Raw genomic sequence first — 57,671 nt, forward strand, 5'->3', positions numbered from 1 at the left:
CGGAAAGCACATTAAGTGCTTTCCTTTGCGTGCGGAACTCGCGACAAACTTAACCCCCGCCCCCAGCCCCGGAGACCCTCCCTGCCGTCACTTTCTTCAACCAGTTCTTGTTGCTCGCCGCTTCGCGGCTCGGCGGCCCCGTTCTCCGTGGCGGGGGTGTCTTAGATTCTTGTTGGGACTCTGCCTTTGGCTCAAAGAAAACGGGAGATGCGTTGTGCATCCCCCGTTTTTGTTGCGGTTAGTCCAAGTCAATAAACTTGGTGCTTATGATCTTGCCGTCTTTGACGAGCATTCTGGCCATGGTGGGGCCTCGGGTGCCTCTGGGGTAGCTGGCGCTGCCCGGGTTGAGGACTAAGCAGCGGCCCACTTGGGCTTCTTTGGTTACGTGGGTGTGACCGTTGATGGCTACGTCTACGGATCCCACCGGAAGGTCTTCGCGGTAGTGGGCTACGGCGAATTTGAGGCCTTCGTAGGTAAAGAGCGCAAGACGGTCTACGTCGGGGCCGTAGTCGCGGTAGTAATCGTTGTTGCCCAATACGGCCCGCACGGGGGCGATGGTGCATAGGTGCTCGTAGTCCATCTCTGACGTAAGGTCGCCGGCGTGGATGATCAGGTCTGCGCCCTCAAGCTCATCCAAGAGCGCAGGCGATAAATAGCCGTGGGTGTCCGAGATGATGTCGATACGCTTGGCGCTTGCGCTGTTCATGGGATCCCTTCCGCAAAAAACGATTCGGCAGATACATACAAAAAAGGCCCCACGGCCCCGCAGACGATGGGTCTACAGGGCTGCGGGGCCAGTGTGCTAGAGACTCAGAGCCTTCTTGAGCGGCACGACGCGGCGGCGAGAAACCGGCACGCGTTCGTCGACGCCCGTAATGCCCAGCTGGATGGCGCCCGAGGGCACCGTCTCGACGTCCGTAACGCACGCCAAGTTGACGATATAGCGGCGGTGAACACGGAAGAAGCCAAAGTCGCAGAGCTTGGCCTCAAACTGCGCCAGCGAGGTCGTCGACAAAAAGCGATCATCGACGGTATAGATGCAGGAGTAATCGTCCTTGGCCATGATAAAGCGAATGTCGTCCACGGGAATGAGCACCTTGCGGCCGCCCTTTTCCACCGGGATACGCTCGATGGTCACCTTGCTGTCCGTAACCGGCTTGGCGCGTTGCATGACCTTCTCGATCGCGCGATCCAAGCGAGCTTCCTCGACCGGCTTCATCAGATAATCGACGGCATCCACGTCGAATGCCTCGACCGCATGGTCGCTATACGCAGTCACAAACACGATCGCCGGCGGATTTTTGAGCTTATGCAGCGCCTCGGCAAGTTGCAGGCCCGAGGCACCGGGCATCGAGATATCGAGAAACACGACATCCACGCGACTTTCCATAAGCATCTCGATGGCGGAGCGGACGCTCGACGCCTCCGTGATCGTGCCGATCTTGCCCGTTTGCTCGAGCAGGAAGCGAAGCTCCGAGCGAGCCGGCGCCTCATCATCCACAATCATCGCACGCAGCATAGGGATAAAACCTTTCGTCAACTAACTACGCCGGGCATCCGTCGCATGACGTTGAGCCCGTAGCTTTTTATTTTACTCTTGAATGTCAAAGATGCTCTATGACAAATCAAGATGAAGAAGCACTTTGGTGCCCTTGCCCGGCGCCGATTCGACACGCGTATAGGAGTGCGGCCCAAAAAAGCGATGGATGCGCTCCGAAATATTGTGCATGGCCACACCGGCGCCGCCACCCTGGGGAGAGCTGGCGTCGGGACGGGCAGAGCGCTCGTCAAACAGTCTGGCGGCGGTACCCTCATCCATGCCCACGCCATTATCGGCCACGGCAATCAAGATTGCATCCTCGCCGTCTTGGTGAACGGTCACGTCGATCCTCAGGGCGTCGTCATCGCCCATACCATGACGCACAGCGTTCTCGACAATCGGCTGGATCACGAACGCCGGCACCAGCGTATCTTCCACATCCTCGGACACATCGAACGTCGCAAGCACGCGGTCCTCGCCAAAGCGGGCCTTCTCAAAGGTAAGGTAGCGCTTGGTCTGTGCGACCTCGCGCGAGACCGGAATAAGCGATCCCGAGTTGTCGAGCGTGGCGCGATAGAACGATGAGAACTCACGAAGCAGTTCGCGGGCCCTCAGCGGGTCGGTGCGCGTAAACGATGCAATGGTGTTCAGCGTGTTGAACAGGAAGTGCGGGTTAATCTGCGCCTGCAGCGCACGCACCTCGGCGCGCGCCGTGAGTTCCTTTTGCACCTCGAGCTCGTGGATGGCGAGCTGCGTGGACAAGATCTCGGCAAAGCCCGAGGCAAGCGCGTACTGGGTACGGTCGACGGCGCGCGGGGTCTTGTAGTAGAACTTGAGCGTGCCGACGGTACGATCGCCCACCTTGATGGGGGCGATAATGCCGGCGGGGACTTGGTTGTGTGAGCCGTCCGAGCCCACGACATCCACCATACGGTTGAACGACTGCACGATGCCATGTTCGATAACGTAGCGTGTGGCAAGCGTGTGGATGGGAGAATCTGGCAGTAGTTTTTCCTCAAACTCGCCCGCGCAGGCAAGCACGTTGTCCTCGTCGGTGATGGCCACCGTCATGGCGCGCGTCTCGGGCAAAATGCGCTGGCACACCAAACGCGCCGACTCCTGTGTCAAACCGCCCTTAATACCCTCGAGCATGGCCGAGGCCACCGAGAGCGTCTCCTCGGTGTACTGGGAGCGCACCGAATCGGGATTGAGCGTCAAAAAGATAAAGATGCACAGAAAGATGCACAGCAGCGCGCAGGCAATCACCGTGGCAATCGGCTCGATTCCGGTCGCCAAGGCAAAAATAAAGTACACCAACACGCAAATGGCGCAGGCAACGGCAATGATGCGAAAGATTGATATTGAACTATCGCGCTGGGCGCGGCGGTCGATCATTCGGCCCCCTCCAGGATACTGATCAGTTGTGCGTCACGCCAAAGCCCGTCCATGATCTTGGGCCAAAAGCTCTGGAAACGCAGGTAGCTTGCAGCGTTTTGGCGTGCATAGGCCTTTGCCTCGTCGATACCATGGCGCCAGATGCGCAGGTAGCCCTCATGCTCGCGGGTAAACACGCTGCGGACCATAGCGGTCTTGCGCACGCGGTCGTCGAGCTCACGCGAAATCCACGGGCCCGGGTAGGGCATGAGCGATGCCGCCGTAACGGGAATGAGCTCCTTTTGATGCGCGGCGAATGTCAACTTGGCCCGTTCGTAGTACCAACGGTATACATCCTGCATAAAGCGCGGTGAGCGCTTTTCGGACTCCGGAGGCAGATGGCGCACGGTCCACTCGTTATCGAACCACACGTCGTAGCCAAACATGCGCATGTTAAAGAGGTAATCCAAGTCCTCGCCGCGGGTGATAAACGGGTCAAAGGCCACACGCGTAAAGGCGCGGGCGTGCAGGGCCATCAGGCCGCCGCACACGTAGTTGGAGCGCGAGATGCGGGTGCCCGAGAGCGCCTTTTTCATCCAACGGTTGAACTCGATGCGCTTGGTCCACCAACGATGGCAGATGCCCGCCTTGTCCGTGGGAGCCAGCGGCGAGCCGTCGCGATCGTAGAAATAGCCGCTCTTGACCAAGATCGGCAGGCCCTGACGCGTCTGCTGACCCAGCGCGTAGGTCGCGCGCTTCATAAAGTCGGCATCGATGACAGTCTCATCGTCATCCAAAAAGATAACCGCGTCATGCCCCAGCACAGCGGCACAAGCTAGCCCCATGTTGCGGATGGCACCGTAGCCTCGCAGGCTCACGCACTCGCCCGAACCCTTAGGCGCAATCTGAGCAACCCGGTCTGCGATGCGCGAGGCCTGGGTGTTGGTGACAACGGTGACCTTGAGCGTGGGATGCGCGTCGACAATCTCGTGCACGCGCAGCGACACATCGGCTGTGGCAGAAACGGGACAGACCACCAAAAGGATGATGCGCGGGATGTCACGTACCTGCTCAAGCGAGGCCAGGCAGCGGTCGAGTTCGGGATTGTCGGCGTTGAGTCGCGTCGAATGGTCATAGGTGCCAGGGGCGTTTGCGCAAGCGTCATCGCCCGCCCAATACGTTGGAATCACGACCGTGGCGTTCATGCCTTACCCTCCCTGCAACACAAAAACGGGACGCCGCCAAACACAGGCGACGCCCCGCGACCTAGCTGATTCCATCATACCCACTTGGGCAAATCATTGCTCGCAAGTCGCAATGTTTATTGCGGATAACCCCAAAAGAGTACCGTGGACAGGCACAATAGCCGCTCACTCCTATGCGGCATGCTCTGCCGCCCGAGTCATGCGGGACAGGCGGACCAGCAGCATAAAGCCAACGACCAGCAGCACACCAATGGAAAGGACGCCCAGCGACGGGTTGCCGGTCAGCGAGGTGACGATCGACACCAGGAAGGTGCCCATAACGCTTGCATAGCGGCCAAAGATGTCAAAGAAGCCGTAGTACTCGTTGGACTTTTCCTTGGGAATAATGCGGCCAAAGTAGCTGCGGCTGAGCGCCTGCACGCCGCCCTGGAACAGGCCGACCATAATGGCAAGCACCCAAAACTCAAAGGCGGTCTTTAGGAAGAACGCGGCGAACAGCACAATGCCCATATAGGCGGCGACTGCCACCAATATCATGTTGAGCGTGCCCACGCGGCCGGCGAGCTTGCCGTAGATGATGGCGGACGGAAAGGCCACGAACTGCGTGACGAGCAGCGCCAGGACCAACTGGGTCGAATCGATGCCCAAGGCCGATCCGTAGCTGGTTGCCATGGAAATGACCGTGTGCACACCGTCGATGTAGAAGAAGAACGCGATCATGTAGACCAGCACGGTCTTGTTGTGGGCGATCTCGCGCATGGTGTGTCCGACCTCGGAGAACACACCGCCCACGATGTGGCCGATGGTGTCCTCGGGACCGCGCTCGCGACCGTACTTTTGCTTATAGGTGCGAATGAGCGGCAGGGTAAAGATGAGCCACCAGGCACCAGTGATGATAAACGACAGACGCGTTGCCAGCATGGTGGGGACGCCAAGAGCGGGGCCACCCATGATAAGCGCCAAGCAGATGATGAACGGCACGGTGGAACCGATGTAGCCCCAGGCATAACCCGAGCTGGACACGGCGTCCATGCGCTCGTCGGTGGTAATGTCGGGCAGCATAGCGTCGTAGAACGTCATAGAAGAGTTAAGGCCGATGGTGCACAGCACGTACACGGTCAAAAATGCCATGGCGGACATTGGGATAGCCTGCGCCAGGCAAAGAACCAGGCCCGTGAGGAAGAAGCCCAAGAAGAACTTGATCTTGTTGCCGGCGTAATCGGCAAGCGCGCCCAGAATGGGCATGAGCATGGCAATGACCAGCGAGGCAATCGTCTGAGCGTTGCCCCAAGCGACCACCAGGTCTGCCGAGGAAGCACCGGTATTGATGGCGTTAAAGTAGATGGGCACCACCGAGGTATTGAGCAGCACGAGGGCTGAGTTTCCCACATCGTACATGACCCAGTTACGCTCGAGCTTGGTGTATTTCATGGACAGGGACCCTTCGTATTCGCCCGATATGCAGTTAGTTCATCGTACCCCAATTGTCCAGAAGCGCCGGTAAGGATTCGGCAAAGGGGCACGCATGGGCCCTACTCCTCGCGGTCGAACTCCTCGTCGGCGCCGAGCACGCGACCGCTGTAATTGACATGGTTGGTCACGGCTTCCATATCGCCGGTCTCGATAAAGCGGGCAACCGTGCACTCGTAATCGAGCAGCGCGCGGTCAAAGACCTCGGGGAAGCTCTCGGTCGAGACTTCATCGGTAAAGGGGTTCTTCCATGCCAAGTGGCCCAGGTTGCCGGTACGCTCGGGCAGCTCGGTCGTCACGCGGTGCGCAAGGCCGTCGAGCAGCGAATAATCGTGCACCAAGCCCTCAACCAGCGAGATCGCGCGCGTCTTTACGGAGCCGGCCGGCTCAATCGCGCGGTAAAGTCGCTGCATATTGGCAACGGCAGCACCGTACTCCCCCGCCGGAATGTCAATGCCGTACACGCGTCCGGCAACATAGCTCATCAGCACGCCGGCCACGCGATTGATGCGATCGGTGGTGACGATCTCGCCCGCCGGCGGATAATCCTCGACCGTGGCCCCGTCACGTTTAAGCTGCAGCATCAGCACGTCCAGGTCGCTTTCGAGCACGGCGTGAACTTGACTGCCCGAAGCCTCGAGCTCGGGGTCGGACTCAACAATGCCAAACTGCTGCTCGTAGACAAAGGGGTGGGCATTGCGGTCGAGCACATAGTGCGACAGCAGGCCCAGCGCAAAGGCGCGACCCAGGTTGGCATCGCGCGGCTGCAGGTGCGACACGCCGTCGCGCAGGCACGCGAACTGGCGAGACATGCGCGACCGGTGCATGACCTGCGCCAGCAGCGTGCAGTCGGAAACACGCGGTGTCAGAATGTGAAAGAAAAACGGGTCGGGGCCTTGGTTGCCCAAGATAAAGGCAATGCGCTCTTCATCGGACGCGATGACGCCCTGCGGAAGACGGTCGATGCTTTCCTCGCCAAACAGATGATGGGTGATAAGCGCGGGCATAATGATCCTTTCGATTTCATTCGATGCCACCCATTATGCCCACCGCGCGCCCATGCCAAACCTGCGATGGTAAACGACGGCACGCAAGCCTCTTACGCAAGCCCCAGGTGCGACTTGACCTCGGCGGCACGACGACGGGACACCGGCACCGTCGAGCTCACGCGGTCGAGCCTGAGCTCCATCAACCCCGTGGAGCCAATCTCAACATTGTGCACGTCTTCCAAATTGACCAGATAGCTGCGATGAACGCGAATAAAGCCCTCGGAGCCCAAGCGACGTTCGAGCGAAGAGATCGACTCATTGATCAGATATGTTCCCTCGGCGCAGACGGCGTTGCAAAAATCGGCACGCGCCTCAAAGTAGCAGACATCCGCCACGGGGATGAACACCTTTTTGCCCCCGCGATCCACCGTCAGGCGCAAGGGCTGGCGCGGATCATGGACGACACGACGAACGCCCAGGGCGGCCTCGATCTTATCGAGCGCCTTTGACAGGCGGGCATCCTCGACCGGCTTGACGACGTAATCAATGGCATCGAGGTTATAGGCATCGGCCGCATACTCGGCAAATGCCGTCACAAACACCACGACCGGCGGCGTTTTTAGGTTCTGCAGCGTCTCGGCAAGCTCGATTCCCGAGCGGCCGGGCATCGTGATATCCAAAAACAGCACGTCGGGCTTGTTCGACAGAATCGACTCCACGGCCTCGGTGACATTGCCCGCCTCGGCAATCTGTCCCACACGTGCATCCTTTTCCAGCAGATAACGTAGCTCAGCCCTAATAGGAGGCTCGTCATCAACCACCAAGATGTTCCATCCCTCGGACATATGCGCTTCCCCTCTTTTTTTCTCTCAATCCAACTGCGCGCTACACCTTCATCGGCGCCGGCTCATGCGGCTCGCCGTTCAGCTCGACGATGACCTGCGTTCCCACGCCCTCCTGGGACTTCACGCGCATGCCCGAATCTTCTCCGTAAAAGAAATGGATGCGCTGAAGTACGTTAAAGAGCGCCAGGCCGCAACCTCGCTTGACGGAACCGTCGGCGGTAATGCTCTCGGGCTCCTCTCGGCGATGCTGCTCAAACAGATGCGCGCAGACTTCTTCGCTCATACCGATGCCGTCATCTTCGACGATGATCTCCAAGCCGTCATCGGTCTCAAAAGCCCTAACATGAATAGAAAGCGGCTCGGTCTCGCGCTGCGCATGCTTGATGCAGTTTTCGAGCAGCGGCTGCAAGATAAACGGCGGCACCATGCTGTCGCGCACCTCAAAGTCGATATCGACCGAGACGCGCAGACGGCCGTCGCCATACCGGGCCTGCATAAGGTTGATGTAACGAGTGCCCTGTTCCACCTCGTGCTCGAGCGTTGTGAGGGTATCGGAATCGGACAGTGTCTGACGGTAGTAATTGGAAAAGTCGATGAGCAGCGACCTGGCCTTGTCCGGCTCGGTACGCACGAGCGACACGATGATGCTGATGGTGTTAAACAGAAAATGAGGATCGACCTGCGATTGCAAGGCGCGCAGCTCCACGCGAGCTGTAAGCTCGTCCTGGCGCTCGAGCTCAAAGCTCGCAAGCTGCGTGGAAATGAGGTCGGCAAAGCCCGAGGCAAGCGCCGTCTGGCGCATATCGATGCTGCTCAGACGGGGATAATACAGCTCGAGCGTGCCCACGCAATGCCCGCGCACGGTCAGCGGCGCGACAATGCCGGCGCGCAGACGGGGAAAATAGCCGCCCGTCTCATTGGAGGCGTCACGCGAAAATACACTCTGTTCGCCAGACTCGATCACGTTGAGCGTGGTCTTGAGCACGACCGGGGTGCCGGCAGGGCACTTTGCCGAGTCCTCGCCCCAGCTTGCCAACACCTGTTTGCCATCGGTAAAGCAGATGGCAGAGGCGATGGTCTCGGACAGGATAATTTTAGAGGCGCCCAGGGCCGCTTCGGGCGTAAGGCCACGCGACGTGTAGGCGAATATTTTTGATGCGATGGCGAGCGTACGGTCGGTTGCGCTCGATGTGAGGTCGTCGGGGACCACAAAGACGTACGAGAAAAAGAAGCACAGCATGACCAGGCCGGCAATAACGACAACGCCCGGAACGGGATTGGGATTATCGGTTAAATCCCAGATAAGCAGCAGGATAAGCGCCGGAACGACAATACCGAGCAGGATGGCCTGAACCACATGCTGGGCCGTACGAAAGACCTTGGTAGAGTTGTAGCTCTTGCCCAGAATCAGCCTGTTTAAATCCACCGTCGTCCCCTCTTGTCCGTAGCACCCATAGCAATAAAGAGGGCCGCAAGCGACCCTCTCCATTGCATTATGCAATCAAAAACTGTGTTTTACATCAAGCCATCGACAAACGGTATCTTAGGCGCTGTATTTGTTAGCCTCACCAAAAGTGCCAGCCTCGACGATCCAGCCGTCCTTCATGATGACGTCCATGTTGTCGGTGTTGAGCACGTGAATGTCAGCGGCGACGTCACCGTTGACGACCAGCAGGTCGGCGCACTTGCCGGCCTCGATGGAACCGGTCTCGTCCTCGATGTGGCACATCTTGGCACCGTTGAGGGTAGCGCAGGTGATGGTCTCGACCGGGGTGAAACCGATCTTGTCGACGAACTCGTACATCTCCTCGATGGAGCAGGTGCCGTACGGGGTGACGAAGGAGAAGGAGTCGGAGCCGATCGTCATGACGACGCCGCGCTTCTTGGCCTCGCGCAGGCAGTCGTAGTTGCGCTGCAGCTCCTTCTCGACCAAGGTGCCCTCGTACTTGTCGTGCAGCTCGGGGACGTAAACGGGCGGATAGGTGGCGTACCAGGTGGGCAGGAAGGCAATCGTCGGGGTGAAGAAGGTGCCCTGCTCGGCCATGAGGTCCATGGTGCGCTCATCGATATCGAAGCCGTGAATCAGCTGCTCGCAGCCAAAACGGACGGAATCGTAGGCAGCGGCGTGGTTGTTGTAGCAGTGGCTCCACACGGGTATGCCGACCATCTTTGCCTCTTCGACCACGGCCTGGATCTCCTCGGAGCAATAGTGCTGGTCGCGACCGGAATCCCAACGCCAGATGCCGCCACCGGTAGCCCAGATCTTGATGGCATCGGGGTTCTCGCGCAGGCGACGACGGACGGCCTTGCGCAGATCCCAAGGACCATCGACCTGGTCGCCCCAGGGATGGGATTCCTTGTTGAGCTCCTGAGTGCAGTGGTGGGAGTCACCGTGGCCGGCAACGCGGCAGAAGCCAAGACCAGTGGCCAGAACGCGCGGGCCCTTGAAGACGCCCTTGTCGATGCAGTCGCGAATCTGGATACCAAAGCGGCCGATCTCGCAGACGGTGGTGAGGCCGTGGGTGAGGCAGTCGTAGGCCTGCTTGACGGCGACGGCTTGCTTCTCGAGGAGCGGCTGCATGACCCAGTCGGTGTCATCGTCGGTCAGGTTGCCCGAGAAGTGCAGGTGGGTGTCGATCAGGCCGGGAAGGACGGTCTTGCCGGCGGCGTCGATAACCTCAACGCCCTCGGGAAGGTCCTGCATAGCACCGGCATACTCGATCTTGCCGTTGTCGTCGACGAGAACGAGGGAGTTCTCGACCGGCTCGGCACCGGTACCGTCGATGAGCTTGCCGCCAACGATTGCGTACTTAGTGGACATGGTTCCTCCTTATGGATCCATATAGTGGGCGAGGCCATGTTGGGTTATGGCCTCACAAAGCTACCCAAGTGGTGCCGGGTTCGGTGCGCGGAAGAGAGGGGTCCGCGCACCCGATCCGCCCCGGCTCGGCGTTATTTTTTGCGGGAATTGGTGAAGGCCATGAGGGCCAGGCCAACGGCCAGCCAGCCGATCACGATGCTCCACTCCACCATGTTGAGGGAGGCGGGAGAGAATGGGACCACGAGCAGGCCAATGATGACGGCGCAGGCAGCGACAGCGAGGCTGATGCCAAACTTGCCGCCGGGCACCTCGTAGGGACGAGGCAGGTCGGGCTCGGTGAAGCGCATGCGCAGGCAAGCGAGGGCGACCATGCCGCAGGAGAAGATGAAGGCGAGAGCCGACACGTTGGTCAGAGGGATGAGCATGTTCTTGCCCAGGAACGGACCGATGACGGTGATGACGCCCAGAACGGCGCAGGCGAGCTTGGGAGCGCCGGACTTGGGATCGACCTCGGCGAACTTCTCGGGCAGCTGGCCCTTGCGGCCCATGGCGAGCATGATGCGGCTCGTGGCGCCGTAGAAGGAGTTCATCGGGCCCATGGGTCCAAGCGTGGCGATGACGAGCATGGCCAGGTACAGGAGCATGTTGATGCCCTTGAGGCAGGCAAGCGCGGGAACCGGGCTCTTAACAAACTCATGCCAGTCGAGGATGGTGCCGAACGAGTAGATGCAGACCATGTAGAAGCCGCCGGCGGCCAGCAGGGCCAGGGAGATGATCTTGCCGAACTTGTTCCAGTTGAGGCCCTCGGCTGCTTCCTCAGCCTGCTGAGGAATGGTATCGAAGCCGGCGTAGAAGAACGGGGTCAAAACCAGGACCGACACGATGCCGGCGAACAGGCTGGTGCCCTCGGTAGCGGGCTTGCCGCCGCCAGCACCGGTGACCTGGGAGAACACGGGCATGGCGTGTTCCGGCGAACCGGTGAACAGCGAGACACCCATGGCGAGCAGCATGCCGCAGAGCAGAGCCTTGGTCAGGAAGGCCTGGAGCTTGGCGGCCGAGCTGGCACCGCGGAAGTTGAGGAAGATGACGTAGACTGCAAAGCCGAGCGCGATTAGCGTCGGGAACAAGTAAACGTCGGCGCCCAAGATGGTGTAGAGCTTGACGGCGCGCAGCCACTCAAGACCGGGCAGGCTGCCGAACATCTCGGACACGAGGGTCGAAATGGCGATGGCCTCCCACGGGCACAGGATGCCGTTGCCCAGGGCCAGGAGCCAACCGGTGATGTAGCTCAGCGTACGGCCAAAGCTACGGTCGACATACTCGACGATGCCGCCCGAGATGGGGATAGCAGCCGTGAGCTCACCGAAAACAGCTCCGACGGGCACGAGGAAGATTGCACCCAAGAGGAATGCGATCATAGCGGGAACGGGACCGCCGCCCACGACCATCCAGTCGCCGACCTGCAGGACCCAACCAGTACCGATGATGGCACCGAAACCGATGGTGAAGAAGTTCCAGAGCGAAAGCGTTTTCTTCATGCCGCCGTTACCTTCGACTGCAACTTCTGCGTTCTTGTCCGCCATTGTTCCCCTCCTTTCCTTATTGACGCCTCTTTGGCGTCACCCCTTGCGCGGTCTGTTTTGCCGCGCGCTTTTATTTCGTGGCTTTAAGATACGGCCTTGGCACAGCAGCGCCGCTTGTGGCTCGACCGAAGGCAGAACTGCAAAACGAGCGGCGCCGTTTTTGGGACGAACGGCGGAAGACGTCATTCGTCTTGGACGCTTTCATCTTGTCTGCTTTTGAATACCTGTTGCCGTGACGCTTGGCGCGCGGCGCGGCAACGTTCATACCATTTGTCAGGCTTTTGGCGCACATACCCATGTGTCGCGCCTCTTTTTATGTAGGATAGACAAGTTACACATGAGGCAAGGTGATTCGAATGGCATATGGATACAATGACGGCGACCAACGGCCACAAAGCGTGCGCCTTGCCGGCCGCACCACGCCAACGCCCAGAAGCACCTCCGACAACGACAACCCGCAGCGCCCCCAAGAGCAGCTCGGGGCTTCTTCGCGGCAACAAAGCCGTACCGTGCAGCAGTCAGACCGCATGAGTACGAGCACACGCCAACGCCAGACCGACACATCGCAGCCACGCCGCTACGATCGCCGTAAGACCGACTACTACGTTAAGCGCTCCTTTTCGCGATCTCAACGCGATCGCGGCAATTCCGCCCCTCACCCCGCGTCGCATACCACAAGCCACACGCTTCCGGCCCGCCGCCTACGTCTTGCGCTTTGCTCCATCGCCGCCTGCCTCGTCTTTGTGTTTTTGGGATCCTGTATCTCCCACGGGTCAGCCGGTCTTGAGCCCACTGCCGAGGACAAGCTGCTTAAAGCTCCCGTCGCGCCCGGCTACTCATTTGCTTTTTCGACCCCGCGCTCGCAGTGGAGTGCCGGCACCATGCCCCACATCTACCAAATTGACCCCGCATGGTCGGAGCTGCCCTATGCCGGCGGCACTATTCGCGAAAACGCTTGCGGTCCCACTTGCCTCACCATGGTCTATATCTTTAAGACCGGCCACACCGATAAGACGCCGGTCGATATATGCACACTGGCCGAAGCCGGCAACTACGCCCCCACTGGTGCCACCGAGTGGTCGTTTATGACAGGCGGTGCGTGGCAGCTGGGACTCAACGGAACACAGCTCTATAACGATCGTGAATCGATTACCCAAGCACTTCGCGCGGGTGCGCCCGTTATCGCCGCAGTGCGCCCCGGTACGTTTACCAACGTAGGCCACTACATCGTGCTCTACGGCATCGACGATGCCAACCAGATTGGCGTCTACGACCCCAACTCGGCCAGCCGCAGCGCCCGTCGCTGGGGCGTCGTAGAGGTCCTTAACGAAGTCGAAGCCATGTGGGCCTACTACTAGTCGTTTAAGAATGTCCCCAATGACTAGGTGAATAGCAAAAGCCCCGCAGCCGGAGCGGACTGCGGGGCTCATGAAGAGAGGCTAGTTTGTGGGCGCTTTGCCTGGCGCCCACGAGAGAGGCAACAGAGCAGAGACTACTCGTGGATGCGGGTACCGGAGAGGCCGGCCATGGTCTCGGCGGCCTTGTCCAGTGCGCCGATGATGCAGGTGCGGCCCTTGCGGGAACGCGCGAACTTGATGGCAGCGCGGACCTTGGGCTCCATGGAACCCTTGCCGAACTGGCCCTCGTCGGCCAGGCGCTCGGCCTCGTCGGCGGTGAGGTCCTCGAGCTCCTCCTGGTTGGGCTTGCCAAAGTTGATGGCGACATGCTCGACGGCGGTCAGCAGGAACAGAACGTCGGCGTCGCAGTCCTCGGCCAGCAGCTCGCCGCCCAGGTCCTTGTCGATGACGGCGGGAACGCCCTTGTAGCAGCCCTTGTTCTCGTAGTCGCGGACGACGGGGATGCCGCCGCCACCGCAGGCGATGACGATGAACTCGTTGTCGAGCAGGTTGAGGATGGAGTCAGCCTCGACGATCTTCTTGGGATCGGGGGAAGCGACGACGCGACGCCAGCCGCGGCCGGAATCCTCGACGAAGACCTTGGAGGGATCCTCGGCCATGAACTCCTTGGCCTGCTCCTCGGTGTAGAAGGGGCCGATCGGCTTGGTCGGATTCTTGAACGCGGGATCGTCGGGATCGCACTCGATCTGGGTGACGACGGTGGCGGCGTGCCAACGCTTATAGCGCTTGTGCATCTCGCGGCCGATGCCCTGCTGCAGGTGGTAGCCGATGTAGCCCTGGGACATGGCGCCGCACTCGGGCAGCGGCATCTCGGGGGTACCGATGGCATCGTGGGCAGCGGCGAAGGCGTTCTGGATCATGCCGACCTGCGGGCCGTTGCCGTGGGTGATAATGATCTCGTTGCCCTGCTCGATAAGACCAAGGAGAGCGTGGGCGGTGTTGCTCACGGCCTCGATCTGCTCGACGGGGTTGTTGCCGAGGGCGTTGCCGCCGAGGGCGACGACAATACGATCGGGCTTGCCAAGAGGCTTAGACATTGCTGGAATCCTTTCTGTAAAAGGCCTACAACCCATTAATAACCCGCGTCCGTGCGATACGCGAGTTTATTAAGGTTTATATTCTCTTTATCGCTCATTTTATTCATTTTGAAAATACCTAAGCGGCGAACGGTCGATTTTACCCGCTCAGCGTAAAGAAGCCCAGTTCAGGCATATCTACGCCATTTACGTGCAACTTTATTTAAATAGAGCAGGGATTAGACCAGATTATGCAAACTATATCTTTGCTAAACACAAAACGGACAGCGCAATATCTTACTCGCACTATACGCGATTCTATACATTAATTTGACGAGTATGCACCCCTGCAAAAACATGGGGCTTTTCATCCAACATAAGGGATAGCCGATCGCGCTTCACCCCGCGGCAAGCGACTGCGAGTTCGCAGTATGGAACTTTACCGTCGGCTTCTGCATGAACGCTGCCGACGCCCTTTCGCTCCTGCGCGCCCAAGCAGCCGAGAACGCTAACGGCGCCACTGCCAACCTGGCCACCCTCAACAACGGCGCCGCCAGCCTTTTCGCAAAGTACCGTGCTGGCTCGCTGGCTTTGAGGCCTAAGTGAGCTTTGCTATTTGCCAATTTTTGTATGATTTGGGTCAAATCTATTTGTCATTTTTTGTATGATTAGGGGCAAATCTATTTGCCAATTTTTGTCAATGAGGTGTTTTAATGCTACGCCGCAAGGTCACTGATAGGCTTTTGAGCTGGAAGAATAACTCCCATAAGGCCCTGCTTGTTACCGGTGCGCGTCAGATTGGCAAGAGCTATGCGATTCGCGCGTTTGGAAAGAGCAACTACGCTTCGTATTATGAGGTCAATCTGCTACTTGATGCCGAGGCAAGAGACGTACTTGTTGGCGCTAAGAACTCCATTGACTTCATCAACCGTGTGGCCCTTCTTGCGGATGCACCGCTTGTTGAAGGAGACACGCTTATCTTCGTCGATGAGATTCAGGAGTATCCGCAGATCGTTACACTTATGAAGGCGCTGGTCGAGGACGGACGCTTTAGCTATGTCTTCTCGGGGTCTATGCTTGGGACTGAGTTTAAGGGGATCTCTTCTTTTCCGGTAGGGTATGTCGAGCACATTGTTATGCGGCCGATGGATTTTGAAGAGTTTTGTTGGGCAAACAGCGTCAGCGAAAATGTGCTTGCAGATATTCGCAGCCGCCTTGTCGAGAGACGTCCCGTCGAAAACTATATTCATGAGGCGATGCTCAAAAACTTTAGAGCCTATATCGTTTGCGGCGGCATGCCGGAGGTCGTTCAGAACTATATCGATTCGGGCTATTCGCTCGTGAGAACGCGTGAGCTTCAAATTCAGCTAGTCGATCAGTACAAAAGCGATATCTCTAAATATGCATCGACTCGAGCGTTTAACGTTCGCTCCATTTTCGAGCAAATTCCCGTTCAGCTTGAGGCGGAGTCCCATCGCTTTATCGTCTCGTCTCTAGGCGAGGGAGCTCGTCTTCAAAAATACGAGCAGGATTTCCTATGGCTGGTGAACGCAGGCGTTGGATTGATGGTCCCCCAGGTGACGGAGGCACGAAGCCCTCTCAAGAGGACGGAGAAAACGACGGCCTTTAAACTATACGAGTCCGATACAGGTATGCTCGCATCGCGGTATCCCGGCAGCACGGCACGCGCCGTCTACCTTGACATGAAAACCCCCAACCTCGGCGGCCTCTATGAGAACGTGGTCGCACAGGAACTCGTTGCCCTCGGAGCAGATACGTGGTACTACCAAACGCGTGAGGTCGGTGAAGTCGACTTTGTAATCGAAGGTGCCCGCGGGCATGTTGTCCCAATCGAAGTCAAATCGGGCAAGAAAGTTCGAGCACATGCAGCCCTCGACCGTTTGATGAGTGTGGGCGAGTACAAAATTCCCGAGGCCGTTGTGCTGAGCCACGAAAACCTTTGCAAAGAGGGCAAGATCCTTTACGTTCCAATCTATATGACATTCTGTCTCGATGAGTTTATGGAAAAGGACGACCCCAACAACGATTTCTCGTTTGCACCCATATCTCTCTAGGTCATCTGAGTCCGCAAGCCAGCCCCCACGCCCAAAGTACTGCGCCTTTCGCGCCAAAGGCGCGAAACAGCAAGGGGATAGAAGGCAGCGACAACCAACTCCCCCACTATGCCCAAAGTGCTGCGATGTTTCGCGCAAAGCGCGAAACAGCACTGGGGCAGCAGAAGGCCACAATCAGCTAGCCCTCCATGCCCAAAGTGGCGCGTGGTTTCGCGGCCACGCCGCGAAACAGCGACCGGGACAAGGCACCCCCACAGCCACATCCTTCATTCAGCCCCACAATCCGAGGACGTAGTCGTAGCAGGATCTGAGGGCTGACCTTCGCGGACACTCCGCAGGACGAAAGAACCCCCGCCGCACGTTAGTGCGCAGCGGGGGTTCTTTCATGTCCGAGGACGTCCGCGAAGGTCAGCCCTCAGATCCTGCGGTGGGAGACCTAGGCCTCGTTGTACACCGTCTTGAGCTTCAGCAGGTGAGCGTAGCGGTCCATAGCGGCCTGCTCGTTCTCCTTGAAGAGCTCCTCGGCACGCTCGGGGAAGGAACGCGTCAGCGAAGCGTAACGGGCCTCGTTCATCAGGAACTCCTGATAACCGCCCGCGGGCTCCTTGGAATCGAGCGAGAACTTCTTGCCGGCAGCAGCCTCGGGGTTGAAGCGGAAGAGGTTCCAGTAACCGCACTCGACAGCCTTCTTCATCTCGGCCTGGCAGTTCTGCATGCCGCCCTTCTTGATGGAGTGCATCTCGCAGGGGCTGTAGCCGATGATGAGGGACGGGCCGTCGTAGGCCTCGGCCTCGTGGATGGCCTTGAGGGTCTGAGCCGGGTTGGCGCCCATGGCAACCTGTGCCACGTAGACGTAGCCGTAGCTCATGGCAATCTCGGCCAGAGACTTCTTCTTGGTCACCTTACCGGCAGCGGCGAACTGAGCGACCTGGCCCAGGTTCGAGGCCTTGGAGGCCTGACCGCCGGTGTTGGAGTAGACCTCGGTGTCGAAGACGAAGACGTTGACGTTGTGGCCGGAAGCCAGGACGTGGTCCAGGCCACCGAAGCCGATGTCGTAGGCCCAACCGTCGCCGCCGAAGATCCAGAAAGACTTCTTGGTGAGGTAAGCCTTGTCGGCGAGGATCGCCTTGGAAGCGTCGCAGCCGCACTTCTCGAGCTCGGCAACGTAGGCAGCGGCAGCGGTCTTGGAGGCCTCGGCGTCGTTGACGGAGTCGATCCAAGCCTGGCCGGCGGCCTTGAGCTCATCGGACGGACCATCGGCAGCGATGATGTCCTGGGTAGCGGCGATCAGCTTGTGCTGAACGGCCTCATAGCCAACGGCCATGCCCAGACCATGCTCGGCATTGTCTTCGAACAGGGAGTTGTTCCACGCCGGGCCGTGACCGTCCTTGTCCTTGCAGTAAGGAGCGGTGGCAGCGGGGTTGCCCCAAATGGAGGAGCAGCCGGTGGCGTTGGAGATGAACATGCGGTCGCCGGCAACCTGGGTCACCAGACGTGCATAGGCGGTCTCGGCGCAGCCGGCGCAGGAGCCGGAGAACTCCAGGTAGGGCTGCTTAAACTGGCTGCCCTTAACGTTGGCCGCGATGAGCTCCTTCTTCTCGGAGACGTTCTCGACCATGTAGTCCCAAACGGGCTGCTGGTCCATCTCCTGCTCGGTGGGAACCATCTCGAGGGCGCCCTTGGGGCAAACCTTGACGCAGTTGGTGCAGCCCATGCAGTCGAGCGGGGACACGGCCATGGTGAACTTCATGCCCTTGGCCTTGGGGCCCATGGCGTCGAGCGTGCGGGTAGCCTCGGGCGCGGCGGCAGCCTCGTCCTCGGTCATCGCGAACGGACGGATGGTGGCATGCGGGCACACATAGGCGCACTGGTTGCACTGGATGCACTTGGTCTCGTCCCAGTGAGGAACGACCACGGCGACGCCGCGCTTCTCGTATGCGGAGGCGCCCAGCTCAAACTGGCCGTCGGCGCAACCGACGAAGGCGGAAACGGGCAGGCTGTCGCCATCCATGCGATCGATGGGCTCGAGCAGGTTCTTGACCTGCTGGGCGATGGCGGACTTGGTCTCCTCGGAGAGCTCGACGGGAGCGGCGTCCTCGGCGGTAGCCCAGTCGGCCGGAACCTCGAACTTACGGAAAGCGGTAGCGCCGGCATCGATGGCCTTGTGGTTGGCGTCGACGATAGCCTGGCCCTTCTTCATGTAGGACTTGGTAGCCGCGTCCTTCATGTACTGCAGGGCGTCCTCGGCGGGCAGGACCTTGGCCAGCGCGAAGAAGGCGGACTGGAGCACCGTGTTGGTGCGCTTGCCCATGCCGACCTTGGCCGCCAGGTCGATAGCGTCGATCAGGTAGACGTTGACGTTGTTGTTCGCGATGTAGCGCTTGGCCACGGCGGGCATGTGCTCGGCGAACTCCTCGTCGCTCCACTGGCAGTTGACCAGGAAGGTGCCGCCCGGCTTGACGTCGCGGACCATCTTGAAGCCCTTAACGATGTAGCTAGGGTTATGGCAGGCGACAAAGTCGGCCTTGGTCACGTAGTACGGCGAGCGGATCGGGGAATCACCAAAGCGCAGGTGCGAAACGGTGACGCCGCCGGTCTTCTTGGAGTCGTACTGGAAGTAGGCCTGAACGTACTTGTCGGTGTGGTCGCCGATGATCTTGATCGAGTTCTTGTTGGCGCCGACGGTACCGTCGCCACCCAGACCCCAGAACTTGCACTCGATGGTGCCGGGGGCTGCGGTGTTGGGCGCATCCTCGGCCTCGGGCAGGCTCAGGTTGGTCACGTCATCGACAATGCCGATGGTGAACTCGCGCTTGGGCTCGTCCTTCTTGAGCTCCTCGAAGACAGCGAAAGCGGACGCGGGAGGCGTGTCCTTGCTGCCCAGGCCATAACGACCGCCGACGACCTTGATGCCCGTCTTGCCGGCCTCGTAGAGAGCGGAGACGACGTCCTGGTAGAGCGGCTCGCCGATGGAACCCGGCTCCTTGGTGCGGTCCATGACGGCGATCTTTTTGACGGTCTCGGGGAGAACGTCGACGAAGTGCTTGATGGAGAACGGGCGGAACAGGCGAACCTTGACCAGACCGACCTTCTCGCCGTGAGCGTTGAGGTAGTCGATGACTTCCTCGAGCACGTCGCAGAAGGAGCCCATGCACACGACGACGCGATCGGCATCGGGAGCGCCGTAGTAGTTGAACAGGCCGTAATCGGTGCCGAGCTTCTCGTTGATCTTCTTCATGTAGCCCTCGACGACGGCAGGGAGCTCGTCGTAGACCTTGTTGCAGGCCTCACGGTTCTGGAAGAAGATGTCGCCGTTCTCGTGGCTGCCGCGGGTGTGCGGGTGCTCAGGGTTGAGCGCATGATCGCGGAAAGCCTGGACGGCGTCCATGTCGCACATCTCGGCAAGATCCTTGTAGTCCCACATGGCGACCTTCTGGATCTCGTGGCTGGTGCGGAAGCCGTCGAAGAAGTTAAGGAACGGGGTCTTACCCTCGATGGCGGCAAGGTGAGCCACCGGCGAGAGGTCCATGACCTCCTGGACGTTGCCCTCGGCGAGCATGGCGAAACCGGTCTGGCGGCAGGCCATGACGTCGGAGTGATCACCGAAGATGTTCAGGGCGTGGGAAGCGACGCAACGCGCGGAGACGTGGAAGACGCCCGGGAGCTGCTCGCCCGCGATCTTGTACATGTTCGGGATCATCAGGAGCAGGCCCTGAGAAGCCGTGTAGGTGGTGGTCAGAGCACCGGCGCCCAGCGAACCGTGAACGGTACCGGCTGCACCTGCCTCGGACTCCATCTCGACGACCTTGACCGGGGTGCCAAAGATGTTCTTGCGACCCTGGGCCGCCCACTGGTCGACATGGTCGGCCATCGGGCTGGACGGCGTAATGGGATAAATTCCCGCTACCTCGGTGTACGCATACGAAACATATGCGGCCGCCTCGTTGCCGTCCATAGACTTAAACTTACGCGCCATATACCCCTCTCCTCTCATATAGGTATACAGGCCCCGGCGATCGCCGGGATGTTGGCGTGATGGGATTTTCGCTGTTGCTTCCAATCATCTGGCAGGCAGACTGAGCAGCAGGTACATGGCATGGAGAGAAGGTGTGCCAAGGCGAGGGGCGCTTGCGCACCGCAGGCCCAGCTACCCGTCTTGCACATGGCCGAGCGCCGCAAAGGCCGCATGCCGGATGCTCCCGGGCACGCCCCGGCGATGGGAAGCGCCCGCAACGGAAATCCGCATGCGGGTTTATTGTACCCCGCCGTCAAGTGTAATTTCGACAAATATAGGCGGGCGGTAAAGGTTTACCTCGGGTGACCGTCAAGGGCCAAAATGGTCCCTCCATCCCCGGGCGACTGGCCCTGGCGCGCCAAGGAGTGTCCCCAAGTGCCGGCAGAAAAGGAACGTCCTTAACTGCCGGCTAGAGGGCACCGAAGAGGATGGCATAGGTAGTGGATTCGCCGAGCTTGAGCTCGTCGCCGGGATTGAGCTGGGCGGAACGGCCGGGCTCGACCTGAATGCAAACGCGCGTGGCCCCGTTTACCACCACGGTTCCGTTGGTGGACGACAAGTCCTCGACGTGCCAGATATTTTGAGCATCGCACCAGATATGGGCATGGCGGGCCGAGACATCGTCGCCGACGTCGGTAATATCGCCCTCACCAGTGGCCAGCGCGCCAATCTCAACACCCTGCTCACTCGGCTGAATCCAGCGCGGGGCGCTCACGACAAAACTGTTTTGCACGCGCAGCAAGCCCAAAGGGTGCGCCGGGGCGGGTTCGCGTTCGCCCGCAGTCAGCGACATGCCAAGCGAACGCGGCGTGGATGTGCCTCCGCCGCAGGTCGCGTTCGCGTAGTCGATGGCATAGTTCACCGAGGACCGCACATCCGCCGAACAACCGACGGCGACAAACAGCACCAGCACGACCTCGGCGCGCTCGGCGGGCATGAGTTCCGCCGCCTGGGACAGGCGATCGAGCGCGTTGCGATAGAGATTCGTGTCCTGGTGGCACTCTTCGAGCGCGCGTACCATCGGTTCACCTGCAGGACCGCACACCATATTGATTACAGCCGTGGAGTCCATGGGATTGCGCTGGCGCAGGGCCAGTTGCGACATAATACGCGCAGCCGAGGTACCGTATTCGGCAAAGTAGCGCTGCTGAAGCGTGCCGACCGGCGCGCGAACGATAAAGCGGGAAACCCAAGAGCGATCGGCGGCTCGGCTCTGCGGGCTGCGGCCGTCGGCGAGCGGACGGGACGAAAGCACCAAGCCGCACAGCTCGATATGGCTCAGATGCGCTGCGCGCTTAAAGATGTCAAACATGGCCCCGCATGGGGTGAGCTCAACTTGAGATGCCATGACCTAGGCCTCCTTGGTCGTAGAAATAGAATCGGACGATACTTCGACAGGTCCGCCAAAAGTACGGACAGCTGCGGCTCCACCGGCAAGCGGAGTCGCCATCTGGGCTTTTGTGCGTCGCGGTGCCGAAACGGGAAGTTCAAAGGCAAAGCCCATCGCAAGCAAAAACCACGTAAGCGTATAGGTTGCAACCAGAGCGGCAACAAGGCCGCCCATCACGGCGCGTTGGGAAAATACGCTACATGCAGCCACAACCAGCACCGGAACCTCGCAGGCAGAAAGCGCAAGCACACCCTGCAGGAAGCCCGAGCGCCGATCGTGCGCAAGTGCCCCCGCGGCAACGCCGGCTATGCCTGGCAGCGCCAACGCCAGTGCGGCAATAATACCCGGTAGCGACCCAGACCACACGAGCGATCCCAAAGTCGCCGTCACGCGAGCGCCCGACGCCAGCAGCGCGGCCGAAACCACGACCACAGCCCAAACCACGCCACAGACGACCGTCGCGCCGACCATCAGCGCGCGACGAACCGCGCGGCCAGACGCATCCATGGGGCACGGCGTGAGCGGCTCGCCGCGGAGCGAACGACCGACATTTTGCGCATAGTGGTCACAAAACGCCGAGAGCGCCGCCTCGACCGCCGCCGGCTCGGGACGATCTTTTTGATGGCTGGACAGACAGGCCATCACCACGTCGAACAGCTGGGCATCGACAAACGCCAGCGCATCGCGTAGCTCCTCGGAATCCGGCTCAAGCCCCAGCTGCTGGGCCTGCTCGGCCGCAGCGAGCGCCACATCGGGCTCACGACGAAGCAGCTGAGTCAAATCGCAACCGGGCGCATGGGCACCAATGGGATAGTCGGGCAGCGTGTCCATCTTGAGACGGTAGGGGCTGGCGATGTCGCGCGTCTTTTTGCGCGAACCCGAGGTGCCCGAAGTGCTCGGCGCGGCTTCGTATGGCGCGGCGCCGGCAATGAGCTCGTAAACCGTGCTTGCTGCGGCATAGACGTCGATCGCCGGCGACATACGCAAAGCGCGCAGGTCGGGAATATCGTCGGTGAGCATCTCGGGCGGGGCATAGGCAACCGTCGCGCGACGCAGCGTGGCATAGCGCTCCGTAAACGACGCCTTGCCGCCGGTACCGGCCACGGCCGACGCAGGCTCAAGCGCCAGCGACGAGCCAAAGTCGATCAGGCACAGGTCAAAGGTGCCCTCGGCAAGCTGCCGGTCAAGCGGTAGACGCGCCGTACGCACCATAATATTAGCGGGCGAGATATCGCGATGGACAAAGCCCTCGCCCACCAGGCTCATACGGCAGAGCAGATCGAACAGGTCGCGACCCAGACGCGCCGCCACAAGCGGCGATAGGCGGCCGGCATCGTCCACGGCAAAGCGCGAGCGCAAGCGGGCGAGCGTCTCGCCCTCGACCCATTCCATGACAATTGCAGGCACACCGTCGACCTCGCCCCAGCCATAGAGGCGGGGAAAGCCCTTAAGGCCCGAAAGGGCGCGATGGCATTCGTATTCCTCGCGAAACGCCGCTTTGAACTTGGCGACCAGCGCCTCATGGGCGGCGGCATCGTCAAACTCATCGCACGTTGGCAAGATGAGCTGCTTGAGTGCCACGGCCTCGCCTTGGGCGTTGACGGCACGCGTCACGCGGCCGATACCGCCACGGCGCATGGTGGCATCGTCGGCAAACAGCATCGTAAAACGACGCAGATAGGCAGGCAGTTCGTCCTGACCGAGCGCAATGGCCGGCTCAAACCCGTCGACACGCGCCAGGCGCAGGCCGACCATGGGATCGCGACCGAGCGATTGTGGTGTGGTGGATGCAAGATCGGTCATCATAGGGCAAGCGCCGCCACGTTATTGTTGAAGTTACCGAGCGCGACGTCATCATCGCCGTAATGGCCGACCCATTGACATAGGTTGGTGTAACAGCCCCACAGATTGGCATACTGCTGATACCACTTTGACCGGGGCGAGAATGTCTGACGACCGAACTCGGCTCGAATGACAAACATCTCCCCGACCAGGCTGTCGCACGGCCTGGGATCTCCCGTAGAGTTATAGGTCGAGACCACGTCATTGGCACGAGAAACATAGCCGTCGAGCATGTTGTACTTGGTCACAAGCCAGCTGTGAATGCTCTCTTCCTCAGCAGCGGAAAGGCCACCGGAGTTTGCATCGTTGTCAGTGTTGCCGCCCGTCGAGCCGCCGTTTCCAGACCCTCCGGCAGAGGAACCCGACCCAGAGCCACCGCCCGAACTCGACGAATCCGAGCCGGAGCCAGAAGTATCCGAGCTACCGGGCTTTCCGGACTGCTGGGCGTCCTGCTCCTTCTGCTGCTCGACCTTATTCACCGTTGCCGCCACGCTATTGTTGGACAACCGATCGATGATCTTGGTGTTGGTGAGCACGATGGTTTTGCCATTGGCAAGCGTGACTTCGTTGTCCGGGGCCTCGGCGCCGTCCGCGTCGCCGGTGCCAAACACAATATGCGCGACCACACTTGCCCAAGCATATCCAGTCGTGGTCCCCAGGTCACTTTTGACCTCATGCCCCACGCGCGGTTCGCGTGCGGCATGTGCCTGCATCATGGACGGCACGGTCATGCCATAGGCAGAAACGCCAGCTATGACCAGCACCAGCGAGCAAGACAGCAGTGCGTACGCCCGCGGCGCCAAGCCCAGTCGGCGTCGCATGCGCACCGCGGCGCCGCGCTTTGTCTGAGTGCCACCGGGCCGCATGCGTTCTCCTCCAACAAAAACACGCCGCTCGGGAGCGGCGCATTCATTCGAATCCATATTTGAGTGTATCAGCGAACCCAAAAGGTTGCGCAACGAATGGGCAAATTAAGGATGCGAGTGGAAGCATCCATGCGATAAGCGGATACAAAGCATCTTTGTTGCACAACAAACTTACAGTCGCACGGGGAAATTATGGCTACCCCGTGCGTCGCGATGAAGACATACGGCAGGAGCAGGCTCGCCACCTAAATCGTGCGACGGGCCTCGATGGCGCGCCCAAGCGTAAGCTCGTCGGCATACTCCAGGTCGCCGCCCACGGGAAGGCCGCTCGCCAGACGCGATACCTCAACGCCCAGCGGCTTGATAGTGCGGGCCAGGTAGCTCGCCGTGGTCTCGCCCTCGATATTGGGGTTGGTGGCGATGATGACCTCGTGGATGTCCTCGTGGCCCAAGCGTGCCAGCAGCTCACGAATGTGCAACTGCTCGGGACCAATCTTGTCCATGGGACTGATCACGCCGCCCAATACGTGGTAGAGACCGTGGTAGCTGCCCGTGCGCTCAATCGCCTGGACATCGCGCGGCTCGCCCACCACGCAAATGCGAGTGGTATCGCGCATCGAATCCTGGCAGATGGAGCACTCGTCGGCCGTGGCGTAGTTAAAGCAGCGGCTGCAAAAGTGAACCTCCTGCTTAACCTCCAGGATAGCCTCGGCCAGGCGGCGCGCCTCCTCGGCATCGGCCTCGAGCAGGTAATAGGCGATGCGCTGGGCCGACTTGGGACCAATGCCCGGCAGACGGCCCAGCTCATCGAGCAATTTTTGCAGACTATGGTTGGCACTCATATATATGCGTGTCTTAGAACGGCATGCCCGGGATGTTGAGGCCGCCGGTGATGGCGCCCATCTGCTTGTTGGCGAGCTCGTTGACACCGCGGACGGCCTCGTTGACGGCAGCCATGATCATGTCCTGCAGCATATCGACGTCCTCGGGATCGAGGGCATCGGGGTCGATGGTGAGGTTGACGAGCTCCATCTCGCCGTTAACGGTCACCTTGACCATGCCGCCGCCGGCAGAGGCGTCGACGGTCTGGGACTTAAGGTTTTCCTGCGCGGCGGCAAGCTGCTCCTGCATCTTGCGAGCCTGCTTCATCATTTGCTGCATGTTCATACCGGCCATGATGGCTCCTTTACGTGCGGCCGCGCGACAAGCTGCAAGGGCAGCCGGAGCGCGACGGGACTTTCAAACTCAAAAATCGTACCACGGCGCGGGGCAAGCAAGCGGGGCGGACACGCTACCTCAGTCGATATACATGTCCTTGAGCGTGACGCACGCCCAAGATTATGCAAGGTCGAATTATGCAAGGTTGCATAATTATCTCAAGCTACATCTAGCAGAGCTGGAACCAGGCAGTTTATGCGTAGGGCTACAAGGCTACATGGCAAAATGCCGAGCCGCTGCTCGAGGCGGCACGCATGGCGGCTGGGTATAATTTGATTGTCATAGATGACGATTTGGAGGTGCCCTCGTGAATGTCCCAGCCGTACTCCAAAACATCCGCTCAAAACACCCCGTTGCATATGTGGTTCTCTATCTCTTTGTCGTCTGGGTATTGCTGGTTATCATCACCCATGCCATAGCTTTTGGAGCAGAACTGCTGATAGCCAGCTCGGACCAGCCCGTCGTCAAATGGGAGACGACCGATGAATGCACCGACGGAACCCGAACCATTTACTACAACAGCCCGTCCCTCTACCAAGAGTTCAAGGTCAAGATAAAGGACTCCAAGATTGTCGATGCCGAACTGGGCTCTTTATTTACAATCGGAGCAACCGTCAACGCCGAGCAAGTCGAGTACACGGACAGCCATGCGACGTATCGTATCGACCTCAGCATCCTAGGCCGACCGTCACGCGCCTGTCTGCTCGAATGCGATATACGCGGCACCACGTTGCACATGTCCGAAATACAGATGCGCCCGGGCAAGGGGTTCTCTTCTTGAGCAGTATACCCGCCTGCGCAGCTACTCCACCGGCTTGAAGATGGTGGACTGGCCGAAGACGCTGCGGATGAGGGCTTTGGCCTCGTCCTCGGTCTGCGGGATGCTCGGGGCTGCACCCTGATGGCCGAAGGGGCCGCCCGCACCGGAGTTGGACTCCCAGGGAGCTGCAGGAGCGTCCTCCTCTTTGGGGGCAGTTGCAGCGGACTTGGGCGCGGACGCCGCACCCGGCACGTCGAACGGAGGCAGATCGTCCCCACCAGCATCGGCAACAAAACCGCCAACCATGGCATCGTCGTAGGGAACCTGCTCGGATTCCCATGGCGCAGACGGCGCGGCGGGCTGAGCCTTGGGAGCGGACGCGCGCTCGGGCGCTCGGGGCGCGGGCTCGGTCGGGAGCTTGCCCGTGGCAGGAGCGCCGGCGGGGTTGTCGGAGCGCAGCCAGGGGGCTTTGCCCAGGTCAGACGACTTGGGCGCGGGCGAGGCAGGCTTGGGCGCGGGTGTCGGAGCAGCCGGTTTGGCCATGACGGGCTTAGGCGCCGACGGGGTCGGCGCCGCTATCGGTGCTGCTTTTGGCTGCGTCGCGCTGGCGCTCGAGGATGCAGGGGCCGCCGAGGACACGGGTTGCGGGTCCGCAGATACCGCAGCCCGTGCAGATGGAGAATGCTCCTCATGTTGAGGAGCCGGCGTGCCACCCCCATCCAGGACATAGTCGACGGTACGACGACCGAAGACCGCACTGACTGTCGGCAGGACCACCGACTGCGTGTCGGCGCGTCCAAGCATCTTGATGGCAAAGGTCGAGCCCGCGGGGAACGAGACCGTGAGCCTGGAGCCGTCGTCAGCCGTGGCGCGGGCATTGAGCAAAAGCCCCGCGTAGGAAGCCTGACGCGCCTTGACACGCTCGACAACCTCGGCCCATTTGCGCTGCAGCTCTCCGGCATCCTCGACCGCGGGCGTCTCGGCAGTACCGGCGGCGGCAACCTGGGCGGCATTGTTGGACTGGGGCTTAGGTGCCGGAGCGGTGGCAGGCGCGGGAGCCGCAACGGGCTGAGGCGTCGGAGTCGGCGCAGGCTGAGGTGCAGGCGCTGCAGGCTTGGAAGCTGACACGGACGCAGAACGGGACGCAGGCTGGGCAGCCGGAACAGCAGCACCACGGTCCCAAGGCATACCGCCCTGGCGCGCGGACGTAGCAGCGGGGGCAGCGGATGCCGCCGGAGCGGCAGCACGAGCGCCCGAAATGAGCGTCGGCTGTTGGGCAGCAGCGGGTACGGATGCTGCAGGCGCGGCGGCCTGAGCAGCAGCCACGCTCGCCGGCACGGCGCCGTTGGCAACCATGGCCTCCAAGCGGGCCACGCGCTCGGCCAATGCCTCAATCGTTAAATCGGCCTCGGGACGTGCCAGGCGCGTGCAGGCGATCTCGAGCACCAGGCGCACGTCGCTCGCGCCCCTCATCTCCAGTGCGGCATCGTCGAGCACCGTCAGCACACGGGCCAGGCGGTCGGCAGGATGCTCGCCAAAGGCAGCGGCCTCGGCAGCAAGCGCCTCGGCCTGCTCGGAGCCGCCCTCAAACAGCTCGGCACGGGCACCGGCAACGCAGGCAACGTACACGTCACGCACATGCGCCACCAGGTCGCGCGTCAGCTCCAGCAGGTCGTTTCCTTCCTCGACCTGCGCACGGATCAGTCCATAGAGCTCGGCAACATCGCGATCGGCAATGGCGCGGGAAAGCTCGGCCAGAATCTGGTCCGAAACCTCGCCTAAAAGCGAGCGGGCGTCGTCCGCATGCACAGAACCGTTGCCAAAGACGCTCAGCTGCTCCAGCGTGGACAACGCGTCGCGCATACCGCCCTTGGCATGGCGCGCCACGATAGCCAGCGCCTCATCGTCGTAATCGAAGCCCTCCTGCTCGCACACGTATGCCAGGCGACGCTCGATATCCTCGTTGCCGATGCGATGGAAATCGAAACGCTGGCAGCGCGAGAGGATGGTCTCCAGAATCTTTTGCGGGTCGGTGGTGCACAGCACAAAGATCACGTGTGCCGGCGGCTCCTCGAGCGTCTTGAGCAGCGCGTTGAACGCCGCCGTCGTGAGCATGTGGACCTCGTCGATGATATAGATCTTGTACTTGCCGCGCACCGGGGCAAAGTTGACGGAGTTGATGATTTCCTCGCGCACATTGTCCACGCCCGTGCGGGAGGCGGCATCGAGCTCGTAGACATCGGGGTGGTTACCCTCGGCAATGAGCTCGCACTCCTCGCAAGTACCGTCGGGCATGCAGCCGCTTGCACCCTCGGCGCGCGCCGCCTCGGCATTGCGGCACAGCAGCGCCTTGGCCAGAATGCGCGCCATGGTGGTCTTGCCCGTGCCGCGCGGTCCGCAGAACAGGTAGGCGTGGGACAGGCGCCCCTCGGTGATGGCGTGCTCGAGCGTCGAGACGATATGCTGCTGGCCCACCACGGAGTCAAAGGTGAGCGGGCGATACTTTCGGTACAACGATTCCATGGGTGCTCCCCCGGGTATACTGAGTCTTGTTGCCGCGGCGGCCATGCGGTCGCACGGCATACTGCATTCCATAATAACCCGTACGGCGAGCCCGCCGCGATAGGAGTCCAAAGAGCATGGCAGACGCAGAGAGCAACCTCGTTCCCTCCGAAGCAGCCGACCAGGTCGAGGTCGCGCTCGAGGAGCAGGCCGCAGCCGACGACGGCATCCTGTACCTCAACGAGTACCAATACGAAAACGACCTCGTCACCGACTTCGCCCGCCTGGTCGCCTCGCCCAGGCGTCGCGGCTCGCTGTATGTCGCCGCGGCAATTGCCGCGCTCATCGGCATCGGCATGCTGGTGGCCGGCGGCAACTGGATCAAGTTTGGCGTCGTCTTGATCGTATTCGGCGCCTTTTTGGCCTGGTGGAGCAAAAACCTGCACCACACCCTCGCCCGCGACTTTATCGACGCCGTTGAGGCCGACGAGTCCATGGGTGGCCGCTATCGCCGCGTCGCCGCCAACGAGGACGGCCTGATGGTTTGGGGCACGAGCGGCAAGTCGCAGTTCTTCCCGTTTGAAAAGCTCGACCACGTGCTCGACGGCGAGCGCATCTTTGTGGCCATGTTCGCCGACCAGGGCGTGACGATCCCTAAGGACACCTTTGTCCGCGGCGATGCCGAGCAGTTCGGTCCCTTCCTTAAGGCGCGCATCAACAAAAAACTCCGCATCGAGACCAAACGCAAGAAGATGAAGGCAGAAAAGGCCGCTGCCGAAGCAAAACAGGGCGACAAGCCCCAGGAGACCAAGGGCAAGCAGCGCAAGCAGAAGAAGAGCAAGAAGAAGCGGTAGGCCGGCCGACACCGAAGGCGCCTCGTCCCGCGCCCGATTCCGGGCCGGGGCGCCTGGAATCGGGCGCGCGTACCGCCAATGGACCCGTTTTGCCTTGCTCTCGAGCTATTTCACTTCAAACCTTAAGAGCCTCCGCTCCGGCAGATCGGTCATCTTCATCGTGTAAGTCCCGGGAAATGCTTTCTCAAAACGGACGGTCTCGTAACCTTCGAAATAGTCGTTGGTGTTCTGCATCATAAATGGGACGAGCAACTCGTTTTCTGCCCCAACCTCCACGGCAAACGCAGCAGAGCCGCCAAGGACCGGCATGGCTTGCGTTATCAGATCGGTATTGACTACAAAATCATAGTTTGGCGCAGACTCCGGAACCAGATGCCAAACATACGCTTTGATTCCACCGTCGATATTATCCCTATTTCTGACACGCATCTTTACGGCGATAACGCACGTGATGTCGGCATCCTTCAGTCTCGTTTTCGTATCCACGGTGCCATATTTTGAATAATCGTCATGTGCTCGTTTGAGATACTCGCGCGGCGTGAGCAACTCCGCCCCGTCTATGCAAAACGAATACCCATCAGTCACCACATCCTTCGACCCCAGAAACGCTCCATCCATCGAGAGCCATTCGCCCTCCGCGTAATATTTCTCAGGAATGACCGTCCGGTTCCCGTTAACGACGCTCACCCTCATGCCCGCAAGGCCGGCAGCAGCACAGCAAAAAAGCGCGAGCGCCGATCTTCTCGTCCACAGGGTCTTCTTCATCGCGCTCACGACCTTTCCCGAACTTTCACAACGGCACCGTCGCGCATGCAGTAAACCCGATCGGCCAGTTCCTCGAGCACCTCTCCGTCATGGCTGGACAGAAGGACCTCACGACCCGTTGATGCCGCCATCGCCACAACGCGCTTGAGCATTTCAACGCCCGCTTCGTCGAGGGCATTCGTTGGCTCATCGAGAACAAGCAGCTTCGGCTTCTCCATAATTGCCGCAGCTATCCCCAGACGCTGCTTCATCCCAAGCGAGTATGCTCGGAACTTCTTTTTTTCGTCTGCATCGAGCCCCACGAGCCGCAGGGCAGAGCGAATGTCCTCGGGGGTGGCAACGCCCTTGATCTGAGCGATGAGCTTCAGATTGTCGTAGCCAGACAGATATCCCAAAAAGGAAGGCGCCTCGATCAACATCCCCAGACTCGGCGGGAACGAGATGTCCGCCCCAAGCCTTTGGCCATCGATAGAGATTTCGCCTTCGGTAGGCTTGATCAACCCGCAAACCGCTCGCATGAGCATGGTCTTACCCGAACCGTTTATCCCCTGAAGCCCGACCACAGTCCCAGGGTCAACCTCGATGGACACGTTGCGCAGGACATCGTTTTTACCCATGCGCTTCGATACGCCCCTTACGATCACACTCATATCTTGTCCCCCTTTTCTATAAGGTCGGCCCTTCGAAACCACAGTCCACCCAACGATAGGCATAACGACATAAGCCCAATTGATGACAAGACACTCGAGCCCGCCGCGATTCCCTCTTTGACAATTCCACCCCAGCGCAACAGCATCAAGGCGTTACCCAATAGCGCCCAATGTCGTGCATATGCCGAGCAGATCAGGTAGCTCATTAAAACCACAAACGAGACTGACGACCCAAGCACAAACCCAACCGCTGCCTGCGCAAACGCAAGCGCCTCAAAAGCAAATAAGAGACCTATGAAAAACGGCAGCGCATCTGCCTCGGCAGCTTTGAGAAACCACGGCGCCAAATTAGCCAGTTGAAGCGACTCACCATGAATGACCGCGCTGAACGAGGAGCTCACCACCAAGCTCCAAATCACAACAGAGCAAACCACCACGAGCAGTGAAAATGCCGTTACTGCCGCCACCAAGATAAAACGCGAGACCCACCAAAGGGTTCTTGCCCGGCATCGAACAAGCGCTTGCAAACCAAACCCGCGCAACGATTCGGTCGGATAGTCGAGTGTTGTATAGAGAATAAGCAGAATGAGAAATAGCCATCCTAGCGGAGGCACAAACATGACCCCGGGCCTAGGCTCAAACGGAGCAGATCCGGCAAACACGAGCGCAAGATTATCCGCAAACCCCAAGGTATCCGTTCTAACCCCATACACAGAAGACAATCCGTAGGCGTACACCAAGTTCGCAACGGTCACTGCCGCAATTGCAATAAAAGTGATGATGTTCTTCTTCAAAACGGTCCTCAGGTCCGCGGCGACCAGCCTAAACAGCATCAGACCACCTCGCGTCTTTTCCACGCCCCAGAAAAAGCCAACGAAGCAAGGGTCAATAATATGATTTCCGCAAAACCGGCTCGAATGTCTGGCCAGTTATTCAGCGATTCCGACCTGATGCTGTTGAGGATATTGCAGTTAAACCCCACACAAGCCATTACGCCGAAGATCCAGCCATTTGCAAAATGCCACGCAACCATTAGCAGATACGGGACAATTATCGCTTTGATTCTGCTACGAAACAAAATTGAGAAGCCAGTTACAGCCATGGATAAAGTCCCGAGCGTGACAGCATCGAACAGCGTGTATGCGAGCACATATGACAAAGGATGCGAATAAAATAGACCGGAGAAGTAGCTATGCAGGTAAAGTCCTACGTAAGTCGACTCATCGACCCGAGGAAGATACGCAGGAAAAAGCATCGAGACGATCAGGAAATTGACGAGCAGAGGAATGGCAGTCACTGTAAACGCGGAGAGGAAAGCAGACAGCATCTTTACGTTCACGTACGCCTTTCTGGAAACGCGCGTGCATATCTGCATGTCATAACCACTCAAACGCTCAAAGAGACACGACCAAGATCCAGCCAACATTGCAAGCAGGGGCAGTACATAGAAAAACACCGACGCAGACAGTGGCGCGTTCGCGCTCACAACAATCCAGTTACCGAAGCTGCTTTCACGTGTTTGACCGAGATAATTTTCGGCTTGCACGCCAACGCCGTAACCAAAAGAAAGAAGGTTGTGGCGCTCTTTTTCCAAATTTGCCCACGGCTCCAGCGCGGCAGCTATTGCAACTGCGACCGCAATCAAGAGAGCAAGGATAAAAGCTGGACGTCTAATCGTTTTCGACAGTTCGTATCTTGCGAGCTTTTGGTTCATACGTCCTCCTCCCCCTTCCGACCCAGAAAGCCGGAAGGGAGCCATTTCAAACAACTATGCGGGAAGCTTGTGGAAATGCCCGACGCAGTCGGGGCTCCATACACCAATAACAGTGCCGTAGCCAGACTCCGCCCATGCAGTCAGTCGCGCCGCAGATCGCCCGTTCTCACGGACGAGGTTATACATTTCCCACTGTCCCTTGTGATTCGAACGATACGTTCCCTGAGTACAATTCATGCTGCCGCTACCGCTTGTGTTATACGCACCGTCTGTATATAACCGAAGCGGATTTCCCGTATGGCCCTGGATATCCAGATAGAGCGATGAGGAATCATCCTTTTGACGGTAGCCAGTTGCACTCGTCCCGGCACATTGAAAACTAAATGCCTTATCGGCATTGTTCGTACAGGTCGTAATTCCCGTATCGGCGTTTTGAGTAATGCTGGAAACCTGAGAGGTGTCAAACTCCTCTTGTGCAAACGATGCAGCGGGAACCCCTAGGGACAGACCAGCTGCAATCACCAAGCCGACTCCGATTCGAGCAATAGCGCTCCTTGGCTTAATCATGGCCTTCTCCAATCAAAAGCGGTTAACAATGCGTCGATGCACGGCAACCTTCGCATGAATAGAGAAAGATGTCTGTAAACACCCGCTATTGAGTTGATTGCTCAGGCGTTTACACGTTATTTACCTGCGATAACAATAAAATTAGCTCCGCCTTATTCTTGATCTTCAACTGGCGGTAAGATGCAGACCGCAGCGCTTGCACCGTAGATGCAGCGTAACCGACATCCTCCGCAATGGCCTTTGTCGTTGCCCCCTCTGCCGTCATCAGCAAAATTTGCGACTGAACATCAGAAAGGGAGCGCGACGTAAGCAGGGCCAGCTGGCGCACGCGGGCCGTTTCGGTGGACCCGTTCGCCCGGTACTCCAAGACGGCCTTCTCGTCCTCAACCGAGCGGGCGAGCGCGATGTGCGTAACGAACATGGGCACAGACCAGCAAACAATCACCGTTGCCACGACGACATTGACAGCCGAACTTTGCCCCAACAACGACGCGAGGAACAACGGCTCGAAAACCGTCAGATCCTGCACCATATTGAGCAAGACAGCCCAAACAGGAGCCGTCGCCCCGAAGCAAAGCATCCATATCCCAAGCATTTTGCGCTGCGGACAGCTTCGCATCACTATATATGTGAGCAGCACCCCCGTCAGCACCGCAAGTCCATGGATTCGCCCCCTAGCGACCGCATAGATTAAGGCAACCATGCCCATTGACACCAACGGCACGATAGCCCGAGCATGGGCATGCACCTTAAACGGACGCAGCCCAACAGCGAGCGAAGCCGTAGACGCCACGCCGCAAAACAGGACCGGCACAGCCATCAACGGATCGCGTATGCACCTCCATGCCGCGATATAGACAAAAGCCCATTCCACGGCAGACAGTATCGCCCACACGCACGGGCTTCCGAGCCCAATCGCTTCACCCGCTCTATCCAGCGCAGCGCCACGATTCGCTTTTCCACCCGCGTAGCGTAGCGACAGAAGCAGTCCGAGACCCAATGCGTAGCTTAAGAGGGAAAAGGCGACAGCCCGCGAAACACCGGACCCCCAATCGCTATCCGCCATTACCAAGGGCCCCGCCGCAAGGAGGATAAAGAATAATGTGAGCAGGTATCGAAACAGCCGGCGCGTTCGAGCTGATGCCACTATATCGTCAGCATGCCGCTGCGGTAGCTCATGCCCTACAGTATCGCCCTCACCCGCAAACAGCGCCACGAGCTCGCGTGAGCCCGCAACCGACGCCTTCCCGTATGCTCGGTGAAGCGTTGTTCTCACCGTCGATGGCTTCGTATCCGTCTCCTTGGCAATTTCCGCCGGCGTTTTCCCTTTGAGCAGCAGTCGAACAAACTGCTCTTCTCTAGGCGACAGGGCAGGGGAAAACACCCCCGCATCGAATGTGTCGGACGCACAGGCGATATCCGAATTGTTGTCCCGTTTCCCCCTTAGCAACATGCATACGAAGGCAGCAGCGATAACGGACCCCATCGCCAGCAATGCAATGACCACGGCATCGCTTGCGAAGTATGCCGCCTCAACAGCCGGAATAAGACCAATAGGAACTGCTACGAGCACAGAACAGGCAAACACGTCGCGCCGCCCATGGCCAAAGGCACGAGGGCGGCAAAACGGCGGGGCCACAGTCAATGCGAGATAGACCAACGGAATTAAAAGCGCAAGGCCAATTGACGCGGCCGTTACAGGGGGCATCCCCCATGGCTCGGGAACGACTCTCCATGAAACTCGACAGCAAAACAGCAGGCAAGACATGACGGCTATTGTTTCTGTAAAAATCGCGTCCTGCGGGTGACGAGTTTCCCTTTCGTCAGTCCGTGTCGACCTCTGCGTCAAAGGAGAGTCCGCCGTGCCCCAAATAACATATGAGAGAAGCAGCGACCCAACAAAGCACGAGACACACGAAACGCCATGTAACAACCAAATCGGTGCAAACACGATTGGAATAGAGTCTCCGCGAGCATAGAAAGCCAGGTCGGCCCATTCGGGAACCGTTGCAATAACACCAAGGAAAACACCGATGGCACCGAGATGCCTCGGCCTTCTCATTCCCCCCTTGCATAGCGCAGCACCATGAACAAACGCCGCGAGGCATGCGCCCAGGATAACGAGCCAGGTCATTGCACCTGACGCTAGGCCGATTGAAGATGAAAACCGGTGATAAGGGGTGACCGCCATTACGACAAGCGCAATGGCGCAGGCAAATGTAGCAGAACGGCGGGAAAAGAGCATACGGCCTCCATAGCGTGTCATTATATCGCTCGAGCCGCTCGTTTATCTCTGTTCTCACACCAGCCAGCATCAATGATTCAGGCGAACTCCAATCCGCGCCAGATCACGGTCCGGCTTTTGTTCGCAGTCCCCACATCAAAGCGGGATGCGGTTTCCTTTTGGACGCCGGTTCGGAAAGCGCATCCCGTTCCAGGGCAATATTCTGGGATGCAGTTTCCGCAGCCCACCCCATTTGGAAAGCGCATCCCATAATTTGGCTGAAAACTGAGATGCGCTTTCCAAACGAGCCGAAACGGGCCGAATCGATCGGGCCACCTCGCATCCCGCTATCCTCGCCATCTGCCCGAGCGTGCTACACTAGCAGCATCTATGCCACCGCGAACGGCTCGGCCCCGCGCCCGCCGCTCGCAAACGAACTTTAAACGCACGAGGGTTGGCCATGCCGCTTTTCTCGCAACATACCGCCCGGTTCTCGCCGGACGTTCCTTTGGAGGGCACCAGCTCTCGCGAGCTGCTCAAGCGGTACCAGCCGCTCGAGACACTTGCGACCGGCGGTTTTGGCTCCATCGAGATCTGCCGCGACACGCACCTGCGCCGCCGCGTCGCCATTAAACGCATCCCCCTTATCAACGGTGCCGGCATGCCCGCTAGCGACATCATGGATGTCCTGCGCGAGGCGCACACTGCCGCCATGCTTCAACATCCCAACATCGTGCAGGTCATCGACTTTACGCACGACACCGCCTATGCCTACCTGGTTATGGAATATGTCGATGGCATGTCGCTGGCCGAGTTTTTGCACCGCGCGGACGGCCACTCACTTACCTTTGACGAGGCCGCGGCCATTGCCGATGCCCTGGGCCAGGCGCTCACCTTCGCCCACAGTAATGGCGTACTCCACCTGGACATTAAGCCCGCCAACGTGCTCATCGACCACTCGGGCAATGTAAAGCTCACCGACTTTGGCATGGCGCGGCTGTCGTCCGCCGGTGGCTTTGGCGGCTCACGCGGCGGCACCATCGGCTACATGCCGCCCGAGCAGCTCGATATCGAGACCGGCACGGTCGACGAGCGCGCCGATGTCTTTGCCCTCGCCTGTGTGATCTACGAGGGCCTGTGCGGCAGCGCTCCTTTTATGGCGGCCACGCCCGCCGACTCGCTCGGCCGCATCATCGGCGGCGCCACCTATCCCAGCGAGCTGATACCACACTTTCCCCCGGGAGCCGAGGCCGCGCTCATGAGCGCGCTCTCCCCCATGCCGCAGGACCGCCCCAACAGCATCGAGGCATTTTGCGACCAGCTCCTTGCCGGTCTGGGCAGCGTGCGCGAAGGCCGTCGCAGCCTGGAGCAAATGGTTGGCGAACTTTCGGATGACGAGCAGGAGCTCGACGATATCGAGCCGTCGCACTACGAGGACGACACCATCGAAGTCGACCCCGCACTCGGCTGGGCAGGCACGCGCTGGAGCCATGCGCGCGACTACGCCATGCACGCTATCTCGGCGCTAACGTGCGGCGCCTTTAGCTTTTTGCTGATGCAGACGGCCGGCGTCGCGGCGCTTCCCGGCCTGGTCATTGCGGCTATCGCGATCGGAGCGGCGGCCGGCCTGGCCCCCCAGATTGGCTCGGCCATCTCGGCTGTGGGCTTTTTGGTGCTCATGGCAAACGCCACCATGCAGGCACAGGGCGTCCTGTCGATGTTGCCCGTCGCGGTGATCTTTGCCGCCGCCATGTCCGGTTGGTGGATCGCCTGGGGTCGCACCGAGGCTGCCGCGAGCGCCGCACTCACCTGTGCACTCGCGCTTGGCTGTCTGACCGGCAATACCTTCCTGGCAGCTGGGGTCACCGCCGGCGTCGCGTCATTTTGGCTCGGCCCGGCAAGCGCCGCCGCGGCAACGGGCATGGGCGCACTTTTTGCCCGTCTGGCCACGGTCGCGCTTTCAGCCGGAGGCGTGCTGGGGCTCGGTAACGTTGCCGCAGCGCTGGGAGACCCACTCCTTTGGGCTGCCTTTGTGCTGGTAGCGGCAACTGCCGCGGCGTCATCTGCGCTGCTCAACGCCCATGCCAAGCGTGCCGATCAGGGCTCAAACCTTGCCGTAATCGCCGCCATCGCTGTCGCCGGCATCGGCTGCGCAGCGGCGTCCTGTCTTGCACACCATATGGAAATTGCCAGCCTTGCAGCCGCGGTCGTCGCCAAGGCGGCGGTTGCGGGAACCCTATCCTCTATAATCGTTGGGATATGCCTATATTTGCTCGGATACCAAAGAACCTATACGGAGAGTGATCTTTCGTGAACTTCCTGAACATCTTCGAGGACCACGTGGCCGGCATCTTCGGTGCCACCCGTGCCCCGTTCTCCTTTAAGAAGCTTGCCAAGCAGGCCGCTCGCGACATGGAGGATCAGACTCTGGTGATCAACGGCGTCAACACGGCGCCGGCACTCTATACCATCCTGATCGCCGCCGACGACGATCCCATGCTCGCCCCGTTCTACCCCGAGCTTTCGCGCGAGGTCCGCGAGTTTGTGAAGGCGCAGGCCGAAAAGCGCCGCTATGTCTTTGTCGGCGAGCCCCTCGTGCGCTTTATGATCGATCCGCAGCTGCGCGCCGGCAAGTTCTCGGTCTTTGCCGAGAACGTCGATGCCCCCACGCTCGGCCGCCTGTACGAAGAAGAGCGCGCCTATCAAAACGGTCTGGGCCAAAACAACTCCGCGGCAAGCCGTGCCGCCAGCGCCCCGCGCGCCGGCCAGCAGCAGTTTGCTGCCCCGCAGCAGCAGCGCCCCGCCGCCATGCCCCAGCAGCAGCCGACGCCTCGCGCCGCCGCTCCCGACCCGCTTGCCGTGGCAGACCCCTTCGCGCCTAGCGTCCCCGACCCCGCCGCAGCACCCATCCCGGTGCCGCAGACCGTCTCGCGCGACGCGCTTGCCGGCATGGGCGGAGCCGCCGCGACCGGTGCCGCCGTGGGCCTAGGCGCCGCAGCCGGCATCGCCTCCAACATGGCGAGCACTCGCGCCCCGCAGCGCCCGCTCGCCCAGCTCGTCGACGTCGTGAGCGGCGAGAGCCATAGCATCACCTCCGCACAGGTGACTATCGGTCGCGAGCGCTCGGTTTCCGATATTGCCCTGCGCGACCCCAACGTGTCGCGCCGCCACGCCCAGCTCACCTTTACGGGCTCGGATTGGTCGATCGAGGACCTCAATTCCACCAACGGCACGCTCGTCAACAACCGCCGCATTACGCGCTGCCCGCTGCGCAACGGCGATCTGCTGACGTTTGGCCTGAGCACCTTTGAATTTAGGGGATAGTCGCTTATGAACATCGATATCGTCCTTTTTGCAGGCCGCATCGTCCTGGTCGCCCTGCTCTATATCTTCCTGTTCGCCGTCATGAAGACCGGCGTGGGACTTGTGCGCGGACAGCGCCGCGACTCGGCTATCTGGACGATCGATGTGGACAAGGGCCCGCGCGGCATCCGTGGCATCCACGTAGACATGCTCGGCCCCGTCATCGTCGGTCGCTCGCCATCTTCGGACATCTGCATCAACGAACCGTTCGTCTCGGCCTCGCATGCGCGCTTTTCGCTGCAGGGCCCGGCGCTCATCATCGAGGACCTCAACTCGCTTAACGGCACGCTCGTCAACGGCCGCCAGCTCGTGGAGCCCGCGACGCTGCGCGAGGGCGACGAAGTCCAGATTGGCGATGTGGTCATGAAGGTGAACCGTCGATGATCGACGAGGAGAACAAGTCCGCAACTATGACCGAGGCACCGGCCGCCGCCACAGCTGCGCCGGCCCACGCCGCTCCGGCGGGCTCCGCACCCGTGGAGCCCGAGGACACCGTGTTCTCCCTGCCTCTTTCGCATGTAACGCATGATATTTCGGATCTCGCCGATAACGAGGACGAAGAGGATGCCGTAGCGGCGCCCATCGGCGCACATGCTGCGGAACAGCCCACAGCGCCCGAAGCAACCCCGGCGCCGGCTCACTTTGCAGAGCCCGTCGCCGCGGCAATTAACGAGAGCGCTGCGGTGTTTGCGGCACCCGAGCCCGCCGCGCCGGCGTTTCCCATAGCCCCGGCATCCGAGGTTGCGCCCGCGTCTACGCCGGCGCCCGAGCCTATAGACGTCAGCCCGCAAGACGACGAGTCGACCGCCCGCGTGTCCGAGGAGCCCGACTCCCCGGACACCGGCGATTCCGAATCAAACGCCGAGACCGACACCGTCTCTCCCGGTGACACAGCCGAGATCGACGTTGCCGCCGTTGAGGCCAAGCTCAAAGACCCCGGCTCGACCATGAGCTTTGAGCCCCTGACCGAGGAGCGCATCGAGACCGACTCGACCTATGATGCCGGCACCACCACGCAACTCATGTGGGGCGCCCGCTCTGACGTTGGCTGCGTACGCCCGCACAATGAGGATTCCTACCTGGTGCAGTCGCCGCTCTTTTGCGTATGCGACGGCATGGGCGGTCACGCCGCCGGCGAGGTAGCCTCTTCCATCGCCGTCGAGACTATTGCCAAGACGGCCCCGCAGTCCGCCGACGCAGCACGCCTGGCCGCAGCCGTCGAGGCAGCCAACGCCGCCGTAATCGAGGCCGCCTTGAATGGCCTAGGCAAGCCCGGCATGGGCTGCACAGCCACTTGCGCCTATATCGAAAACGACACGCTCGCCATCGCCCACGTGGGTGACTCTCGCGCCTACCTGCTCCACGAGGGCACGCTCATCCGCGTGACCCGCGACCATTCCTACGTGGAGGAGCTCGTGGACGCCGGCGAGATTACGGCAGACGAGGCTCGCGTCCACCCCAACCGCTCGGTCATCACCCGTGCGCTGGGATCGGACCCCGCCATGTATGCCGACCACTTCACTCTGCATATCGAGGAAGGCGACCGCCTGATCCTTTGCTCTGACGGCCTTTCGAGCATGATTCCTGATAGCGATATCGAGAACATCGCCACGCAGTCCTCAACCGCGCAAATCTGCGTCGACAACCTAGTGGACGCGGCGCTTGCCGCCGGCGGCCACGACAACGTGACCGTAGTAGTCGTTGACCTGGTTGACGATGGCGTTATGCGCGAGGCGCAACGCGTGCGTCGCCGCAACATTACTATCGCCGCCATCCTGGCCCTCGTCTTTGTGCTGGCAGCTGGCATCTGGGCCTACACGGGTGTCACCGGCTCGTACTACCTGGGTACCCACCAGGGCAATGTCGCCGTCTGGCGCGGCCTGCCCGGCAAGCCGCTCGGACTCAAGCTTCACTGGCTCGAAAGCGAAACCAGTATTAAGCTGTCCGACCTGCCCGAAGACACGCAAAACCGCCTCAAGGCGGGCATTCCGCAAACAAGTGTCGACGATGCGCAGGACACGATATCCAAGTACCGCCACCAGATCGACGAGGAGCAGACCCGCCAGGTGATCGACGCGCAAACGATTCGCGACAACACCAATCAGGGATCGACCTCCGAATCAGATTCCGAGAAAACCGCCGAACAGTCCGCCGAGGCCGAAGCCTCCGAAAAGAACTAGAAAGGGAGTGCCGCTTATGAGTCGCCGCAACACCGAGCTGCTCTTGCTCATCGCCTCGGCGTTCCCCGTCATCCTACTGTATGCGATGTACGTCCTCACCGCGGGCGCTGCCATCTCCTTTGAGACGCTCGCCGTACCGATCGGCCTCTTTGCCGCCTTTGCCGCGGCCCACATTGCCGTGCGCATCTTGGCGCCCGGTGCCGACCCCGCCATCCTGCCCATTGTCTTTGTGCTTTCGGGCATCGGTATCACGTTCGTGACGCGTCTCGCACCCGCTCTCGCGATCTCACAGCTCATCATCCTGTTTGTCTCGGTGGCCCTGATGGTGGGAACGCTCGCACTGGTCAAAAACCTCGACGTGGTCATGCGCTACAAGTACACCTTTGGCATTATCGGCATCATCCTGCTGATGCTGCCCATCTTTATCGGCACCACGATCTCGGGCTCCAAGCTGTGGATTCGCATCGCGGGCTTTACCATCCAGCCCGGCGAGTTCGCCAAGGTCTTTATCGTGCTGTTCCTGGCCGGGTACCTGGCCGAGAACCGCGAGCTGCTCTCCATCTCCAACCGCAAGATCCTGGGCTTTAAGATCCCTCGCCTGCGACTGCTGCTGCCGCTGTTTGCCGTGTGGGGTGTGTGCTTGCTCGTCGTCGTCTTCGAACGCGATCTGGGTTCGGCCGTGCTGTTCTACACTATCTTCTTGCTGATGCTCTACGTTGCCACGGGGCGCTTTTCGTATGTCGTTATCGGCCTTGCGCTCTTAGCCGTTGGAGCCGTGGGCGCCTACAAGTTCCTATCGCACGTTCAGGTGCGTTTCCAGGTTTGGGTCGATCCGTTTAAGGACGCCCAGGGCCAGGGCTACCAGATCGTCCAGTCGCTCTTCTCGCTTGCCGATGGCGGTCTGGTCGGTGTTGGCATCGGCAACGGCATGGCCAACAACATCCCTGTCGTCGAGTCCGACTTTATCTTCTCGGCCATCGGCGAGGAAATGGGCCTTTTGGGCGGCGGCGCCGTGCTCATCCTGTTTATGCTTTTTGCCGTGCGTGGCCTCACCACGGCAGCCCGCGCCAAGTCCGACCTTGCCGCCTTTAGCGCGACCGGCCTTACGGCGGCCATCAGCTTCCAGGCATTCTTGATCGTCGGCGGCGTAACCCGCCTGATCCCGCTGACCGGCGTCACCCTACCCTTTATGAGCCAGGGCGGCTCCTCGCTGCTGGCAAGCTTTATCATCGTCGCGCTGCTGCTGCGCGCCGGCGACGAGGCAACCGGACGCGAAGCCGAACTCACCGGCACCGGCACCATGGCCGCCATCACCGATGACCAGGTCGCATCCGCCGCCGCCCCGACCGGCACACGTTTTGCCAGCGCATCTTCCTACGGCCACGGCAACCACTCCGCGGGTTCTCGCATGCGTCGTCGCCTGCTCGACACGCCTGAGTCCGGCGTGCTCGGCCGCGTGGCACTTGCCAACCGGCTGACTCGTGCCGTGTTTGCCTTTACGGCGCTGTTCGCCATCCTTATCGGCAACCTCACCTATGTCCAGGTCATCAAGGCGAAGGACTACCAGGACATGCCGACCAACAACCACACCATCGCCCGCTCCAAGTACATCCAGCGTGGCTCCATCATCACGTCCGACGGCGTGACACTAGCCGAGTCGCTGCAGCAGGAGGACGGCACCTACGCCCGTTCCTACCCCAACGGCAACATGGCCGCGCACGTGGTGGGCTACGTGAGCCAGCAATACGGCACCGCCGGCATCGAGAGCGTCATGAACGATACGCTCACCGGCTCCAAGGATTACTCCAGCTGGAACAACGCCATCGCGTCGCTCGCGGGGCAGACCCAGCCGGGCAATACCGCCAAGCTCACCATCGACTCGCGCATCCAGACGGCTGCCGAGCAGGCGCTCAAGGGCTTTAAGGGCGCCGTGGTGGTCATGGATCCGCGCACCGGTGCGGTCCTTGCGTGCGCGAGCTCGCCCACCTACGACAACACCAACATCGATGCGCTGCTCCAGTCGGGCGGCGGCGAGGACGGCTCCATGTACGACCGCGCCATGGACGCGCTGTACACCCCGGGCTCGACCTTTAAGGTCGTCACGCTCTCCGCGGCACTCGAAACCGGCACCGCCAGCCTTACCAGCACGTACCAGGCGCCCGGCTCCATGGATATTGGCAACGCGCCGGTCACCAACTCTGGCAACGAGAGCTACGGCACCATCAGCCTGCAGCAGGCCTTCGCCGTGTCGTCCAACGTCGTCTTTGGCCAGGTGGCAAACGAGGTCGGCGCCAGCTCGCTCGTCCAGTTTGCCAACGCCTTTGGCTACGGTCAAAAGCTCGGTCAGGATCTGACCACCGCGGCTTCCATCATGGCCGACCCGTCGCTTATGACCGAGTGGGAGACCGCTTGGGCAGGCGCCGGCCAGCCCGTCGGCATGGACCACACGCCTGGCCCGCAGACCACCGTTATGCAGAATTGCGTGATCGCTGCAGCTATCGCCAACAGCGGCGTGGTCATGGACCCGTTCTTTGTGTCCCAGATACTCGCCCCGGACGGAACCGTTGTTAAGACCACGCAGTCCCGCTCGCTGGGCCAGGCCGTCAGCTCTGCCACGGCCGACCAGGTCAAGCAGGCCATGCTCGCCGTCGTCCAGTCCGGTACCGGCACCGATGCCCAGATTCCGGGCGTCAAGGTTGCCGGCAAGACGGGTTCGGCCGAGACCGGCGGCACCAACGTCAACTCTATGTTTGTTGGCTTTGCACCTTACGATTCACCCACGGTTGCCATCTCGGTGGCCCTGGAGGATTTCGACAAACACGACGTCGAGGCGGCCAAGATTGCCGGCATCGTCCTGACCGCGGCGCTCGCCGCACAGGGAGCGTGATGCCCGTGATCAAAGCGGATACTTGGGGCGCGCCGCGGCCGATGAGCTAGCGGCTACGCGCCACACGGCCCCAGCGGCCACACATTTGGTACTACACACATCGTTGAGCGAATAGTTATGTTAGGAGCAGGAATGGAACAGAGGGTCCTCGGGGGAAGATACCTCCTCAAGGATAAGGTGGGAACGGGCGGTATGGCGACCGTCTTCCGTGCACAGGATCAGGTCCTCGACCGCACGGTTGCCGTCAAGATCATGCTGCCGCAGTATGCCGGCGACGCCACCTTCGCCGCCCGCTTTAAGCAGGAAGCCCAGGCAGCTGCCGGCCTGTCCTCCCCCTATATCGTGGGCGTCTACGACTGGGGCAAGGACGGCGACACCTATTACATCGTCATGGAGTACCTGCGCGGTACCGACCTTAAGAGCGGCATCAAGAGCCACGGCGCCCTCGATCCCAAGAAGGTCGCGCAGATCGGCTCGCAGATCAGCTCCGCGCTTTCGGTCGCACACAAGCACGAGATCATCCACCGCGACATTAAGCCGCAAAACATCATGGTGCTGCCCGACGGCAACATCAAGGTAATGGATTTTGGCATCGCACGCGCCAAGAACAGTCATCTCACGCAGGACAACAACGTGCTGGGCACCGCCCACTATGTAAGCCCCGAGCAGACCCGCGGCCAGGACCTCGGCCCCACCTCGGATATCTACTCGCTGGGTGTCGTCATGTACGAGTGCGCCACCGGCCGCGTACCCTTTGACGGCGACGACGCCATCTCGGTCGCGCTCAAGCAGGTCAACGAACTCCCCATCCCGCCGAGCCAGATCAACTCCGGCGTCGATGCCGACCTGGAGCGCATCATCCTCAAGTGCATGGAGAAGGACCCGGCAAACCGCTTCCAGACAGCCGACGAGCTGCGTCAGGTGCTCAACAGCTACCTGTCCGGCCGTGCTGTCAACGTCTCGGAGCCCACGCGCGTCATCGGTGCCGCCGGCGACCTGGGTGCCACCAAGACCCGCGAGCTTTCCGACTCAACGCGCGCTATGGTTCGTCCCGTCTCGGGCGTGAGCGGTCAGAATACCGCCCGTAGCTCAGTTTCGGGCTCCACCGGCTCCTACGAGGTCGAAAAGCCCAAGTCCAACAAGAACAAGATTATCGCCGCTGCGGTGGCAGCCGTTGCCGTCATCGGCATCGTGGTGGCCTTTGCCACAGGACTCTTTGGCGGCGAGCAGGTCACCGTGCCCGATGTGCTGGGCAAGGACCAGCAGACTGCCGTCGAGCAGATCAAGGAAGCCGGCCTCGAGGTCGGCACCATCGACCAAAGCTACAACGACGATATCGACGAGGGCAAGGTCGCCGAGCAGACGCCCAACGGCAAAACCAAGAAGGCCAAGGGCACCAAGGTGAACCTGGTAATCTCCAAGGGCCCCAAGCCCTCCGAGAAGGTTGAGGTTCCCAAGCTTGTCGGCCTGACCAAGGACCAGGCAGAAGCCGCGCTGGCAAGCGTTGGCCTGAAGGGCAACGCCTCCGAGGAGGCCAACGAGGCCGATGAGGGCCAGGTCTTTGAGCAGGGCACCGAACCCGGTAAGGAAGTCGAGAAGGGCACGACCATCTCGTACAAGGTCTCCAGCGGTCCTGACACCACCTCCGTCCCCGATCTGACCGACATGACCGAGGCCCAGGCGCGCAACGCCCTCGATATGGCAGGCTTTGGCGTCGACGTGAGCTACCAGGAGAACGATTCGGTTACCGAGGGCACCGTGATTAGCTGGAACCCCAGCGGCAAGCAGAAGCCTGGCGCCACGATTACCGTCGTCATTGCCAAGAAGTCCGGCAAAGCCAGCGTTCCGGGCAACCTGTACGGCAAGAGCATCTCCGCCGCCGTTACCGCGCTCAACAACGCCGGGTTCTACAACATCGCATTCTGCGATCAGAACGGTAACCCCGTGAGCGGCAACGAAAACGCCACCGTTACGGGCGTCTCCCCCACCGGCAAGCAGTCTACCGACAGCACGATTACGCTGACGGTCGCACTTTCTGGCTCGGGTTCGGGTTCGGGCTCGGGCACGGGCGACGATTCCGGTACGGTCAACTAGTCGCCACCCCACCGCCCATTACGGCTCTCGCCGCAAACATATTCACTCACAGGCGCCCGCTTGCTCCCCCAGCAAGCGGGCGCTTCGTTTTTGACATGGCATGAACCAGAAGAGCCCGGCACCGTGGCGGTGTACCGGGCTCGATCAATCTCTGGTGCCCCCGGGCGAATTCAACCCCCCCCCGCAGGAAATTGGTGACGCGGGTGTCGACGGCTCGAACCCTGCCCTTAGACCAGAAGAGCCCGGCACCGTAGCGGTACCGGGCTCGGCAAATCTCTGGTGCCCCCGGGCGGATTCGAAAACTCCCCCCGCGGGGAAATTGGTGACGCGGGTGTCGACGGTCCTAATCCGTCGGCAGCTCCCACAAACCAGAAACGGCGCCGCTCTCGCGACGCCGTTATAATCTTCTGGTGCCCCCGGGCGGATTCGAACCGTCGACACCCGCTTTAGGAGAGCGGTGCTCTATCCCCTGAGCTACGGAGGCATGTTGTATTAGTGTAGCAGATTTACGCCGCTGTAATGCAGCGTATACCCACTCTTCGAAGTTGCGGTGGAACAGCCCTCCGGAAAGTGCGTCCCACTATCCAGGCAAATTCTGGGTCAGACTTTCCCCATGAGACCTCGCTGGGAAACTGTGACCCACAATTTCGACTCGAAACGGGACACGGTTTCCCAAACGACCCCGTTCCGGAAACTACATCCCGGAATCGACGCTCGAACTGGGATGCACTTTCCCGATCGAGCCACATAGGAGACTGCGCCCCACTTTGAGGGGGCGCTCTTTAATGACTAGTTGCCTTTGTGGAAAAGGTTCTTGATGACGGAGGGGATGCTCTTGGCGCCCTTGGCCGTCACATCGATAAAGTCGGGCGAACGAACGAGCTTGTCCTCGTCAATGTACTTACGCACCGCGCGAAGCGTTTCCTTGTCATTGCGCGTCGAAAACGTAAAGTGGCCATTCTCTTTGGTAAAGATGGCAAAACGCGTAATCTTCTTGGTGCCGCGCAAAACCTCGGCGGCAATATAGTCGACCTCGTCCCACGGGATTTGGATATAATCCTCGGGATTACGCTCGTTATAGTACTCAAACGCCTTATTGCCCACCATCACGTTACCGTGACTGGTAAGCCCCATCAGGCAGGTTGCCGGCGTTGCCAGATCGACCGTGCTGTTCTGAGATTGCGCCATACGCGCCTCGCCCTCCAATAAAAACAATCGGACCGCATCCAGTGTACCCACCGGGTGCGGTCCGTTTCAATGGCTCAAAAGCCCTTGCCTAGCAACTCTCGGTCTTAAGCCGAAGCGTGCTTACATGAAGCCGCAGACGCGACCGATGATGCCGACGGCGAAGAGAGCCAGGATGATGACGATCGGGCTGACCTTCTTCTTGAGGAGCTTGCAGACCAGAAGGGTCAGGCACACGGCGGCAAGGCCGGGGATGAGCTGATCGAGGTTGGCCTGAAGCGTGGTGACCTTCACCGGGTCGAGTGCGTTGGCACCGACAGAGCTGTACATCGTCAGTGCCTGCTTGATGCCCTCAGAACCGGCGGGCAGGTTGGCCCAGTCGATATAGGCGCCAGCAGACTGCGTGACCTTGGAGACGACCGGGGTGAAGGAGATGGACACCCAGCGCTCGACCAGGGCGCCGATGATGAACATACCCAGGATGGAAGCACCCTCGGTGACCTTGCCCATCAGACCGCCGGAGAGGTCCTTGGCGATGGAGGAGCCGACCTTGTAGCCAAACTCCTGCGTGTACCACAGGAAAGCGTAACGGATGATGTTCCACGCGAAGAAGAACAGCAGCGGACCGGCGATGCTGCCGGACAGGGCCAGGGAAGCGCCCAGTGCGCCCAGAATCGGGCGAAGGGTGAACCAGAAGGCGGGGTCGCCGACGCCGGCGAGCGGGCCCATCATACCGACCTTGACGCCCTGAATGGCGACATCGTCAATCGGAGCACCGTTGGCGCGCTCCTCCTCGAGGGCGAGGGTAACGCCAATGACGGGGGCGGAAACATAGGGGTGGGTGTTATAGAACTCCAGGTGGCGCTTAAGAGCGGCAATCTGGTCATCCTTGCTGGTGTAGAGCTTCTTGATCGCAGGGATCATTGCGAAGCACCAGCCGCCGTTCTGCATACGCTCGTAGTTCCACGAGCCCTGAAGGAACTGATGACGGAAGCAAACCTTCTTACGGTCAGCCTTGGTGAGCTGAATCTTGTTCTCTGCCATATGTATCACTCCCCTCCTACTCGTAATCGTTCAGAATGTCGCCGAGCGGGTCACCGGAGCCACCGCCCATGCCGCCACCCTGCTTGGCCAGATCCTTAAGGCCAAGGTAGATGAGGGCAAGGGAGATGCCGATGAGGCCAAGGGCGATCAGCGTGAGCTGAGGGATGGCAGCAAGGACAAAGCCGAGGATGAAGAACGGCCAGGTCTCCTTGGTGGCCATCATGTTGATGACCATGGCGTAACCGACGGAAGCGACCATGCCGCCGCCGACAGCCATGCCGCCGGACAGCCAATCGGGCATAGCGTTAAGCGCGTTGGTAACAGCCTCGGCCGGGATGATGCACAGAAGTACTGCCGGGATGGCGATACGAACACCCTGCATGAGGATGCCGGCGTACTGCCAACGCTCGATGCCGGCGAAGTCGCCCTTCTCGGCGCAGGCGTCCATGCCGTGAACCATAGCGGTAGCCAGGGTACGGCAGATCATGGTCAGGAACAGACCAGCGACCGACAGCGGGACGGCGACGGCGATGGCGGCGGTAACGGCCTTGGCCGAATCGGTGGCGCCACCGTTGAGGGCGAGCACCATGATGATCGAAGAAGCGACCGAGGCCAGAGCGGCGTCAGGCGCGACGGCGGCGCCGACGTTAGCCCAGCCAAGGGCCATCATCTGGAGCGAACCGCCCAGGAGGATGCCCTCCTGAAGGTGACCGGTTACGAGACCGATAAGCGTGCATGCCACGAGCGGCTGATGGAACTGGAACTCATCCAGAATGCCTTCCATACCGGCAAGCAACGCGACAATCGCAACAAGCAGAATAGTGATTGCAGACATGTATCGGACCCTCCTTTACTATGCTTGAGCGGCCAGTTCGGCCTTAGCTTTCTTCAACATGGCGTCGAGATCCTCGGAGGAATCCGAAGGAACCTTGCGGACCTCGAACTTGACGCCCTTGGCCTTGAGAGCCTCGATGGTCTTGACGTCGTCATCGCCCATAGCGACAGCGTTAGTGACGACGACCTTGCCCTTGGAGTGGGCCATGGAACCGATGTTGGCTTCCTTGATGTCGACGCCGGCCTCGATGGCCCTGAGCAGATCCTGCGGGTTCTCGAACAGCAGCATCGCCTTGGTGTCGCCAAAGCGCGTGTCCTTGACGACCTCGGCCATCTTCTTGATGGGCACGACGTTGGCGTGGACTCCCGGAGGGGCAGCCTGCTCGATCATGGTCTTGCGGAGCTCGTCGTGAGCAACGCCGTCGGAGACCACGATGATGCGGTTGGGGTTGATCTGCTTGGTCCACGTGGTGGCCACCTGACCATGCAGCAGACGCGTGTCGATACGGACGTGGGCGATCTTGATGTGCCCGTCGCCGATCACCGTTCCCGGAGGAATGGCACCCGCAGGAGCAGCGGCGGCCGCAGCCGGCTTCTTCTCCTCGGGCTCCAGAGACTCGGGCTTGACGCGCACACCGGCCTTAGCCTCAGTCACGAGATGTTTTGCGATCGCATGTGCAGTGTTCTTTGCGTCAAAGCGCTGCGAATATGCCTCGATGAGCATAGGCAGGTTGACACCGGTGACGATAGCCCAGGAATCATGGCCCTCGATGAGACCGCTAATCTGGTTGAAGGGCGTGCCGCCCCACAGATCAACGAGGAAGAGCACCTGCTCCTGGTCCTCGAAGGAAGCGACTGCTTCCTCGACCTTGGCTCGGAAGTCGTCGGGGCCCATGCTCGGCTCGAGCGAGACCACGGCTACAGACGGCTGATCGCCAAAGACCATCGAGCCCGTCTGCTTGATTCCAGCCGCCAAGTCACCATGGCTAGCAAGAACAATACTTACCATCACATAACCTCCTTTTTGTCTACGTAATTCTTACACGACAGTTATGGAGTATAGCTGCAAATACAGCAGAATTGTTTGAAAAACTGCAAAAGGTAACATTATTTGTTTAAACGTCTTGTTTTGTTACAAGCTGATTACATTCCAGTATTTTGGCTGATTTGCTGCTGAGGATTGATAGCTGATCTATGTACATGACCGAATTGAGCACGCTGTTCATTATTGCCGGTTTTAAACAGACACAAATGTGCTCGGGTTGAGGCTATTTCGTTTAAACAGATGGTGCTTGACTAATGGTAAGGAATATGCTCTAGGAAAGTAGTCGTTGGGGACGTTCTTTAATGACTAGTCGTTTAAGAACGTCCCCAACGACTAAGTTAGGCGATGTGGAGGGGGTTGGCGGCGTCGACGGCGTCAGGAGCAGCGGGACCATCAGGGGCAGCGTCTGCCGGGTCCTCGTCGGGGGTCTCGATCTGCTTGATCATGACATCCTGGCCCTGCAGCAGATAAGTCTCGCCGCTACCGCAATGGGGACAGGTCTTGCCGTGCTCGACCGTCGCGTAGTCGCGGCCGCACGCCTCGCAATGTGTCACGGCTTCAACGGGCTCCACGATAAGCTCCGAGCCCTCGGTGATAGGCTTTTTATCTGCTGCCCAGCGCCAAGCGTCGAGCAGCAAGTCGGGAACGACGCCCGAGACCTCGCCCAGCAGCAACGTCACGCTCGAAACGCGACTTACGCCGTTGGCGCGAGCCACATTCTCGACATCGCGAATGATGTGATACACGATTCCGAGCTCGTGCACTTTTAATTCCTTCCGCCGTTCCCGTTATGACTACTTACTTGCGACCGAACTTAATCTTGATGGCGCGCTTTAAAGCATACTTGCCGAGGCTTGGGAGCTTTTGCTCGTATTTGACCATCGTGGAGCACTCGGGGCGATCGCGATCCAGATGGATGGCATCGAACGCGCACTTGGTGGTGCACAGGCCGCAGCCGATACACTTGTTGGGGTCGACGATCGAGGCGCCGCAGCCCAGGCAACGGGCGGTCTCGGCGCGCACCTGCTCTTCGGTAAAGGTCTCGACGTACTCGCTAAACGGCGCGGCCTTCTCGCGCTCGCGGTCCACATGGGCAACCTCGCGGCTCGCGTTGTCGTAGCTCTCGATCACGACATCGTCGCGGTCAAGCGCGGTGTAGCGGCGCTGGTTGCGGCCGATGGTGAGCGTGGACCCCGGCTGCACAAAGCGATGGATGGACACGGCGGCCTCGTGACCGGCGGCGATGGCATCGATGGCAAAGCTCGGACCGGTATAGACGTCGCCGCCCACAAAGATGTCGGGTTCGGCGGTCTGGTAGGTCTGGGGATCGGCAAGGGCGCCCTGACCACGGCCAAGCTCCACCTTGGAGCCAGCCAGCAGGTCGCCCCACACGATGGACTGGCCGATGGACATGACCACGCGGTCGGCATCGACGCGGCGCAGGTCGTTCTCGTCGTACTCGGGCGCAAAACGGCCCTCGTCATCGTAGACGCGCGTGCAGCGCTTAAAGGTGATGCCGCACACACGGCCGGCCTCGTCCAGATGGACCTCCTTGGGGCCCCAACCGCAACTGATGTGCGCGCCGTCCTCGATGGCCTCGCGACGCTCTTCCTCGCTGGCGGGCATCTGCGCCTCGCTCTCCAGGCAGAACATCTCAACGTGCTCGGAACCCAGACGGCAGGCGTTGCGGGCAACGTCGATGGCCACGTTGCCGCCGCCCACCACGATGGTGCGGCCGGGCAGCGCATCGATCTTGCCACTGTTGACCTCGCGCAAAAAGTCGACGGCCACGGTCACGTCCTCGGCGTCCTCGCCCGGAATGCCGGCAAGGCGGCCGCCCTGGCAGCCAATGGCAACGTAGAAGGCCTTAAAGCCCTGCGCGCGCAGCTCGTCGAGCGTCACATCGCGACCGACCTCCACGCCATAGCGGAACTCGGCACCCATCAGGCGAATGACCTCGACCTCGGCCTCGATAACATCCTTCTGCAGCTTAAAGCTAGGAATGCCGTAGGTGAGCATGCCGCCCGGGCGCTCGTTTTTCTCGAACACGACGGGCTTGTAGCCCTTCTCGGCCAGATAGAAGGCGCAGGACAGACCGGCCGGACCGGCACCGATGATGGCGATCTTCTGGTCGAAGCCGCCGGCGCGCGTCGGCATCACCACGGGCGGGACATAACGGGTCGCGGCATCCAAGTCGCGCTGGGCGATAAACTTCTTGACCTCGTCGATGGCCACGGCGGCATCCACGCGACCACGGGTGCAGGCGTCCTCGCAGCGGCGGTTGCACACGCGACCGCAGATGGCGGGCAGCGGGTTCTCGCGCTTAATGAGTGCCAGCGCCTCGTCATAGCGACCCTGCGCCGCAAGCTTCAGATAGCCCTGAACGGCAACGTGCGCGGGGCAGGCCGTCTTGCAGGGCGCGGTGCCGGACTCATGCGTCTCGATGCGGTTATCGTTGCGGTAGTTGGGCGACCACTTGGTGTGGTCCCACTTGGTGGCATCGGGCAGCTCCTGGCGCGGATACTCGGGCACGCGACCGCCAGCCTTTTTGCTGCAGAGCTTTTGGCCCAGCTTGGCGGCGCCGGCCGGGCACACCTCAACGCAGCGACCGCAGGCAACGCACTTGTCCTTCTCGACCTTGGCGACATAGGCCGAGCGCGACAGGTTGGGCGTGTTGAACAGCTGAGAGGTGCGCAGGGCGTAGCACACGTTGACGTTGCAGTTGCAGATGGCGAAAATTTTGTTCTCACCGTCGATGTTGGTGATCTGGTGCACAAAGCCGTTGTCCTCGGCCTGGCGCAGGATGTCGTAGACCTCCTCGCGCGTCACATAATGGCCGCGGTCGGTCTCGACCACGTAGTCGGCCATATCGCCCACGGCGATGCACCAATCGGCCGGGTCGTCGGCGCAGCCCTCTCCCATCACGCGACGGCTCGCGCGGCAGCTGCAGGTGCTAGCGGCATATTTGCCATCGTATTTGTCGAGCCAATGCTCGATATGCTCGATCGGCACCGAGGTGCTCGCGGCATCGATGGCCTTCTCGACCGGAATGACATGCATGCCGATGCCGGCACCGCCGGGCGGCACCATCGGCGTGGCCTTGGACAGCGGTCCCTTGGACGCCTGCTCAAAGAACTTGGCATAGACCGGATGCTCCTCGAGCTGACCCATGCGCATGTTGAGGAACTCGGCAGAACCCGGCACCAGCATGGGCAGCACCCACTGCTTGGCGCGCTCGGGGTTTTCCCAGTTGTACTCGAGCAGACCCGTGTAGCTCATGTCGTCGAGCATCTTCTCGATATCGGCTTCGGGCATGCCGGTGAGCTTGACCATCTCGGGCAGCGTATAGGGACGGCGCATCTTCATCTTGCAGAGCACTTCGGCCTGCTCGTCGGTTGCGGCCTCGGCAAACGACCAGTACTCGTAGCCCAGCAGCTCGTCGCGGTGCAACAGGCGGTTGGTGCAGTGCTCACACAGCTTGACAATAGCCTCGCGCGGATGCTCCGGCAGCGGCGGCACGAACTCCGCGCCGATATCGGGCTCGGTGTAGCTAATTCCCGGTCCGTTGAGAATCATGGTTGTCCCTTCTCTTGCCACAGCCCGGCGAGACCGCGGCGCCCCTCTTTGTACGGGTTCGACATGCCCCCATGCCGTTCACCCGCTATTGTTGACATTGTGTCAAAAACAGTATTGACGAACCGTCAACAATATTCAAGACTGTTAGGCGAACGGTCGGGCCCAAACGGATGAAAGGCGGCAAACGCATGAGCGATAACACGGCAAACATCTCTGTGGCTGATGCCGTCCTCGCGTCCGACAGCACGGCAAAGCGCCTGACGGGTGACGAGCGCCGACGCGAGATTCTCGCTGCCGTGCGCGCCGTGAGCGCCGAGCTTGGTGTGTCCCATCTTTCGGTATCGGCTGTGACCAAGCGGGCCGGCTGCACGCGCTCGCTGTTCTACCACTACTTTGCCGATATGGACGCCGCCGTCACCGCCGTTATGGACGAGGCGATCGACGGCTTTATCGCCGAGCTCGAGCAGTGGAACGCCAGCCGCACGGTTGGCGACATCGAAGGCGCACTCGACACCGTCGCTCCGCTCTTTAAACGCCTGGTTGTGAGCGGCCACGAGTTGCCGAGTACGCTCACCTCGAGCAGTGGCGCGCTCTACGGCGGCTTTTTGCACAACGTGGTCCAGCGCGTGGCGCAGTATATCTGCGACACCACCGTGGTGGATTTTGTCGCCCATCACGAGCTACGCATCGACCATGTCTACGAGACGTTCTACACCCTCATCATGGGTCTTTTGATGTATATCCGCACGCACCCCGATGTGCCCGACGAGACGGTCAAGGAAATCATCGCCTCGACACTCCACATCGAGGGCTACACCGCCAAGTATCCGGAGCGCAAGCCCCAGAACTGACGACATTTGGCCAAACTGCCCGCGATCGGAAGAGGGGCCGCGGGCGTGTGAAAGGAGAGCAGCATGCTGTTCGATGTTTGGGGTAGCGATACCCTTATCCACTGGGCCGGCTGGGCCATGGTCTTTATTGGCCTGATCGTGCTCAACGAGGTCGGCCGCCGCACCAAGCTGGGCGCGGCAATCATCTTTGGCGTGGCTCCGCTGGCCATGACCATCTACTGCGTCGCTATCGCCATCGGCGTCTCGCAGGGTGCCGAGTGGGCGCTCACCAACCCCACCCATGTGTACCAGAACAGCTGGTTCCACTACGCCAAGGTATACGCGGCGCTGGCCGGTTGCTGGGGCTTCATTGCCATTAAGTACCAGTGGGGCAAGATCGGCAAGGCGCATTGGTTCCGCGCGTGGCCGTTTGTGATCGTCGCCATCAACATCATGATTGCCGTCGTGTCCGACTTTGAGAGCGCCTATCACTTCTTTGTCCTGGGCCAGTCCACTTGGGTCACCTCCGAGGGCGCCACGCAGCTTGCCGGCTGGAACAACGTGCTCAACGGCATCGCGGGCATCATCAACATCTTCTGCATGACCGGTTGGTGGAGCGTCTACGCCTCCGAGGACAAGACCGACATGCTGTGGCCCGACATGACCTGGGTCTACATCATCGCCTACGACATCTGGAACTTCTGCTACACCTACAACTGCCTGCCCACCCACTCCTGGTTCTGCGGCTTTGCGCTGCTGCTGGCGCCCACCGTCGCCGCCTTTATCTGGAACAAGGGCGGCTGGATCCAGAACCGTGCCTTTACGCTGGCCATTTGGTGCATGTTTGCCCAGGTGTTCCCGTACTTCCAGGAGGAGTCCATCTTTGTGACGCACTCCACGCTCGACGCAGGCGCCGCTACCGCGGTCTCGGTCGCTGCGTTGATCGCCAACATCGCCGCGATTATCTACGTCGCCTACCGTGCCAAGAAGCTCGGCCGCAACCCCTACAAGCAGGATGTCTTTGAGGGCACCAGCGATTGGGAGAAGGCTACCGCTCGCCGCGCCAAGGTTGATTACGCGCACGCCGAGTAACATGCCCGGCGCAAACGCCGCTTGAATGTGAAGCAGCATAGCCGGCTCCGCGCAACTCAACGCATTGCAGAGCCCCCGGAATGTGATTCGTCCGCGTTCCGGGGGCCTTTTGCTGCCGCGAGGATGCGGCCGAACGATGCGCTCAGGTTAAATCGGATCTTATATTTCGTATGCGCTTTATATGGCTCCATTTTTGGGTACAGTGTTGAGCCGATATTGCATTGGGGGATATATGAGCGATGAGACGTATGGCCGCGAGGATGCGGCCCAGGATGCGGAAGCATGTGCCGAAGCCCTGGAGAGCCTTGACCGGATCGCGCTAGACGAGCTCTCGTTTAGCGATTCGGTCGTCGACGCGCAAGACGAGGTGCACGAAGACACTGAGGACGAAGGCGGCGACGCCAAAGACGCTCCTGACGAAGCCGAAGAGGACGATAGCGAGGCCGACGACCAGCCCGAATCCGACACGGGCGAGGAAACCGTCTTGCTCGACAGCTTACCGGCCGAAGATTCGCTGACCCGCGAGCTTCCTGGCCTGGGTTCCGCACCAGCCGTGGACGAGACCATCGCCATGGGCGATATTCCCCTACCGTCCGTTCCCTCGGCACGCGAGGCCGAGGTTCGTCATCGCAAGATGTCGCCCAAGCGCCGCAATCTGATGGTCGCCGGTATCGTGGCCGCCGCGCTCGTCGCCGGCGGTGCAGGCTATGCTGCCTGGAACGGATATCAGCAAGAGCAGGCTGCCGCTGTCGCCGCCAATGCCCACACGATGATGTCGGTGCAGATTGGCGTGCATGCCGCGGGCCTCGACTGTTCCACCAGCTCTAAGATTCCCGTACAGGTGAGCGGTCAGGACGCTGATGGCTCATCCGTGAGCGAAACGCTCTATGTTGACGAGCACGGCCGCGGCATCAAACTGCTGCCCGGCGATTACACGCTCTCCATCGCTGCCTCTCCCATCGCGGCCGACGGCACCATCTATACCGTCCCGACCACCAAGGCGCAGGTCACGATCAAGAGCGACGGACAGGACCTAAGCAGCCAGGCCGCCTTTAAGCTCAAGGTGCCTTCGGCCGACACGGTAACCGACGACCAGATCGATGCCGCCGCCAAATATGCCGAGGAGGGAGGCGCGAGCTCCGCCGCCACCGCCAAGGTGCTCCAGCAGGCGGCAACCGCGCGGCGCGACGCCGCCGTCAATGCCGTGAGCGCGCAAAAGGCACAGGCGGCCCGTGATGCCGACGCCCGCCACAAGGCAACCGACCTCTACCAGCTCGATATCCCCGTCGAGTGGTACGGCAAGGTCGAGACTTGGCAAAATGGCAGCACGCTATGCATCTATCTTGCCGGCGACAGCGATACACCGATTGTGACGCTCGTCGCAGTGCGCGAGGGCGAGAGCTTTACGCCCGATGAGGGCGATACGGTTTTGGGTGCGGCCAACCTAGGCAACGGTTATACCGTCTACGCCAGCGGTCCCGTCTATCCGTACGTGGTGCCCCAGACCATCAACGGACGGACGCAGAATCCCGTGTCGACCTACCCTATGGACTCGGCCATTGAGCTTGTCGAGCTCACGACCGGCAACCGCTACACCTATAGCCAGATCAAGAACGTACTGGTCGGCAAAGACGGCAAGGCCGACGCTGCGACCAAACTCGAGACCGACTACCTCGCCCAGATTCTCCTGCCGAGCATCAAGGCCCAGGACTAGCGGACCATGACACCTGAGTCCTGGCCTCGCAAATCCATAGACGATTAGGAAAGGAGCCACTTCCATGCGGGCACAGCATGTACCACGCCGTGTTTGCATGGAATATCGGCCTGCTCATCCATGG

45 protein-coding genes and 1 tRNA gene (1 of these 46 running past the window's edge) are annotated in these 57,671 nt (G+C 60.5%); 14 read left to right on the forward strand and 32 right to left on the reverse strand.

The features are described 5' to 3' along the window. Positions 1-238 precede the first annotated feature (238 nt). The 10 genes from DWX63_RS06810 to DWX63_RS06855 all read right to left on the reverse strand — a co-directional run bounded on the left by DWX63_RS06810 (position 239) and on the right by DWX63_RS06855 (position 11,827). Positions 239-706 (reverse strand): YfcE family phosphodiesterase, encoded by a 468-nt coding sequence (locus tag DWX63_RS06810; protein WP_117821523.1) that lies wholly within the window; start codon positions 704-706, stop codon positions 239-241. A 96-nt stretch (positions 707-802) separates the two neighbouring features. After that, entirely contained in the window at positions 803-1,519 is a 717-nt protein-coding gene (locus tag DWX63_RS06815; RefSeq protein WP_006235156.1) for a LytTR family DNA-binding domain-containing protein, read from the reverse strand. A 96-nt stretch (positions 1,520-1,615) separates the two neighbouring features. After that, a complete protein-coding gene (locus tag DWX63_RS06820; protein WP_117843211.1) occupies positions 1,616-2,935 on the reverse strand; it encodes a histidine kinase in 1,320 nt (439 codons plus the stop codon). After that, a complete protein-coding gene (locus DWX63_RS06825) occupies positions 2,932-4,119 on the reverse strand; it encodes a glycosyltransferase (RefSeq protein WP_055285281.1) in 1,188 nt (395 codons plus the stop codon). Before DWX63_RS06825 ends, DWX63_RS06820 begins: the two co-directional genes overlap by 4 nt. Before the next feature lie 171 nt (positions 4,120-4,290). Then, entirely contained in the window at positions 4,291-5,550 is a 1,260-nt protein-coding gene (locus DWX63_RS06830; RefSeq protein ID WP_117843212.1) for an MFS transporter, read from the reverse strand. 101 nt (positions 5,551-5,651) lie between these two features. Continuing rightward, positions 5,652-6,596 carry a zinc dependent phospholipase C family protein gene (locus DWX63_RS06835; RefSeq protein ID WP_117843213.1) on the reverse strand — a complete coding sequence of 315 codons (945 nt, stop codon included), beginning with the start codon at positions 6,594-6,596 and terminating at the stop codon, positions 5,652-5,654. 92 nt (positions 6,597-6,688) lie between these two features. After that, entirely contained in the window at positions 6,689-7,423 is a 735-nt protein-coding gene (locus DWX63_RS06840) for a LytTR family DNA-binding domain-containing protein (RefSeq protein ID WP_117843214.1), read from the reverse strand. A 40-nt stretch (positions 7,424-7,463) separates the two neighbouring features. Continuing rightward, positions 7,464-8,849 carry a histidine kinase gene (locus tag DWX63_RS06845; protein ID WP_233514498.1) on the reverse strand — a complete coding sequence of 462 codons (1,386 nt, stop codon included), beginning with the start codon at positions 8,847-8,849 and terminating at the stop codon, positions 7,464-7,466. 117 nt (positions 8,850-8,966) lie between these two features. Further along, positions 8,967-10,244 (reverse strand): amidohydrolase family protein, encoded by a 1,278-nt coding sequence (locus DWX63_RS06850; RefSeq protein ID WP_117655955.1) that lies wholly within the window; start codon positions 10,242-10,244, stop codon positions 8,967-8,969. Between the two features lie 131 nt (positions 10,245-10,375). Then, entirely contained in the window at positions 10,376-11,827 is a 1,452-nt protein-coding gene (locus DWX63_RS06855; RefSeq protein ID WP_117646630.1) for an APC family permease, read from the reverse strand. Between the two features lie 356 nt (positions 11,828-12,183). Between DWX63_RS06855 and DWX63_RS11510 the strand changes: the two genes are divergently transcribed. Beyond that, positions 12,184-13,185: a C39 family peptidase gene (locus DWX63_RS11510; RefSeq protein ID WP_233514499.1), complete on the forward strand. Its 1,002-nt coding sequence runs from the start codon at positions 12,184-12,186 to the stop codon at positions 13,183-13,185. A 134-nt stretch (positions 13,186-13,319) separates the two neighbouring features. Here DWX63_RS11510 and arcC read toward each other — a convergent pair whose 3' ends face one another. Then, positions 13,320-14,282: a carbamate kinase gene (arcC, locus tag DWX63_RS06865; protein ID WP_006235166.1), complete on the reverse strand. Its 963-nt coding sequence runs from the start codon at positions 14,280-14,282 to the stop codon at positions 13,320-13,322. 435 nt (positions 14,283-14,717) lie between these two features. Here arcC and DWX63_RS11225 point away from each other — a divergent pair, with 435 nt between their 5' ends. Together DWX63_RS11225 and DWX63_RS06870 are read left to right on the forward strand one after the other, a co-directional pair. Continuing rightward, the gene (locus DWX63_RS11225; protein WP_158551673.1) at positions 14,718-14,867 is read left to right on the forward strand and encodes a hypothetical protein; all 150 of its coding nucleotides are present in this window, start codon (positions 14,718-14,720) and stop codon (positions 14,865-14,867) included. Between the two features lie 107 nt (positions 14,868-14,974). Further along, entirely contained in the window at positions 14,975-16,336 is a 1,362-nt protein-coding gene (locus DWX63_RS06870) for an ATP-binding protein (RefSeq protein ID WP_117584183.1), read from the forward strand. Positions 16,337-16,772: 436 nt separating this feature from the next. On the opposite strand, the gene nifJ is transcribed toward DWX63_RS06870, so the two are convergent. The 6 genes from nifJ to DWX63_RS06900 all read right to left on the reverse strand — a co-directional run bounded on the left by nifJ (position 16,773) and on the right by DWX63_RS06900 (position 25,625). Continuing rightward, on the reverse strand, positions 16,773-20,312 hold the full coding sequence (gene nifJ / locus DWX63_RS06875; RefSeq protein ID WP_055250750.1) for a pyruvate:ferredoxin (flavodoxin) oxidoreductase: 3,540 nt from the start codon (positions 20,310-20,312) through the stop codon (positions 16,773-16,775). A gap of 448 nt (positions 20,313-20,760) precedes the next feature. Beyond that, complete coding sequence (locus DWX63_RS06880) at positions 20,761-21,699, reverse strand: FHA domain-containing protein (RefSeq protein WP_117584186.1); 939 nt, start codon at positions 21,697-21,699, stop codon at positions 20,761-20,763. 3 nt (positions 21,700-21,702) lie between these two features. Then, on the reverse strand, positions 21,703-23,547 hold the full coding sequence (locus DWX63_RS06885; RefSeq protein ID WP_117843216.1) for a hypothetical protein: 1,845 nt from the start codon (positions 23,545-23,547) through the stop codon (positions 21,703-21,705). Then, a complete protein-coding gene (locus DWX63_RS06890; RefSeq protein ID WP_117564927.1) occupies positions 23,544-24,449 on the reverse strand; it encodes a hypothetical protein in 906 nt (301 codons plus the stop codon). The genes DWX63_RS06885 and DWX63_RS06890 overlap by 4 nt, the downstream gene beginning before the upstream one ends. Positions 24,450-24,694: 245 nt before the next feature. Next, on the reverse strand, positions 24,695-25,291 hold the full coding sequence (gene recR / locus DWX63_RS06895) for a recombination mediator RecR (protein ID WP_089573257.1): 597 nt from the start codon (positions 25,289-25,291) through the stop codon (positions 24,695-24,697). Between the two features lie 13 nt (positions 25,292-25,304). Then, on the reverse strand, positions 25,305-25,625 hold the full coding sequence (locus DWX63_RS06900) for a YbaB/EbfC family nucleoid-associated protein (protein ID WP_006235174.1): 321 nt from the start codon (positions 25,623-25,625) through the stop codon (positions 25,305-25,307). Between the two features lie 403 nt (positions 25,626-26,028). Between DWX63_RS06900 and DWX63_RS06905 the strand changes: the two genes are divergently transcribed. Next, positions 26,029-26,448, forward strand: a complete 420-nt coding sequence (locus tag DWX63_RS06905; protein WP_147352053.1) for a hypothetical protein — start codon at positions 26,029-26,031, stop codon at positions 26,446-26,448. 21 nt (positions 26,449-26,469) lie between these two features. On the opposite strand, the gene dnaX is transcribed toward DWX63_RS06905, so the two are convergent. Next, entirely contained in the window at positions 26,470-28,950 is a 2,481-nt protein-coding gene (gene dnaX / locus DWX63_RS06910; RefSeq protein WP_158559631.1) for a DNA polymerase III subunit gamma/tau, read from the reverse strand. Positions 28,951-29,066: 116 nt separating this feature from the next. Between dnaX and DWX63_RS06915 the strand changes: the two genes are divergently transcribed. Then, the gene (locus DWX63_RS06915; RefSeq protein ID WP_089573261.1) at positions 29,067-29,783 is read left to right on the forward strand and encodes a hypothetical protein; all 717 of its coding nucleotides are present in this window, start codon (positions 29,067-29,069) and stop codon (positions 29,781-29,783) included. Positions 29,784-29,888: 105 nt separating this feature from the next. Here the strand turns inward: DWX63_RS06915 and DWX63_RS06920 are convergent, their stop codons facing one another. The 6 genes from DWX63_RS06920 to DWX63_RS06940 form a co-directional block, all read right to left on the reverse strand. Beyond that, a complete protein-coding gene (locus DWX63_RS06920; protein ID WP_117584193.1) occupies positions 29,889-30,548 on the reverse strand; it encodes a DUF5028 domain-containing protein in 660 nt (219 codons plus the stop codon). 5 nt (positions 30,549-30,553) lie between these two features. After that, entirely contained in the window at positions 30,554-31,198 is a 645-nt protein-coding gene (locus DWX63_RS06925) for an ATP-binding cassette domain-containing protein (protein WP_089573263.1), read from the reverse strand. Further along, complete coding sequence (locus tag DWX63_RS06930; protein WP_147336068.1) at positions 31,195-31,992, reverse strand: hypothetical protein; 798 nt, start codon at positions 31,990-31,992, stop codon at positions 31,195-31,197. Before DWX63_RS06930 ends, DWX63_RS06925 begins: the two co-directional genes overlap by 4 nt. 38 nt (positions 31,993-32,030) lie before the next feature. Beyond that, positions 32,031-32,912 carry a hypothetical protein gene (locus DWX63_RS06935; RefSeq protein ID WP_117800811.1) on the reverse strand — a complete coding sequence of 294 codons (882 nt, stop codon included), beginning with the start codon at positions 32,910-32,912 and terminating at the stop codon, positions 32,031-32,033. Positions 32,913-32,966: 54 nt separating this feature from the next. Beyond that, complete coding sequence (locus DWX63_RS11120; RefSeq protein WP_124785772.1) at positions 32,967-33,479, reverse strand: hypothetical protein; 513 nt, start codon at positions 33,477-33,479, stop codon at positions 32,967-32,969. A 109-nt stretch (positions 33,480-33,588) separates the two neighbouring features. Further along, entirely contained in the window at positions 33,589-35,052 is a 1,464-nt protein-coding gene (locus DWX63_RS06940; protein WP_158559632.1) for a helix-turn-helix transcriptional regulator, read from the reverse strand. A 1,111-nt stretch (positions 35,053-36,163) separates the two neighbouring features. Between DWX63_RS06940 and DWX63_RS06945 the strand changes: the two genes are divergently transcribed. From DWX63_RS06945 to pknB, 6 genes are all read left to right on the forward strand, one after another. Beyond that, positions 36,164-38,017: a serine/threonine-protein kinase gene (locus DWX63_RS06945; protein ID WP_117584196.1), complete on the forward strand. Its 1,854-nt coding sequence runs from the start codon at positions 36,164-36,166 to the stop codon at positions 38,015-38,017. Further along, complete coding sequence (locus DWX63_RS06950; RefSeq protein WP_035136732.1) at positions 38,014-39,027, forward strand: FhaA domain-containing protein; 1,014 nt, start codon at positions 38,014-38,016, stop codon at positions 39,025-39,027. Before DWX63_RS06945 ends, DWX63_RS06950 begins: the two co-directional genes overlap by 4 nt. Positions 39,028-39,033: 6 nt before the next feature. Then, positions 39,034-39,450, forward strand: coding sequence for an FHA domain-containing protein (locus DWX63_RS06955; protein WP_006235180.1), 417 nt, complete (start codon positions 39,034-39,036; stop codon positions 39,448-39,450). Continuing rightward, positions 39,447-41,246, forward strand: coding sequence for a Stp1/IreP family PP2C-type Ser/Thr phosphatase (locus tag DWX63_RS06960; protein ID WP_117843220.1), 1,800 nt, complete (start codon positions 39,447-39,449; stop codon positions 41,244-41,246). The genes DWX63_RS06955 and DWX63_RS06960 overlap by 4 nt, the downstream gene beginning before the upstream one ends. 16 nt (positions 41,247-41,262) lie before the next feature. Continuing rightward, on the forward strand, positions 41,263-44,133 hold the full coding sequence (locus DWX63_RS06965) for an FtsW/RodA/SpoVE family cell cycle protein (protein WP_117843221.1): 2,871 nt from the start codon (positions 41,263-41,265) through the stop codon (positions 44,131-44,133). Positions 44,134-44,265: 132 nt separating this feature from the next. After that, a complete protein-coding gene (gene pknB, locus DWX63_RS06970) occupies positions 44,266-46,227 on the forward strand; it encodes a Stk1 family PASTA domain-containing Ser/Thr kinase (RefSeq protein ID WP_117843222.1) in 1,962 nt (653 codons plus the stop codon). A 408-nt stretch (positions 46,228-46,635) separates the two neighbouring features. On the opposite strand, the gene DWX63_RS06975 is transcribed toward pknB, so the two are convergent. From DWX63_RS06975 to DWX63_RS07005, 7 genes are all read right to left on the reverse strand, one after another. Beyond that, positions 46,636-46,711 (reverse strand) — tRNA-Arg (locus DWX63_RS06975). 305 nt (positions 46,712-47,016) lie between these two features. Continuing rightward, a complete protein-coding gene (locus DWX63_RS06980; protein WP_117564941.1) occupies positions 47,017-47,415 on the reverse strand; it encodes a DUF956 family protein in 399 nt (132 codons plus the stop codon). A 120-nt stretch (positions 47,416-47,535) separates the two neighbouring features. Beyond that, positions 47,536-48,456: a PTS system mannose/fructose/sorbose family transporter subunit IID gene (locus DWX63_RS06985; RefSeq protein ID WP_117564942.1), complete on the reverse strand. Its 921-nt coding sequence runs from the start codon at positions 48,454-48,456 to the stop codon at positions 47,536-47,538. Between the two features lie 16 nt (positions 48,457-48,472). Next, positions 48,473-49,291 carry a PTS mannose/fructose/sorbose transporter subunit IIC gene (locus DWX63_RS06990; protein ID WP_089573274.1) on the reverse strand — a complete coding sequence of 273 codons (819 nt, stop codon included), beginning with the start codon at positions 49,289-49,291 and terminating at the stop codon, positions 48,473-48,475. A gap of 18 nt (positions 49,292-49,309) precedes the next feature. Then, complete coding sequence (locus DWX63_RS06995) at positions 49,310-50,299, reverse strand: PTS sugar transporter subunit IIB (RefSeq protein WP_117637934.1); 990 nt, start codon at positions 50,297-50,299, stop codon at positions 49,310-49,312. Positions 50,300-50,673: 374 nt separating this feature from the next. Continuing rightward, on the reverse strand, positions 50,674-51,099 hold the full coding sequence (locus DWX63_RS07000; RefSeq protein ID WP_117843223.1) for a hydrogenase maturation nickel metallochaperone HypA: 426 nt from the start codon (positions 51,097-51,099) through the stop codon (positions 50,674-50,676). Positions 51,100-51,133: 34 nt separating this feature from the next. Further along, positions 51,134-53,911, reverse strand: coding sequence for an FAD-dependent oxidoreductase (locus DWX63_RS07005; RefSeq protein WP_199411141.1), 2,778 nt, complete (start codon positions 53,909-53,911; stop codon positions 51,134-51,136). Positions 53,912-54,099: 188 nt separating this feature from the next. Between DWX63_RS07005 and DWX63_RS07010 the strand changes: the two genes are divergently transcribed. From DWX63_RS07010 to DWX63_RS07020, 3 genes are all read left to right on the forward strand, one after another. Further along, a complete protein-coding gene (locus DWX63_RS07010) occupies positions 54,100-54,762 on the forward strand; it encodes a TetR/AcrR family transcriptional regulator (protein ID WP_117637936.1) in 663 nt (220 codons plus the stop codon). A 63-nt stretch (positions 54,763-54,825) separates the two neighbouring features. After that, complete coding sequence (locus tag DWX63_RS07015; protein ID WP_117843224.1) at positions 54,826-55,833, forward strand: DUF5692 family protein; 1,008 nt, start codon at positions 54,826-54,828, stop codon at positions 55,831-55,833. Between the two features lie 232 nt (positions 55,834-56,065). Further along, entirely contained in the window at positions 56,066-57,547 is a 1,482-nt protein-coding gene (locus DWX63_RS07020) for a hypothetical protein (RefSeq protein WP_117843225.1), read from the forward strand. A 44-nt stretch (positions 57,548-57,591) separates the two neighbouring features. Here the strand turns inward: DWX63_RS07020 and DWX63_RS07025 are convergent, their stop codons facing one another. Beyond that, a protein-coding gene (locus tag DWX63_RS07025) for an ATP-binding protein (protein WP_055250796.1) crosses the window boundary here: on the reverse strand, positions 57,592-57,671 show its 3' end. 1,273 nt of this gene lie beyond the right edge of the window; 80 of the gene's 1,353 nt are visible here — the last part of the coding sequence; the start codon falls outside the window, past its right edge; it ends in the stop codon at positions 57,592-57,594.

The sequence above is a fragment of the Collinsella sp. AF20-14LB genome (genome assembly GCF_003459505.1).
Lineage (GTDB): Bacteria > Actinomycetota > Coriobacteriia > Coriobacteriales > Coriobacteriaceae > Collinsella.

Coding starts and splice junctions, on each gene's coding strand:
- DWX63_RS06810 (WP_117821523.1), bottom strand. CDS start 706: ATGAACAGCGCAAGCGCCAAGCGTATCGACATCATCTCGGACACCCAC.
- DWX63_RS06815 (WP_006235156.1), bottom strand. CDS start 1,519: ATGCTGCGTGCGATGATTGTGGATGATGAGGCGCCGGCTCGCTCGGAG.
- DWX63_RS06820 (WP_117843211.1), bottom strand. CDS start 2,935: ATGATCGACCGCCGCGCCCAGCGCGATAGTTCAATATCAATCTTTCGC.
- DWX63_RS06825 (WP_055285281.1), bottom strand. CDS start 4,119: ATGAACGCCACGGTCGTGATTCCAACGTATTGGGCGGGCGATGACGCT.
- DWX63_RS06830 (WP_117843212.1), bottom strand. CDS start 5,550: ATGAAATACACCAAGCTCGAGCGTAACTGGGTCATGTACGATGTGGGA.
- DWX63_RS06835 (WP_117843213.1), bottom strand. CDS start 6,596: ATGCCCGCGCTTATCACCCATCATCTGTTTGGCGAGGAAAGCATCGAC.
- DWX63_RS06840 (WP_117843214.1), bottom strand. CDS start 7,423: ATGTCCGAGGGATGGAACATCTTGGTGGTTGATGACGAGCCTCCTATT.
- DWX63_RS06850 (WP_117655955.1), bottom strand. CDS start 10,244: ATGTCCACTAAGTACGCAATCGTTGGCGGCAAGCTCATCGACGGTACC.
- DWX63_RS06855 (WP_117646630.1), bottom strand. CDS start 11,827: ATGGCGGACAAGAACGCAGAAGTTGCAGTCGAAGGTAACGGCGGCATG.
- DWX63_RS11510 (WP_233514499.1), top strand. CDS start 12,184: ATGGCATATGGATACAATGACGGCGACCAACGGCCACAAAGCGTGCGC.
- arcC (WP_006235166.1), bottom strand. CDS start 14,282: ATGTCTAAGCCTCTTGGCAAGCCCGATCGTATTGTCGTCGCCCTCGGC.
- DWX63_RS11225 (WP_158551673.1), top strand. CDS start 14,718: ATGAACGCTGCCGACGCCCTTTCGCTCCTGCGCGCCCAAGCAGCCGAG.
- DWX63_RS06870 (WP_117584183.1), top strand. CDS start 14,975: ATGCTACGCCGCAAGGTCACTGATAGGCTTTTGAGCTGGAAGAATAAC.
- nifJ (WP_055250750.1), bottom strand. CDS start 20,312: ATGGCGCGTAAGTTTAAGTCTATGGACGGCAACGAGGCGGCCGCATAT.
- DWX63_RS06880 (WP_117584186.1), bottom strand. CDS start 21,699: ATGGCATCTCAAGTTGAGCTCACCCCATGCGGGGCCATGTTTGACATC.
- DWX63_RS06885 (WP_117843216.1), bottom strand. CDS start 23,547: ATGATGACCGATCTTGCATCCACCACACCACAATCGCTCGGTCGCGAT.
- DWX63_RS06890 (WP_117564927.1), bottom strand. CDS start 24,449: ATGCGGCCCGGTGGCACTCAGACAAAGCGCGGCGCCGCGGTGCGCATG.
- recR (WP_089573257.1), bottom strand. CDS start 25,291: ATGAGTGCCAACCATAGTCTGCAAAAATTGCTCGATGAGCTGGGCCGT.
- DWX63_RS06900 (WP_006235174.1), bottom strand. CDS start 25,625: ATGGCCGGTATGAACATGCAGCAAATGATGAAGCAGGCTCGCAAGATG.
- dnaX (WP_158559631.1), bottom strand. CDS start 28,950: ATGGAATCGTTGTACCGAAAGTATCGCCCGCTCACCTTTGACTCCGTG.
- DWX63_RS06915 (WP_089573261.1), top strand. CDS start 29,067: ATGGCAGACGCAGAGAGCAACCTCGTTCCCTCCGAAGCAGCCGACCAG.
- DWX63_RS06920 (WP_117584193.1), bottom strand. CDS start 30,548: ATGAAGAAGACCCTGTGGACGAGAAGATCGGCGCTCGCGCTTTTTTGC.
- DWX63_RS06925 (WP_089573263.1), bottom strand. CDS start 31,198: ATGAGTGTGATCGTAAGGGGCGTATCGAAGCGCATGGGTAAAAACGAT.
- DWX63_RS06935 (WP_117800811.1), bottom strand. CDS start 32,912: ATGAACCAAAAGCTCGCAAGATACGAACTGTCGAAAACGATTAGACGT.
- DWX63_RS11120 (WP_124785772.1), bottom strand. CDS start 33,479: ATGATTAAGCCAAGGAGCGCTATTGCTCGAATCGGAGTCGGCTTGGTG.
- DWX63_RS06945 (WP_117584196.1), top strand. CDS start 36,164: ATGCCGCTTTTCTCGCAACATACCGCCCGGTTCTCGCCGGACGTTCCT.
- DWX63_RS06955 (WP_006235180.1), top strand. CDS start 39,034: ATGAACATCGATATCGTCCTTTTTGCAGGCCGCATCGTCCTGGTCGCC.
- DWX63_RS06960 (WP_117843220.1), top strand. CDS start 39,447: ATGATCGACGAGGAGAACAAGTCCGCAACTATGACCGAGGCACCGGCC.
- DWX63_RS06965 (WP_117843221.1), top strand. CDS start 41,263: ATGAGTCGCCGCAACACCGAGCTGCTCTTGCTCATCGCCTCGGCGTTC.
- pknB (WP_117843222.1), top strand. CDS start 44,266: ATGGAACAGAGGGTCCTCGGGGGAAGATACCTCCTCAAGGATAAGGTG.
- DWX63_RS06980 (WP_117564941.1), bottom strand. CDS start 47,415: ATGGCGCAATCTCAGAACAGCACGGTCGATCTGGCAACGCCGGCAACC.
- DWX63_RS06985 (WP_117564942.1), bottom strand. CDS start 48,456: ATGGCAGAGAACAAGATTCAGCTCACCAAGGCTGACCGTAAGAAGGTT.
- DWX63_RS06990 (WP_089573274.1), bottom strand. CDS start 49,291: ATGTCTGCAATCACTATTCTGCTTGTTGCGATTGTCGCGTTGCTTGCC.
- DWX63_RS06995 (WP_117637934.1), bottom strand. CDS start 50,299: ATGGTAAGTATTGTTCTTGCTAGCCATGGTGACTTGGCGGCTGGAATC.
- DWX63_RS07005 (WP_199411141.1), bottom strand. CDS start 53,911: ATGATTCTCAACGGACCGGGAATTAGCTACACCGAGCCCGATATCGGC.
- DWX63_RS07010 (WP_117637936.1), top strand. CDS start 54,100: ATGAGCGATAACACGGCAAACATCTCTGTGGCTGATGCCGTCCTCGCG.
- DWX63_RS07015 (WP_117843224.1), top strand. CDS start 54,826: ATGCTGTTCGATGTTTGGGGTAGCGATACCCTTATCCACTGGGCCGGC.
- DWX63_RS07020 (WP_117843225.1), top strand. CDS start 56,066: ATGAGCGATGAGACGTATGGCCGCGAGGATGCGGCCCAGGATGCGGAA.